This is a genomic window from Streptomyces sp. M-16 (genome assembly GCF_052114405.1).
Lineage (GTDB): Bacteria > Actinomycetota > Actinomycetes > Streptomycetales > Streptomycetaceae > Streptomyces.
This window is the reverse complement of sequence record NZ_JBFRER010000063.1, coordinates 1-41,273: the sequence shown is the minus strand read 5'-3', so window position 1 is coordinate 41,273 and position 41,273 is coordinate 1. Positions and strand designations below refer to the sequence as shown.

The 41,273-nt window shown below is 73.4% G+C and carries 38 protein-coding genes and 1 pseudogene; 11 read left to right on the top strand and 28 right to left on the bottom strand.

What is annotated here, in order from left to right:
• From AB4039_RS25880 to AB4039_RS25855, 6 genes and pseudogenes are all read right to left on the bottom strand, one after another.
• Positions 1-1,176 (bottom strand): annotated as a pseudogene (locus AB4039_RS25880) (hypothetical protein); the annotation flags it as partial.
• 248 nt (positions 1,177-1,424) lie between these two features.
• Positions 1,425-2,654 carry a precorrin-6y C5,15-methyltransferase (decarboxylating) subunit CbiE gene (cbiE, locus tag AB4039_RS25875; RefSeq protein WP_266838026.1) on the bottom strand — a complete coding sequence of 410 codons (1,230 nt, stop codon included), beginning with the start codon at positions 2,652-2,654 and terminating at the stop codon, positions 1,425-1,427.
• Between the two features lie 76 nt (positions 2,655-2,730).
• Entirely contained in the window at positions 2,731-3,447 is a 717-nt protein-coding gene (locus tag AB4039_RS25870) for a GNAT family N-acetyltransferase (RefSeq protein WP_266838028.1), read from the bottom strand.
• Between the two features lie 203 nt (positions 3,448-3,650).
• The gene (locus AB4039_RS25865) at positions 3,651-4,517 is read right to left on the bottom strand and encodes a MetQ/NlpA family ABC transporter substrate-binding protein (RefSeq protein WP_266838030.1); all 867 of its coding nucleotides are present in this window, start codon (positions 4,515-4,517) and stop codon (positions 3,651-3,653) included.
• Positions 4,518-4,608: 91 nt separating this feature from the next.
• A complete protein-coding gene (locus AB4039_RS25860) occupies positions 4,609-5,277 on the bottom strand; it encodes a methionine ABC transporter permease (RefSeq protein ID WP_442271941.1) in 669 nt (222 codons plus the stop codon).
• On the bottom strand, positions 5,274-6,338 hold the full coding sequence (locus AB4039_RS25855; protein ID WP_266838034.1) for an ATP-binding cassette domain-containing protein: 1,065 nt from the start codon (positions 6,336-6,338) through the stop codon (positions 5,274-5,276). The genes AB4039_RS25860 and AB4039_RS25855 overlap by 4 nt, the downstream gene beginning before the upstream one ends.
• A 599-nt stretch (positions 6,339-6,937) precedes the next feature.
• On the opposite strand from AB4039_RS25855, the gene AB4039_RS25850 reads away from it, so the two are divergent.
• Both AB4039_RS25850 and AB4039_RS25845 read left to right on the top strand, forming a co-directional pair.
• On the top strand, positions 6,938-7,306 hold the full coding sequence (locus AB4039_RS25850) for a hypothetical protein (protein ID WP_266838036.1): 369 nt from the start codon (positions 6,938-6,940) through the stop codon (positions 7,304-7,306).
• Positions 7,299-7,733, top strand: a complete 435-nt coding sequence (locus AB4039_RS25845) for a hypothetical protein (protein ID WP_266838038.1) — start codon at positions 7,299-7,301, stop codon at positions 7,731-7,733. Before AB4039_RS25850 ends, AB4039_RS25845 begins: the two co-directional genes overlap by 8 nt.
• Before the next feature lie 126 nt (positions 7,734-7,859).
• Here AB4039_RS25845 and AB4039_RS25840 read toward each other — a convergent pair whose 3' ends face one another.
• From AB4039_RS25840 to AB4039_RS25830, 3 genes are all read right to left on the bottom strand, one after another.
• Entirely contained in the window at positions 7,860-8,366 is a 507-nt protein-coding gene (locus tag AB4039_RS25840; protein ID WP_266838040.1) for a GNAT family N-acetyltransferase, read from the bottom strand.
• A 37-nt stretch (positions 8,367-8,403) separates the two neighbouring features.
• The gene (locus AB4039_RS25835) at positions 8,404-8,964 is read right to left on the bottom strand and encodes a sigma-70 family RNA polymerase sigma factor (RefSeq protein WP_266838042.1); all 561 of its coding nucleotides are present in this window, start codon (positions 8,962-8,964) and stop codon (positions 8,404-8,406) included.
• Positions 8,965-9,037: 73 nt separating this feature from the next.
• Positions 9,038-10,204, bottom strand: coding sequence for a glycerophosphodiester phosphodiesterase (locus AB4039_RS25830; protein ID WP_442271940.1), 1,167 nt, complete (start codon positions 10,202-10,204; stop codon positions 9,038-9,040).
• A 298-nt stretch (positions 10,205-10,502) separates the two neighbouring features.
• Between AB4039_RS25830 and AB4039_RS25825 the strand changes: the two genes are divergently transcribed.
• Complete coding sequence (locus AB4039_RS25825) at positions 10,503-11,132, top strand: lysophospholipid acyltransferase family protein (protein ID WP_037687788.1); 630 nt, start codon at positions 10,503-10,505, stop codon at positions 11,130-11,132.
• A 5-nt stretch (positions 11,133-11,137) separates the two neighbouring features.
• On the opposite strand, the gene AB4039_RS25820 is transcribed toward AB4039_RS25825, so the two are convergent.
• From AB4039_RS25820 to AB4039_RS25810, 3 genes are all read right to left on the bottom strand, one after another.
• Positions 11,138-12,613: a membrane-associated oxidoreductase gene (locus AB4039_RS25820; protein WP_266838047.1), complete on the bottom strand. Its 1,476-nt coding sequence runs from the start codon at positions 12,611-12,613 to the stop codon at positions 11,138-11,140.
• Positions 12,614-12,682: 69 nt separating this feature from the next.
• Entirely contained in the window at positions 12,683-14,227 is a 1,545-nt protein-coding gene (locus AB4039_RS25815) for an MFS transporter (RefSeq protein WP_266838049.1), read from the bottom strand.
• Entirely contained in the window at positions 14,224-14,775 is a 552-nt protein-coding gene (locus tag AB4039_RS25810; protein WP_266838051.1) for a TetR/AcrR family transcriptional regulator, read from the bottom strand. Before AB4039_RS25810 ends, AB4039_RS25815 begins: the two co-directional genes overlap by 4 nt.
• A 90-nt stretch (positions 14,776-14,865) precedes the next feature.
• Between AB4039_RS25810 and AB4039_RS25805 the strand changes: the two genes are divergently transcribed.
• Together AB4039_RS25805 and AB4039_RS25800 are read left to right on the top strand one after the other, a co-directional pair.
• The gene (locus tag AB4039_RS25805; protein WP_442271939.1) at positions 14,866-15,420 is read left to right on the top strand and encodes a hypothetical protein; all 555 of its coding nucleotides are present in this window, start codon (positions 14,866-14,868) and stop codon (positions 15,418-15,420) included.
• 212 nt (positions 15,421-15,632) lie between these two features.
• Entirely contained in the window at positions 15,633-16,052 is a 420-nt protein-coding gene (locus AB4039_RS25800) for a hypothetical protein (protein ID WP_266838055.1), read from the top strand.
• A gap of 20 nt (positions 16,053-16,072) precedes the next feature.
• Here AB4039_RS25800 and argH read toward each other — a convergent pair whose 3' ends face one another.
• Positions 16,073-17,500 carry an argininosuccinate lyase gene (argH, locus tag AB4039_RS25795; protein WP_266838057.1) on the bottom strand — a complete coding sequence of 476 codons (1,428 nt, stop codon included), beginning with the start codon at positions 17,498-17,500 and terminating at the stop codon, positions 16,073-16,075.
• A gap of 308 nt (positions 17,501-17,808) precedes the next feature.
• On the opposite strand from argH, the gene AB4039_RS25790 reads away from it, so the two are divergent.
• Both AB4039_RS25790 and AB4039_RS25785 read left to right on the top strand, forming a co-directional pair.
• Positions 17,809-19,248 carry a hypothetical protein gene (locus AB4039_RS25790; RefSeq protein WP_266838059.1) on the top strand — a complete coding sequence of 480 codons (1,440 nt, stop codon included), beginning with the start codon at positions 17,809-17,811 and terminating at the stop codon, positions 19,246-19,248.
• 69 nt (positions 19,249-19,317) lie between these two features.
• Entirely contained in the window at positions 19,318-20,007 is a 690-nt protein-coding gene (locus AB4039_RS25785; RefSeq protein ID WP_442271942.1) for a L,D-transpeptidase family protein, read from the top strand.
• 27 nt (positions 20,008-20,034) lie between these two features.
• Here AB4039_RS25785 and AB4039_RS25780 read toward each other — a convergent pair whose 3' ends face one another.
• From AB4039_RS25780 to AB4039_RS25755, 6 genes are all read right to left on the bottom strand, one after another.
• Positions 20,035-20,571, bottom strand: a complete 537-nt coding sequence (locus AB4039_RS25780; protein ID WP_266838061.1) for an arginine repressor — start codon at positions 20,569-20,571, stop codon at positions 20,035-20,037.
• Between the two features lie 7 nt (positions 20,572-20,578).
• On the bottom strand, positions 20,579-21,769 hold the full coding sequence (locus tag AB4039_RS25775; RefSeq protein ID WP_266838063.1) for an acetylornithine transaminase: 1,191 nt from the start codon (positions 21,767-21,769) through the stop codon (positions 20,579-20,581).
• Complete coding sequence (gene argB / locus AB4039_RS25770; RefSeq protein WP_266838065.1) at positions 21,766-22,674, bottom strand: acetylglutamate kinase; 909 nt, start codon at positions 22,672-22,674, stop codon at positions 21,766-21,768. The genes AB4039_RS25775 and argB overlap by 4 nt, the downstream gene beginning before the upstream one ends.
• The gene (gene argJ, locus AB4039_RS25765) at positions 22,671-23,828 is read right to left on the bottom strand and encodes a bifunctional glutamate N-acetyltransferase/amino-acid acetyltransferase ArgJ (RefSeq protein WP_442271938.1); all 1,158 of its coding nucleotides are present in this window, start codon (positions 23,826-23,828) and stop codon (positions 22,671-22,673) included. Before argJ ends, argB begins: the two co-directional genes overlap by 4 nt.
• Positions 23,825-24,853, bottom strand: coding sequence for an N-acetyl-gamma-glutamyl-phosphate reductase (argC, locus tag AB4039_RS25760; protein ID WP_266838069.1), 1,029 nt, complete (start codon positions 24,851-24,853; stop codon positions 23,825-23,827). The genes argJ and argC overlap by 4 nt, the downstream gene beginning before the upstream one ends.
• Before the next feature lie 82 nt (positions 24,854-24,935).
• Positions 24,936-25,505 (bottom strand): CGNR zinc finger domain-containing protein, encoded by a 570-nt coding sequence (locus AB4039_RS25755; RefSeq protein ID WP_266838071.1) that lies wholly within the window; start codon positions 25,503-25,505, stop codon positions 24,936-24,938.
• Positions 25,506-25,591: 86 nt separating this feature from the next.
• Here AB4039_RS25755 and AB4039_RS25750 point away from each other — a divergent pair, with 86 nt between their 5' ends.
• Positions 25,592-26,824, top strand: coding sequence for an MFS transporter (locus AB4039_RS25750; RefSeq protein WP_442271937.1), 1,233 nt, complete (start codon positions 25,592-25,594; stop codon positions 26,822-26,824).
• Between the two features lie 9 nt (positions 26,825-26,833).
• Here AB4039_RS25750 and AB4039_RS25745 read toward each other — a convergent pair whose 3' ends face one another.
• The gene (locus tag AB4039_RS25745) at positions 26,834-27,589 is read right to left on the bottom strand and encodes an N-acetyltransferase (protein WP_442271936.1); all 756 of its coding nucleotides are present in this window, start codon (positions 27,587-27,589) and stop codon (positions 26,834-26,836) included.
• A gap of 9 nt (positions 27,590-27,598) precedes the next feature.
• Entirely contained in the window at positions 27,599-29,065 is a 1,467-nt protein-coding gene (locus tag AB4039_RS25740; RefSeq protein ID WP_266838077.1) for an aminotransferase-like domain-containing protein, read from the bottom strand.
• Between AB4039_RS25740 and AB4039_RS25735 the strand changes: the two genes are divergently transcribed.
• Positions 29,064-30,104 (top strand): DMT family transporter, encoded by a 1,041-nt coding sequence (locus AB4039_RS25735; protein WP_442271935.1) that lies wholly within the window; start codon positions 29,064-29,066, stop codon positions 30,102-30,104. The genes AB4039_RS25740 and AB4039_RS25735 overlap by 2 nt on opposite strands.
• 57 nt (positions 30,105-30,161) lie before the next feature.
• The gene (locus tag AB4039_RS25730) at positions 30,162-30,359 is read left to right on the top strand and encodes a DUF1918 domain-containing protein (protein WP_266838081.1); all 198 of its coding nucleotides are present in this window, start codon (positions 30,162-30,164) and stop codon (positions 30,357-30,359) included.
• An 18-nt stretch (positions 30,360-30,377) separates the two neighbouring features.
• Here AB4039_RS25730 and AB4039_RS25725 read toward each other — a convergent pair whose 3' ends face one another.
• Positions 30,378-31,625 carry a glycoside hydrolase family 10 protein gene (locus AB4039_RS25725; RefSeq protein ID WP_442271934.1) on the bottom strand — a complete coding sequence of 416 codons (1,248 nt, stop codon included), beginning with the start codon at positions 31,623-31,625 and terminating at the stop codon, positions 30,378-30,380.
• A 153-nt stretch (positions 31,626-31,778) separates the two neighbouring features.
• Here AB4039_RS25725 and AB4039_RS25720 point away from each other — a divergent pair, with 153 nt between their 5' ends.
• Positions 31,779-32,681 carry a 3-hydroxybutyryl-CoA dehydrogenase gene (locus AB4039_RS25720; protein ID WP_266838085.1) on the top strand — a complete coding sequence of 301 codons (903 nt, stop codon included), beginning with the start codon at positions 31,779-31,781 and terminating at the stop codon, positions 32,679-32,681.
• Between the two features lie 40 nt (positions 32,682-32,721).
• On the opposite strand, the gene AB4039_RS25715 is transcribed toward AB4039_RS25720, so the two are convergent.
• The 6 genes from AB4039_RS25715 to AB4039_RS25690 all read right to left on the bottom strand — a co-directional run.
• Positions 32,722-33,252, bottom strand: a complete 531-nt coding sequence (locus AB4039_RS25715) for an NUDIX domain-containing protein (protein ID WP_266838087.1) — start codon at positions 33,250-33,252, stop codon at positions 32,722-32,724.
• Positions 33,253-33,305: 53 nt separating this feature from the next.
• Entirely contained in the window at positions 33,306-34,643 is a 1,338-nt protein-coding gene (locus AB4039_RS25710; protein ID WP_266838089.1) for a transcriptional regulator, read from the bottom strand.
• A 457-nt stretch (positions 34,644-35,100) separates the two neighbouring features.
• Positions 35,101-36,120 carry a PP2C family protein-serine/threonine phosphatase gene (locus AB4039_RS25705; RefSeq protein ID WP_442271933.1) on the bottom strand — a complete coding sequence of 340 codons (1,020 nt, stop codon included), beginning with the start codon at positions 36,118-36,120 and terminating at the stop codon, positions 35,101-35,103.
• Between the two features lie 152 nt (positions 36,121-36,272).
• On the bottom strand, positions 36,273-38,801 hold the full coding sequence (gene pheT, locus AB4039_RS25700) for a phenylalanine--tRNA ligase subunit beta (protein WP_442271932.1): 2,529 nt from the start codon (positions 38,799-38,801) through the stop codon (positions 36,273-36,275).
• Entirely contained in the window at positions 38,801-39,928 is a 1,128-nt protein-coding gene (pheS, locus tag AB4039_RS25695; protein ID WP_266838095.1) for a phenylalanine--tRNA ligase subunit alpha, read from the bottom strand. Before pheS ends, pheT begins: the two co-directional genes overlap by 1 nt.
• Positions 39,929-40,069: 141 nt before the next feature.
• Positions 40,070-41,273 (bottom strand): ATP-binding protein (locus tag AB4039_RS25690; protein WP_442271931.1); only part of this gene is annotated, 1,204 nt, incomplete at its 5' end.

Here is a 41,273-nt window from a genome sequence, read left to right as displayed (position 1 = left end):
CTCGGGGGCCTGCGCGGCGGCGGGCGCGGCGGCGGGCTCGGGGGCCTGCGCGGCGGCTTCGGCGGAGGGCTGGGCCTCCGGCTGCGCCACGGGCTCCGCGTTCGGCTCCACGGGAGCGGGCGCGTCGGGGGCGGCCTCGGCAACGGGGGCGGCGGCCGGAACGGGCTCGGCCGTCCACGGCGTCCCGGGCTGCGCCGGGATCTCGGCGGCTCGCGCCGCCTGCTGCGGGGCGTCCAGGTACTCGGGACCCGCGGCAGGCGCACCGGGCTGCTGCACCGCCACGGCGACCGGCTCCTGCGCCACCGGCGCCCCGGGGGCCTCGGGCACGGCCACAGCCTCGGCCACGGACACGGCGGCCGGCTCGGCCACGGCGACCGGCACTGCGGCGGGCTCCACCGCCGGCTCCACCGCCGGCTCGGCGACGGGCTGCTGCGGCAGGGGCTGCGGCGCCGGCTCGGCGACGGGTTGCGCCGCCACCACGGGGGCCGGCTCGGGAGCGGGCACGGGGGCCGGGGCGGCCACGGGCGCCGGCGCCGGAGCGGCGGCGGGACCCCGGTCCGCGAGGGAACGCACGACTCCCCCGGCCTCGGGCATCGGCGGGCCCATGTGCAGCGGACGGCGTGCGGGGATCACGGGCGACGCCGGCGGCACCTGGGCGGCCTGCGGGGCCACGAGGCCGCCGAGGTCCAGCGAGCCGGTGTCGCGGCCGCCGGTCTCGTGCGCGCCCGCGCTGTACGCGGCGGGGTCCGCGTAGCCGTCGGGGAAGCCCGCGCCCGCGGGGTACGAGGGGTCGGGGAAGCCGGGCTGCGCGGGCTGCTGCGGCACCGGGTAGCCGGCGTCCTGGTAGCCGGGCTCCGGGAAACCGGGGTGGCCCGGCTCGGGGTAACCGGCCGCGGGGGCCTGCGGGTACTCGGTGTAGACGGGCTCGGCCGGGAAGGCCGGCACCGGCGGGACCACCTGGGGGTCGCTCCAGGAGCCCTGGGCGCTCGGCATCAGCAGCAGTTCCTCGTCCTCCGCCTCGGCGGGGTCGTCCACGAGGTCCTGGAAGGCGTAGCCCGCCGGGGGCTGCGGCGGAAGCTGCGGGAGCGGCGCAACCGCAGCGGGGATGCCCTGCTGATCCACCATGCCCCCGTTGTCCGGGTGACCCTCGCCCGGGACCTGGCCGGTGTCAGTCATGCGTACCCCTCGCCCATCGGTGTTGCCTCTTCGATCGCCCGGTCGCCCACAAGACCGCCGGGCGGTGATGTGTGCGGGGTCGCCGTGCGGTGCGACGCCTCGCGTGCGCCCGCACAACAACTCCTGAGCATTGTCGCGCTCGTCGGCCGCCGTGTCGGCCACAAACCGGCGCGGTCCGCTGTGGACTGCGCCACGTCGCGCGTCCTGAGGGCGGCACGACGATCGGCCAGCCTACCCCGGCCTCCGCGCTAGCGGCTCACGGGGCGCTCGGCTGCCAGGAGGAACACCACGGAACGCTCCTGTTCCGCCCAGGTCCGGGTGTCGAGGCCGACGGACTGGAGGAGTGCGCACTCGACGGCGTACCCGTGTTCGCCGAGGGTGCGTCCGATGGCCTCGGCGTCGTCGCGCGTGGAGGCGTGGCTGACGATCCGTTCGGGACGCCGGTCGGCGACGGCCGCGACGACCTCGGCGCCGCCCCCGCCGACGCGGACGACGTCGGGCTCGGGGAGGTTCTCCAGGACGTGCGGGGCGCGGCCGGGCACGACCTGGATCTGGACACCGCGCCGACGGGCGGCGGCCGTTACCCGTTCGCAGGCGCGGGGGTCGGCGTCGACCGCGATGACGGCCGCGCCGAGGGCGGCGGCGTCCACGGCGAGGGCCCCGGAGCCGGCCCCGATGTCCCAGACGAGGTCCCCTGCGCGGGGGCCGAGTCGGGCGAGCTGGGCCGCGCGCAGCTGTGCGGACTCGCCCTCCCCCACGGGCCCCTCCCCCACGGACCAGTCCCCTTCGGGCCGGGGCCGGGCCCAGCCACGGGTGGCCGTGAGGTGGGGGGGCTGGCCGAACAGCCAGCCGGGCTCGGCGGCGGAGACCTGGCCCGCGCCGCCGATGACGATGACCACGTTCGGGTCGCGCCAGCTGTGGTCGGCGGCCTTGTCGGAGGTCAGGACGGTGACGCGCTCGCGGTCGGTGCCCAGTTCCTCGCAGATGACGAAGGTGCGGTGCACCCCGTCGAGCAGCAGGGCGAGTTCGGCGGGTCCGGCTCCGGGCGAGGTGAGGACGGCTACCTTGCTGTGGGCCCGGCAGACGTTGACGGCCCGGCGCAGGGTGCGGGGGTGGGCGACGACCACCTGGGCGTCGTCCCAGGGCATCCCGGCGCGGGCGAAGGCGGCGGCGACGGCGGAGACGGCGGGGACGACCTCCACCTCCAGGCCGTGTTCCGGGGCGCGCAGGGTGCGTACGACGCCGAAGAATCCGGGGTCTCCGTCGGCGAGGACGACGGCGGTGCCGCGGTGGCCGGCGATCCGGCGGGCGGCGAGGTGGAGGCTGCCGAGACGGATGCGTTCCGCGGTGGGCGGGACCTCGGGGAGCGCGAGGTGGTGGGCGGCGCCGGCCACGAGGGTGGCGGCGGCGAGCGCGGACCGGGCGGCCGCGGTCAGGGGTGAACCGTCCCAGCCGATCACCGTGACCCGGTCGGCCATCGTCGTCAGTCTCCTGAGGTGGGGGCGGGCGGGCTTCGTCGGGGGTCGCGCATCGTGAGACTACCTGGTCATCGGGTCAGTTCCAGTCGGCGGCGACGGCGTAGCCGGTGGCGTCGGCGGGCCGGCCGAAGGCGTATCCGGAGTCCCGGGGCGGGTATCCGCGGGTGCCGTCGTAGCCGCTGTAGCCGTCGTGGCCCTCGTACTCCTCGGCCTCGTCGAGGTCCTCGGGGACCAGGCTCCAGACGATGAGGTCGGTGCGGGTCTCGGTCCAGCCGCCGTCGGCCGTCTGGGTCCGCACTATCCACGCGTTGCGCAGGACGCCTTCGCTGATGCAACCGATCTTCTGGGCGACCTGCTGGGAGGCGGTGTTGTCGGCGGCGGTGCGGATTTCGAGGCGCTCGAAGCCCTGGTCGCGGAAGAGCCACTGGGCGACGGCGAGGACGGACTCGCTGGCGTAGCCCTCGCCCCGGGCCCAGGGGGCGGTGACGTAACCGACCTCGGTGGTGCGGGTGCGCCAGTCGGTGTTCTGGAGGTGGACGATGCCCACGAGGCGTTGGGTGAGGAACTCGGTGACGGCGAAGACGATGCCCCGGCCGTCGGTGCGTTCCGCGTGGGACTTCCGGGTGGCCCAGTCGTGGGCGTCGGCGTGGGTGTAGGGGTGCGGTACCGAGGTCCAGGCGGTGACGTGTTCGTCGTTCATCATCTCGGCGAGCGCCGTGACGTCGTCCTCCTCGAAGGCGCGCAGCACCAGCCGGTCCGTGCTGATGGTGACGTCCGGGAAGGTGGTAGTCATGCGCAGCTCCATGCCTGAGACCGTGGTGCGACCGTGGTGCGGGACCGTTCGAGGGGGACCGTCGTGCGGGTCGTAGGCCACAGCATGCAGCATCGGCCGGGTGATGTGCAGGGCCGGGCTGCCCGGATGCGGGCAGACCGCGGCCCCGCGTCCCCCCGAGGGGGCGCGGGGCCGGGAATCCGGCGTCTACCAGGCGGTTTTCGTCAGGAAGCGGCCGGGGCGCCGAAGGCGGGGATGACCGAGCCCTGGTACTTGTCCTGGATGAACTTCTTGACCTCGTCGGAGTTCAGGAGCTTGGCGAGCTTCTGGATGCGCGGGTCGGACTGCTTGCCGTCCTTGACCGCCAGGAAGTTGGCGTACGGGTTGCCGTCGGCCTTCTCCAGGATCAGGGCGTCCTTGGCGGGCGAGAGGTCGGCCTCGATGGCGTAGTTGCCGTTGATGACGGCGGCGTCCACGTCGTTCAGGGCGCGCGGGACCGTGGCGGCCTCCAGCTCCTTGAACTCCAGGCCCTTCTTGTCGGTGATGTCGGAGAGCTTGGCGTTGGTGCCGACGCCGTCCTTGAGGGTGATCAGCTTGTTCGCGGCGAGCAGCTGGAGCGCGCGGCCCTCGTTGGTGGTGTCGTTGGGGACGGCGACGGTCTGGCCGGCCTTGATGTCGGAGAGGGCCTTGACCTTCTTGGAGTAGAGGCCGAGGGGCTCCAGGTGCACGTTCACGACGGGCACGATGTGGGTGTTGTTCTTCTTGTTGAAGTCGTCGAGGTACGGCTTGTGCTGGAAGTAGTTGCCGTCGACCTGGCCCTGCTCGGTGGCGGTGTTGGGCAGGACGTAGTCCGTGAACTCCTTCACCTCCAGCTTGAGGCCTTCCTTGGCGGCGAGGTTGTCCTTGACGAACTTCAGGATGTCGGCGTGCGGGGTCGGGGACGCCGCGATGACGAGGGGCTTGCTCTCGTCGGCCTTGCCGCCGTCGGCCTTGGCCGTGGACGGGTCCGAGGAGCTGCCGCAGGCGGTGAGGCCGAGGGCGAGCGCGGCGGAGGCGGCGGCGAAGGCGGTGAGCTTGACGTTCTTACGCACGAAGAGTGCCTTTCTTGCGGTACGGGTCCGGTGGGGACCCGCTGGTTGTGGCCCAAGCACGACAAGTGCGGGCTTTTCTGTGGGGAAGGGTTCAGGCTGTCCGGCCGCGGCGGGCGAGGATGCGGACCACGCCGTCGCCGATCAGCTGGATCACCGTGACGAGGGCGATCAGCACGACGACGGTGGCGACCATGAAGCCGGTCTCGAAGCGCTGGAAGCCGTACGTGATGGCCTTGGAGCCGAGTCCCTCGCCGCCGACCGCGCCGGCCATGGCCGAGTAGCCGACCAGGGTGATCACGGTGGTGGTGACGGCGGCGACCAGCGAGGGCAGGGACTGCGGGAGCAGGACCTTGCCGACGAGGGTGGGGATGCCGCCGCCCATGGACTCGACGGCCTCGATCAGGCCGTGGTCGACCTCCCGGACGGCCGTCTCGACGAGGCGGGCGAAGAAGGGGATGGCGCCGATGGCGAGCGGGACGATCATCGCGGTGGGGCCGATGAAGGTGCCGATGACGGCGGTCGTGACCGGGATCAGGGCGATCAGCAGGATGATGAAGGGCAGCGAGCGGCCCACGTTCACTATCGCGCCGAGGACCTTGTTGAGCGGCCGGTTCTGCAGGAGGCCGCCCTTGTCGGTGAGGACGAGGAGGATGCCGACGGGCAGTCCGCCCAGGACGGTCACCAGGGTGGACCACAGCACCATGTACAGGGTGTCGTAGGTGCCCTGGGTGAGCAGGGGCTGCATCTCGGACCAGGTCACTTGGCACCATCCTTGACCAGTGCGGCCAGTTCGTCGTCGATCTCGTCGGCCGCGGCGTCGTCGTCGACCACGTCCACCTGGAGGCCCTGCTCGCGCAGGAAGCCGACGGGAACGACGTTGTCCTCGTAGCGGCCGGGCAGTTCGATGCGCATCCGGCCGATCTGGCGGCCGGCGACGGTGTCCATCGCGGCGCCGAGGATCGAGATGTCGATGTTGTACGTGCGCGACAGCTGGGAGATGACCGGCTGGGTGGCGGCCTCTCCGTGGAAGGTGACGTCGACGACGGTGCGGTCGGGGCCGGTGGCGGCGCCGCTGACCGGGAAGAGTTCGGCGGCGAGCTCGGAGCCGGGGGTGGCGAGCAGTTCCGCGACGGTGCCCGATTCGATGATCCGGCCCCGCTTCATCAGCGCGGCGGAGTCGCAGACGGCCTTGACCACGTCCATCTCGTGGGTGATGAGCAGAACGGTCAGGCCGAGCTGGCGGTTGAGGTCGCGCAGCAGCCGCAGGATCGAGCGGGTCGTCTCGGGGTCCAGGGCGCTGGTGGCCTCGTCGGAGAGCAGCACCTTGGGGTCGCCGGCCAGGGCGCGGGCGATGCCGACGCGCTGCTTCTGGCCGCCGGAGAGCTGGGTGGGGTAGGCCTTGGCCTTGTCGGCGAGGCCGACGAGGTCGAGGAGTTCCAGGGCCTTGCGCGAGCGCTCGCGGCCGGAGACGCCGAGGATCTCCAGGGGCAGCTCGATGTTGGCCTGCACGGTGCGCGAGGACAGCAGGTTGAAGTGCTGGAACACCATGCCGATGCGGCTGCGGGCCTCGCGCAGTTCCTTGCCGGCGCGGCGGCCGCGGCCGGCCAGCGCGGTGAGGTCGACGCCGTCGACGGTGACCGTGCCGGTGGTGGGGCGCTCCAGCAGGTTCACGCAGCGGATCAGGGAGGACTTGCCGGCGCCGCTCTGGCCGATGACTCCGTATACCTCGCCCTCGCGGACGTGCAGGTCGACGCCGTCCAGGGCGGTGACCTCACGGCCACGGGACTGGTAGACCTTCGTGAGGCCCGATGTGGTGATCACAGGAATTCCGTCGCTGTCGAGTGCACGGCGTGCGGGTGCCGTGCACGGGGCAAACATCTGGGGACGCGATACGGGTCGAACCGTCGGAAAGGGGATGGCGTCGACGCGTGCGCGGGGCAGGAGCGGTCCGTACGGCCCGTCAGGTGGTGACGGCTGCTGCGGAGCGGCTCGGCCGGTCTCGCTTCGGGGCGCGAGACTGCAGGAAGGGGGCCCTCAGAAGGCGCGCATTCGACACATACAACGAGCACCGGGCGTCATCGTCGCCTCGGTCGCAAGGGTGCGGTTGCTCGTCGTGGTCATGGGCCCCAGTAAAGCAGACATGGCGACTCATCGATCCACAGTGTCCGTATACCGGACGGATTCTGGCCGCATTACGGACACCATCGGTCACGTCCGGCCCTCCGTCCCAAGCGGCACTCCAGTGGCCCCGACCAGTGCGGACACGGCCGGGAGGTCCCCGGCGACCACGTCCGCGCCGGGTCCGCCGGCGGGGTGCGTTGTGGTCAAGACCACGGCCCCCGTCCCGGCCGCCGGCGCCCCGGCCCGTACGGGCGAGGGGCGAGCGCACCGGGTCCTGCGGCCCGTAATACCCTCGCTGCATGCTCGACGCCCTGACGGCCGCCATCGGTGTGGCCGCCCTCGCCCTCGCCGCCTGGTGCGGTCACGCCGTGTGGCGGGACCAGCCGACCAAGGACTGGCATTTCATCGGCATGGCCGTGGTGACCCTCCTGGTCCTGGCCCAGCTGGTGGTCGGCCTGGTGCAGCTGGCCCGGGGCGAGAAGCCCGCACAGGGCACGGTGCTCTTCGTCGCCTATCTGGTGGGCGCCTTCGCGGCGGTCCCGGCCGCCGGGATGCTCTCGCTGAGCGAACGGACCAAATGGGGTTCGGTGACGGTGGCCGCGGGCGCGGTCGTCCTCGCCGTCCTCGAAGTACGGCTCTACGACATCTGGGGAACCGCCGGTGCCTGACGACACGAAGACCGCGACGGCGGAGGGCTCCGGGACCCCCGGGCGCAAGCGGCTGGTCTCCGGTCCGGGACTGCTGCTGGTGTGGCTCTACGGGGTGATGGTGGTCGGCGCGGTCTCGCGCTCGGCCTACCAGATCTCCACCGAGTTCGACCGGGCCCCACTGGCGTACGCGCTGTCCGGGGCCGCGGCCCTGGCCTACGCCTTCATCACGTACTCGCTGGTGCGCGGCGGGGAGAAGGCCCGCAAGGCGGCGCTGGTCTGCTGCGCGGCCGAACTGGCGGGCGTGCTGGCCGTCGGCACCTGGACCCTGGTGCGGCCCGAGTCCTTCCCCGACGCCACCGTGTGGTCGGACTTCGGGATGGGCTACCTGTTCATCCCCGTGATCCTGCCGGTGACCGGGATGATCTGGCTCCGCTCGAAGCGCTGATGCCCTCGGCCCACCCGTCCCGTCCCGTCCCGGCCGGCCGGTGGCGGCCGGGACGGGCCGCCACCGGCGGTGCGGTGACGGCGCGGCCCGGCCGCCGGGCGCCGCGCGGGACGGCCCGGGCGGAACCTACGCGCTGACGGCGAAGTCGGTGGCCTCCGCGGCCTCCTTCTCCAGGATCACCAGGTGCACGCCGTCGGAGGCGGTGCGGTTGCCGACCTGCGCGTAACCGGCCTTGCGGTAGAGGCGCAGGTTCGACTCGCTCTTGACGCCCGTGTGCAGGCGGAAGCGGGTCGCGGCGCCGTGGCCCGCGAGGGCCTCCTCCACCGCGCGCAGCAGCCGCGCGCCCAGTCCGTGGCCCTGCAGGCGCGGGTGCACGCACAGCTTGGCGATGCTCGCGGTGCCGTCCTCGCCGGTGCTGCCGCGCACCGTGCCGACCACCTCGTCGCCCAGCCGGGCCACCAGGACGGTGTCCGAGGCGAGCTCCGCCTTCAGGGAGTCCAGGGACTGGGTGAGCGGCTGGATGAGGTAGTTGCCGTACAGCTCGGCCTCCCGCTGGAACGCCAGATACTGCAGCTTGAAAATCTGCTCGGCGTCTTCGGCGGCCGCCGCCGAAATGGTCACGCTCATGCCCATGTGCGCATGCCTCCCGCTCACCTGGTGGCTCTCCGGTCTACCGCTCCTTTCCCCACGGGCCAGGAGCCGCAACCTCTGCAGCGAGCATTCTGCGCAGACATCCCAGGCAACGGGAACGGACCGGTCCCAAACTTCCTTGTGAGATACCCAACTCTCCTGCGATTTCACGGTAAGTGAGGTCTCTTGGCGAGAGAAGTGCCCCTATGAGCTGGGGACAACGTCCGGGCAATCGGGCGACCGCCGATCGGAGGGCCCGGTTGTCCTCTCCGTGCAGCAGGGCGTCCTCGGGCTCGCCGGCCGCTGCGGCGGGCGTGGGCGCGGCCCCGTAGGGGACCTCGCGCCGGGCCCGCCGGCGGGCGAGCCGCGCCTCGGCGCGCACCGCCCGCCGCAGCCAGCGGGCACGGCCGTTGGGGTCGGGGGCGCACGGGCCGCCTTCCAGCAGCCTGACCCAGACGGCTTGTTCCAGGTCCGCGGCCTCCACCCCGGCGGCCGGGGCCTCCGCGGCCGCCTCGGCGGAGAGCAGCGGGCCCAGTTCCCGGAGCAGTTCGCTCTTCGGCCGGCCGGTCTCGGGCAGGTCCGGTTCCTTCAGCAGGTCCATGCCGGGCGGGACGAGCGGACGGGTCCCGGCGGTTTCCCCGCCGGGAGGGGCACACCCGTACGGGGAAGCGGGGCTAGCGGTTGACGCCGCGGCCGGGCCGGAAGGCCTCCGCCGCGAGGAGGCCGGTGTCGGGGTTGTCGGTGAAGATGCCGTCGACACCCAGTTCGAAGTACCGCTTGAAGGCGCCGAAGGCGTCCCCGTAGGCGGCCGGATCGGTGCCCTTGCGGAACTCGGCGGGCAGGAAGCTGTTCTCGTTGCGCGCGGTGTACGGGTGCAGCACCAGGCCCCGCGCGTGCGCGTCCTTGACCAGGCTGGTCGGCTCGCCGAGCCGGCCGTCGGCGGTGCGCGGCACGATCAGGTCCAGGGTCGGGCCGATGCCCTGGGCGAAGCCGGCGATCCACCGCAGTCCCTCGGGCTTGACCAGGTCCGCGACGGTACGGGGGTCCTTGGCCACCTCGAAGTCCCAGGGCCGGGTGTTCGCCGCGCCGAGCAGCGCCACGCGCGGCGCGGACACCAGGCGGGAGAGCCGCTGGAGGCTGGAGGGTTCGAAGGACTGGAGGAAGACGGCGGCGTCCCGGCCGTCGCGTCCGTAGCGGCGCAGCAGCTTCGCGAGGGGCTCCTCCAGCCCGAGGCCCAGGCCGCGGAAGTAGGTGGGGTGCTTGGTCTCGACGTGGAGCCACACCCGCTTGTCGCGCTGGCGGCTCTCGCGGTTGGCCCAGCGCAGCACCTCTTCGAAGGTGGGGACGGCCCAGCGGCCGTCGTAGAGGGTGTTGCGCTGGCGGACGGCGGGGATGCGCTCCTTGGCGCGCAGGGTCTTCAGCTCGGCGAGGGTGAAGTCCTCGGTGAACCAGCCGGTGACGGAGACCCCGTCGACGTTCTTGGTGGTGCGCCGGGCGGCGAACTCGGGGTGGTCGCCGACGTCGGTGGTGCCGCCGATCTCGTTCTCGTGACGGCACACCAGGTGGCCGTCCTTGGTGGGGACGAGGTCCTGTTCGATGACGTCGGCCCCCAGGTCGAGGGCGAGCTGGTAGGAGCCGAGGGTGTGCTCGGGCCGGTATCCGCTGGAGCCCCGGTGGCCGATGACCGTCGGGACGGGGAGGTCCCGGTAGCCGCCCTCGTCGTGCCCGCCGTCGGTGGTGGCGGCGGAGGCGGTGCCCGCCGCCAGTCCGGTGATTCCGGTTCCGGCGGCCAGGACCGCCGCTCCCAGGACCGTGCGCCGTGCTGCCCCACCCTGCGTCATGAGCTCTCCTCATCGTGAAACGGGCCCGCGGCCCCGGGATCTCCGGGTCGTGCGGCCCGAAATCGGCCTGCCGATCGTAGGCAAGGGGGGATGGCGGGAGGGTGGGCGTGGCGGGAACACGACGGAAACGTGCGTCAACACGATGTATCCACCACGTGAACCCGATGTGCGATCAGCCGTGAGCCGCGAGTATCGTCCTCACCTGCACTACCGCCGTGTGGTGCGAAAGCCGCTTTTCGATGCCGGAGGGCTCACGTTGTTCCGTACCGCGCTCATCAAAGCCACTGTCGGACCGGTCATGCGCCTGATCATCCGCACCAGGGTGGAGGGCATCGAGAACATTCCGGGCACCGGCCCGGTGATCCTGGCGGGCAATCACCTCACCTTCATCGACTCGATGATCCTGCCGCTGGTGTGCGACCGCACGGTCCACTTCATCGGCAAGGACGAGTACGTGACGGGCAAGGGCCTCAAGGGCCGCCTGATGGCCTGGTTCTTCACCGGCGCCGGCATGATCCCCGTGGACCGCGACGGTGCGAACGGCGGAGTCGCCGCGCTGATGACGGGCCGCAGGATCCTGGAGGAGGGCAAGATCTTCGGCATCTACCCCGAGGGCACCCGCTCCCCCGACGGCCGCCTGTACCGGGGCCGCACCGGCATCGCCCGCCTCACCCTGATGACGGGCGCCCCCGTGGTCCCCTTCGCGATGATCGGCACCGACAAGCTCCAGCCGGGCGGCGCGGGCATGCCGCGACCGGGCCGGGTCACCGTCCGCTTCGGCGAGCCGATGGAGTTCTCCCGCTACGAGGGCATGGACCGCGACCGCTACGTCCTGCGCGCCGTCACCGACTCGGTGATGGCGGAGGTCATGCGCCTGTCGGGTCAGGAGTACGTGGACATGTACGCCACCAAGGCGAAGGCCGCGTAACGGCCCTACTGCCGCTGGAGTGACCGGCTGACGCCCGCCGCCGTGGTGGTGGCGAGGACCCAGCCGGTCACGATCAGCAGGTACGACAGCCACTGGTACCAGCCGGCCGGCGCATAGGCGGACTCCTGGCCGAAGCCGATGATCGGCAGCATCAGGTCGATCGTGTAGAACACGGCGTTGAAGTCCGGCGCCTCCCCCGCCTTCAGCGGCCGGGGCGCGTGCAGGGCGTAGGCGATCGAGCCCACGAGCAGCAGCGCCAGCAGCCAGCCCGCCGCGCGCAGCGGCCGGAAGCCGTAGCCGACGGTGACGTCCTGGAGCTGTCCCCACAGCCGCCCGTGCCGGGGCAGGGTGCGGCGGTGGCGCCGCAGCTTGGCGAGCTGGACGGTCCGGGCGGCCGCCTCGTCCCCCGCCGTGCGGTAGGCCGCGGCGAGCTGTTCGTAGGCGTACGGGAGGTAGCCCGACTCCTCCCGCTCCAGCGCGGGCAGCCGCTCCTCGGCGGGCAGGTGGGGGGCGAGGGTGCGGTAGCTGAGCCCGTCGATGCGGATCTTCTCCGGCCAGGTGGCGCTCGGCACGTGCAGCATGTCGAACTGGGAGCGGCGCAGGTTGACCAGCCCCTCGACGGGCGGGCAGTTGCGCAGCCACATCTCGCCGACCACGCAGCTGGAGGCGCGCAGGGCGACGCCGTCGGGGTTGACGAAGGTGGCGTACGCGAAGTTGAGCTGGCCCGGTATACGGGAGCCGGTGAGGTTGACCATCCCGCGGGCCTCCATCCGCTGGGCCCGCAGGTCCGTCCCGACGGTCAGCGTCTCGGCGTGCAGCGCGATCCCGCCGGGGGCGAGCAGGCGGGCCCGGTCCAGGCTGACCTGGCCCCCGACGGTGGCGCCGTTGAGGCGCAGCTGGCCGTGGACGGTCAGGTCGTTCGCGATGATGTCGGTGCCGACCTCGACGTGGTTGAGCTGGAGCGGGGGTTCGTCCGCCTCGTCGCCCGCCGTGGGCCCGACCACCGCTCCCTGGAGGAAGAGGCCGCCGGCCAGTTTGGCGCCCTGGAGGCGTACGGGGCCGCTGATCCGGCAGCAGGAGAGCCGCAGGACCACGTCGACGCGGACCGTGGCGGCGGTGAGGCCCGGGAGGGTGGAGTAACCGAGGACCAGCGCCTTCAGCTGGGCCCCGTACAGCAGGGGTTTGCGTTCGAACCAGCAGTCGCGCAGCCGGATGGCGTGGTCGACGACCGCGTACCGGAGGTCGAGCTTGCCGACGATCCGCGCACCCTTGATCTTCAGTCCGGCGACCCGGCCCTCCTCGGCGGGGCCCGCGCCCAGCAGCAGGGCCCGCAGCACCTCGGCCCGGACGGTGCGCTCCGGGCCCCATCCGGCCCCGTCCACGGAGCTGTCCTCGGGGTGTTCCCGGAAGTCGACGCCGTCGCCGCGCGGGAAGGCTTCCCACACGCGGCGTTCGGCCGGGGTCAGATCGGTGATCTCCATCGCCGGGATGGTGTCCCGGCCGTCGATGACATGTCAACCACGGCCGGAAATCGATCCCCTGGCGGAACGTCAGTGCTCGACGCCGTCCTGCAGCTCCTGGCCCTTGAGCAGGAACCAGGCCGCCGCGGCGGTGGCGAGCAGGACGGCCGCGCCGACGCCGGAGGCGAGCCGCAGCCCGTCCACGAAGGCGTCCTGGGCGGCGCCGACCATCTGCGCGCCCGCCTGCGGATCGAGGGCCTTGCCGGCCTCCACGGCCCCGCCGAGGGATTCGTGCGCCGCGTCGGCCAGCGGGGCGGGCACGGAGGCGGGGGCGGTGAAGGACTGGTAGACGCCGGTCACCACGGAGCCGAGCAGGGCGATGCCGAGGGCGGCGCCGAGTTCGTACGCGGTCTCGGAGACGGCCGAGGCCGAACCGGCCTGCTCCTTGGGGACGCTGGAGAGGATCACGTCGGCGGTGACGGTGAAGGAGAATCCCGCGCCGAGGCCGACGACGAGCAGGGCCACGCCGAGCAGCGGGTAGCCGGTCTCCTTGTGGATCACCGTGAGGGCGCCCAGGGCCAGGCCGATCACGGCGAGGCCGCCGGTGACGATGACGCGCACCGAGTACCGGCGGGCGTAGCGGCCCGCGACCAGGCCCGTGGCCACCGCGCCGATGGCGGCGGGCAGCTCGGCCAGTCCGGCCTCCAGGGGGTCGCGGCCCTGCACGAGCTGGAGGAACTGGGAGAGGAAGAAGACCAGTCCGGAGAGCCCGAACACGGTGAGCAGGTCGGCGAGGACCGCGCCGGAGAAGCCGCGGTGCCTAAAGAGCCGCATGTCGAGCAGCGGCGACGGCAGGCTGAACTGGCGCCGCACGAAGGCGTACAGGCAGGCTCCGCCGATGACGGCGGCGGCCCAGACGCCCCAGGTCAGGCCGTGGGTGGCGACGTCCTTGACGGCGTAGACCACGCCGATGACTCCGATGAGGGACAGGGCGACGCTGACCAGGTCCCAGGGGCCGGCGACCGGGTTCTTGGACTCGGGCAGCAGCTTGATGCCCACGAGGACCAGGGCGATCATCACGGGGAGGTTGATGAGGAACACCGAGCCCCACCAGAAGTGCTGGAGCAGGGCTCCGCCGACGACCGGTCCGACGGCCGCGCCGGCCGAGGCGGTGGCGCCCCAGATGCCGATGGCGAGGCTGCGCTCGCGGGGGTCCTGGAAGATGTTCCGGATCAGCGCGAGGGTGGACGGCATCAGGGTCGCGCCGGCCACGCCGAGCAGGGCGCGGGCAGCGATCATCATCTCGGGGCTGCTCGCGTACGCGTTGAGCACGGAGACGGCCCCGAAGGCCGTGGCGCCGACGAGCAGCAGCTTCTTGCGGCCCATGCGGTCGCCGAGGGAGCCCATGGAGACGAGCAGGCCGGCGATGACGAAGGAGTAGATGTCGCCGATCCACAGCAGCTGGGTGCCGGACGGCTTGAGGTCCTCGCTGAGGGAGGGGGTGGCGAGACCGAGTACGGTGGCGTCCACCGCGACCAGCAGCACGGCCAGGACGAGCACGCAGAGGGCGAGCCACCGCCCGCGGCTCTGCCCCTCCACCTCCGTCTGCCGGTTCAGCTGTTCGGTACGGCTCATTGCTCCACGCTCCGTCGCGCGCCACCGAGCAGCAGCTCGGTGATCATGTACTGGAAGTCCTTGGCGGCGACCCGGCCGTCCATCACGGCCCAGGCGCAGGTGCCGATGAGGCCGTAGAGGGCCTCGGTGAGCCAGGCGGGGCTCAGGTCGATCCGGATGTCGCCCTCCTGTTGGCCGCGCCGGAAGAGCGCGCCGACCCGGGCGTCGAGGCGGGCCCAGCCCTCGTTGACCTGGTCGCCCTCGAAGAGCTGGTTCTCGGTGACGAGGAACGCCAGCAGTTCGGCGTTCGGCTCCGCCTGGGCGACGAGCCGCCTGAGCGCCTCCACCGCCGTGCCCTCGTCGAGGCGGGCGTTGTCGAAGGCCACCTCGAACTCGCGGATGCCGAGTTCCTCCAGGGCCCGTACGAGGGCGTCCCGTCCGGCGAAGTGCCGGTGCAGGGTCGCGCGGCCGATCCCGGCGGTGCGGGCGACCTCGTCCATCGTGGCGGTCGACTTGCGGGAAAGCAGGGCGGCCGCGTCGCGGAGCACCTGGTCACGATCCATGGGCATGAGACAAGCATACCCCGAATGAGACGTCAATGTCTCACTCGATCGGAAAATGGGCTGCCCGCCGGGCAGCCTCAGAGGAAACCTGAGGACATGAAGCCCCTGCTGCTGATCGACGTCGACGGACCCCTGAACCCCTACGCCGCCAAGGCCCAGCGCCGCCCGGAGGGGTACGCCACCCACCGGATGCGGCCGACGGGCTGGCGGGAGGCGGAGAGCGCGAAGCCACTGCGCGTCTGGCTGAATCCCGCCCACGGGGCGCAGCTACTCGGGCTCGCGGACCGCTACGAGCTCATCTGGGCCACTACCTGGAAGGACGAGGCGAACGACTGGATAGGCCCGCACCTGGGGCTGCCCCGGCTGCCCTTCGTCGACTGGCCGGTGATGCACGGCCGGGCGCCGCGCGGGACCTTCTGGAAGACCCAGTACGTCCTGGAGTACGCGGGCGCACGCCCCTTCGCCTGGATCGACGACGACATCACGGCCCTGGACCACGAGTACGTCGACCAGCGCCACCCGGCACGGGCCCTGCTGCTCCGCATCGACGCGCGGATCGGCCTGGTCGGGAGCGACTTCGAGCTGCTGGCGGACTGGGCCCCGCCCGCACCCGGCGGCGGCCGACGGCGATCCGGACACCCCTACCCGTGACCGGGCGCGACCATGCGGGGCCGTCAACGGCCACCGGGCACGACAAGCCCGTCGAGCGAGCGTACGCACACGGGGCACGCTTGATCATTTGGAGTGACTGTCGCCGTGAGGCCTTCTGCCGCCGGCCGGAGAGGGAGGAGAGTCCTCCCCCGGTGAGCCCTTGCCCGGGGTGGGCCACCCGCACCGATCATTTCTTCGGCAGGGAGAGAACCATGAACGGATCCAGGAAGCTGGCCCTCGGGGCAGCGGTGATGGCCCTCACCATCGGCGGCGCGGTCGCCGTGTCGTCGGCGTCTGCCGAACCTCGCCGGGCCGCGCAGGCGGCGGCGGTGACCACCGCCTGGGCCAGGGTCGCCGCGAACGGTCAGGTCCTGGGCGGGCAGGGCATCACGGGGATCAACAAGTTCGGCATCGGCCGCTACAACATCACCACGTCCGGCAGCCTCAACGGGTGCGCCCTGCTGGGCACCATCAACACCAACGGGGGGAACGACCCCGGGCCGGGCAGCTCGTCCATCCTGGTCGGCCAGGTGAACGGGAACACCCTCTTCATCCGCACGGCCACGCCGTCCGCGGGCGGCACCGCGGCCGTCGACAGCGACCGGCCGTTCTCGGTCAACGTCGTCTGCTGATCCCCGCGGGCACGGCCGGACTACTGCTTGTGGATCGCCCAGGCGTGCTGGATGACCAGGTCGGCCTTGAGCTCCGTGAGCTGGACCGCGACCGCCGACGGGGCGGTGCCGCCGCGGCCGTTGCGGGAGGCCAGGGCTCCCTTGACGTTGAGGACGGTGCGGACCTCGGGGGTCAGGTGCTCCGAGATCTTCACGAACTGGTCGTCGGTGAGCTCGTCGAGTTCGATGCCCTCGGCCTCGCAGACCTTGACGCACTCGCCGGCCACCTCGTGCGCCACCCGGAAGGGCACGCCCTGCTTGACCAGCCACTCCGCGATGTCGGTGGCGAGGGAGAAGCCCGCGGGCGCCAGCTCCTCCATCCGCTCCCGGTTGACGGTGAGCGTCGCCATCATCCCGGTGAAGGCCGGCAGCAGCACCTCAAGGGTGTCGCAGGAGTCGAAGACGGGCTCCTTGTCCTCCTGGAGGTCCCGGTTGTAGGCGAGCGGCAGGGCCTTGAGCGTGGCGAGCAGGCCGGTCAGGTTGCCGATGAGGCGGCCCGACTTGCCGCGCGCCAGCTCCGCGATGTCCGGGTTCTTCTTCTGCGGCATGATCGACGAGCCCGTGGAGAAGGCGTCGTGGAGGGTGACGAAGGAGAACTCCTTCGTGTTCCAGAGGATGATCTCCTCCGCGATCCGGGACAGGTTGATGCCGATCATCGCGGTGATGAAGGCGAACTCGGCGACGAAGTCGCGGGAGGCCGTGCCGTCGATCGAGTTGCCGACCGAACCCCGCTCGAAGCCCAGGTCCGCGGCCACCTGCTCCGGGTCCAGACCGAGGGAGGAGCCGGCCAGGGCGCCCGAACCGTACGGGGAGACCGCGGTCCGGGTGTCCCACTGCCGCAGCCGCTCGGCGTCCCGGGACAGGGACTGCACGTGCGCCAGTACGTGGTGGGCGAACAGCACCGGCTGGGCGTGCTGGAGGTGGGTCCGGCCCGGCATCGCCACGTCCGCGTGCGCCTCGGCCAGGCCGACCAGGGCGTCCTGGAGGTCGGCGATCAGGCCGCCGATGGTCCGCGCGTGGTCGCGCAGGTACATCCGGAAGAGGGTGGCCACCTGGTCGTTGCGCGAGCGGCCGGCCCGCAGCTTGCCGCCGAGTTCGGCGCCGAGCCGCTCCAGCAGGCCCCGCTCCAGGGCCGTGTGGACGTCCTCGTCGGCGATGGTGCCGACGAAGGAGCCGTCGGCCACGTCGGCCTCCAGCCGGTCCAGGCCGTCGATCATGCGGTCGAGTTCCTCGGCCGTGAGCAGACCCGCCTTGGCGAGCACACGGGCGTGGGCCCGCGAGCCGGCGATGTCGTAGGGCGCCAGGCGCCAGTCGAAGTGGACCGACGCGGACAGCTTCGCGAGGGCCTCGGAGGGCCCGTCGGCGAACCGGCCGCCCCAGAGCCGGACGTCACCGTTGTTGCTGCTCACTTCTGCTCCTCATGAGGGTGGTGGTACGAGGGCCTCCCCGCCGCGGAGGTCGCGGGGAGGCCGTCCCGGCGGCGCGTGGCGCCGCCTGTGTGAACGACCGGGCTCAGGCCGGGTCGCGCCGGGCGGCGATCTTCGGCACGATGCGGTCACTGATTGGCATAACTATGCATTACTCCGTATGTTTCGTCAATCGCAAGCCCGGCCGCCCGGCACCGAAGGACGTCCGAGCTGCGGAAATATTCGAAGGCGGCTCATCCGGCCGAGGCCTACGATCAGGGCCGACACCGCGAGGGGGAGGGGGTCCGCTCATGAGTACGGGAACGGTCACCGGGACGGAGACGGGTACGGGGGCGCGCCGCGAGCCGTCCCCCGGGCGGGCCGCCGCCGACGCCCTGGTCAACGGGAAGGACACCGGGGGAACGGCGGAGCTCGCCTTCGCCCGGCCCGAGGACTGGACGGACTTCGACCGGACGGTGCGCCTCCGCCACCGCCACGCCTACGGCCCGCTCCACGGCGCCCGGCCCGAGGTCCGCCTCTGCCACCCCGACGGCCGGGTCCGGCAGGCCGCCCTGGGGGCGCCCGACGCTCCGCTGCCGCTGATCGCCGTCCGGGCCGCCGACTGGGTCCCGGCCGTACGGGCACGGGCCCGGAAGAGGCTGGAGGGGGCCCTGGCGGCCGATCCCCCGGGCACGCTGCGCGCGCTGACCCCCCTCGTACTGCGGCTGGGCCGGCGCGAGCAGGGCGCGTGGGCGCTGGAGCGCTTCGAGGCCGCGCTGCGCGCGGAGCCGCGCGTACTGGCCGGCCTGTGCGCCGGCGCGGACCGGCCGACCCGCCGGTTCGCCGCCCGGCTGAGCCTCGGCCGCGCGGAGCACGGCCCACGGGACACGGCGCGGCGGGCCTCAGCCGAGACGGACCCCGCGACCGCACGGCTCTGGACGGACGCCGCGCTCGCGGCCATGGCGGCCGAGGGCCCCGACGACGAGGCGGTGGACTCCCTGCTCGGCGCCCGCATCCCGGTGGTGCGGGCGGCCGGGGTCACCTGCCTGCGCCGAGCAGGCCGGTCCGCGGAGGCCGACCGGTACCTCGCCGACCGCTCGGGCCTGGTCCGGGCCTGCGCGCGCTGGCTCGTCCGCCAGGACGGGGGCGACCCGTACGCCCGCTGCCGCGCGCTGCTCGCCGACCCGGAGCACGTCGGCCGGTACGCGGTGGCCGGCTTCGCCGAGTGCGCCGGGCGGGGGGACGTACCGCTGTTGCGGTCCCTGGTGGACCACCCGCTGGACGAGGTACGGGCCGAGGCCCTCGCGGGGCTGCGCCTGCTCGACAGCACCGACCTGCCCCTGCTGCGCGCGCTGCTGGAGGACCCGTCACCGGCCGTGGCCCGCCAGGCCTCCCTGAGCCTGTGCGCCTCGGCCGGGCTGCTGCCCGTCGGCCCGCTCCTGGAGCTGATCGCACCGGGCCGGCCCGTGCACACCCGCCGGGCCGCGTACCGGGTGCTGCACGCGCGGGGCGGGGTCGCCGGACTGCGGGCCTCCGTGGAGCTGCTGACGGACCGTGACCCGGCGCTGTGCCGGGTGGCCGCGCAGCGGATCCAGAACGTGCTGATGTCCCCGGGCGGCCGGGCCGGGCTGCCCCTGCGCGACCCGGAGGTCGAAGCGCTGCTGGACCGGTGTTCGGACCTGTTCAGCGGCTACGTCCTGAACCGGATCCGCGCGATGCTCGCGCTGACCCGCCGGGCCGACGTCCGCTGATCCGATCACGGGAACACGCCGCAACGGGTCCCGACGGCCCGCCCGCCGACCCGTACCGTCGGACACGTGCTGCGTACCGCTCTGCTCACCGGCTCGCTGGTCCTCGCCGGCCTGCTCCCGTACGGCCCGCCCTCCCCGCTGCCCGACCGCCTCGCCGACACCGGCGGCGGCAGCCAGCTGATCACCGCCGTCGCGCCCGCGCCCGGGTCCACGACGGGGCGGCTGACCTGGTGGGACCGGCGCGCCGGGCGCTGGTACGAGGCGGGCGGCGCGCCCGCCCGGTTCGGCGCCAACGGCCTGACGGAGGGCGCGAGCCGGACCCAGGGCACCGACACCACGCCGACGGGCCTGTTCGAGCTGCCGTACGCCTTCGGCACCGCCCGTGCGCCGGCCGGCACGGCCTACCGGTACCGCAGGGTGACGGAACGTTCCTGGTGGTGCCAGGACAACGCCTCGGGCAGCTACAACCGCTGGACCGAGCCGCTGCCCGCCGACTGCGCGCCCGGCGAGGCGGAGCACCTGATCGCTTACCGGACGCAGTACGCGCACGCGCTGGTCATCGCCTTCAACTACGACCGGCCCGTGCGCGGCCGGGGCGCGGGCATCTTCCTGCACGTGAACGGCAAGGGTGCCACCGCCGGCTGCGTCTCCGTACCGGAGCGGGCGATGCGCGAGATCCTCCGCTGGGCGAACCCCCGCCGCCGCCCCCACATCGCGATCGGCACGGACTCCGGCCCGCTGGCGGTGACCCGGTACTAGGCGCTGTCGTCCGCCGGGCGGTCCGGGTCAGCCCTCCTTCTGCGCCAGGCGCAGGAGGTGGTCGGCCAGGGCCTGGCCGCCCGCCGGGTCGCGGCTGATCAGCATCAGGGTGTCGTCGCCCGCGATGGTGCCCAGGATGGCCCGGAGTTCGGCCTGGTCGATCGCCGAGGCGAGGAACTGGGCCGCGCCCGGCGGGGTGCGCAGGACCACGAGGTTCGCGGAGGCTTCCGCCGAGATCAGCAGTTCGCCGGAGAGGCGCCGCATCCGCTCCTCCTTCGCGGACTCGCCGAGCGGGGCCTGCGGGGTGCGGAAGCCGCCCTCGCTGGGGACCGCGTAGATCAGCTCGCCCCCGGTGTTGCGGATCTTGACCGCGCCCAGCTCGTCGAGGTCGCGGGAGAGCGTCGCCTGGGTGACGCTCAGCCCGTCGTCGGCGAGCAGTTTGGCCAGCTGGCTCTGGGAGCGGACCGGCTGCCGGTTGAGGATGTCCACGATCCGGCGGTGGCGGGCGGTACGCGTCTGCGGGACGGACGGACCGTTCTGCTCGGGTTCCTGCGCCTGGCTCATCGTCGTCTCATTCTCCGGATCGTCCCGCTTCGTCGAGGATGCCGGGCAGCGCCCGGACGAACGCGTCGACCTCGGCCTCGGTGATGACGAACGGGGGCATCAGCCGTACGACGTCGGGGGCGGGCGCGTTGACCAGGAATCCGGCTTCCTGAGCCGCGAGCTGCACCTTCGGCGCGAGCGGCTCTGTCAGCACGATACCCAGCAGGAGGCCGGACCCGCGGACGTGGGAGACCAGGGGATGACCGGAGGATTCGATTCCGGAGCGCAGCCGCTCCCCCCGCGCCTTGACCCGGTCGAGCAGGCCGTCGGCGGCGATGGTGTCGATCACCGCGAGGCCGGCCGCGCAGGCGACCGGGTTGCCGCCGAAGGTGGTGCCGTGCTGGCCGGGCTGGAGCAGGTCGGCGGCCGGGCCGAAGGCGGCCACCGCGCCGATCGGGAGACCGCCGCCGAGCCCCTTCGCGAGCGTGACGAGGTCGGGTTCGACGCCCTCGTGGGCCTGGTGCTCGAACCACTGGCCGCAGCGGCCGATGCCGGTCTGCACCTCGTCGAGGACCAGCAGGGTGCCGGTCGCGCGGGTGATCTCGCGGGCGGCGGTCAGGTACCCGGCGGGCGGGACGACGACCCCGTTCTCGCCCTGCACCGGCTCGATGACGACGAGCGCCGTCTCCTCGGTGACGGCGGCCCGCAGGGCCTCCACGTCGCCGTACGGGACGTGGGTGACCTCGCCCGGCAGGGGCAGGAAGGGGGCCTGCTTCTTCGGCTGGCCGGTGAGCGCGAGGGCGCCCATGGTCCGGCCGTGGAAGCCGCCGTCGGTGGCGACCATGTGGGTCCGCCCGGTCAGCCGGCCGATCTTGAAGGCCGCCTCGACCGCCTCGGCGCCGGAGTTGCAGAAGAACACCCGGCCCTCGCGGCCGAAGAGCTGGAGCAGCCGCTCGCCGAGCGCGATGACGGGCTCGGAGGCGTAGAGGTTGGAGACGTGGCCGAGGGTGGAGATCTGGGCGGTGACGGCCTCGACGATCGCCGGGTGGGCGTGGCCGAGGGCGTTGACCGCGATCCCGCCGACGTAGTCGGTGTACTGCTTGCCGTCCGCGTCCCAGACCTGGGCGCCCTCGCCCCGTACGAGGGCCAGGGGCGGGGTGCCGTAGTTGTTGGTCAGTGCGTGCTGCCAGCGGGCGGCGTAGTCCTGATTGCCCGTCATGTCCGTGCCCCTCCCTGGGCGTCGGGCACGACCATGGTGCCGATGCCCTCGTCGGTGAAGATCTCCAGCAGGATCGAGTGCTGGACCCGTCCGTCGATCACGCGGGCCGTGCCGACCCCGCCGCGCACCGCGTGCAGGCAGCCCTCCATCTTGGGCACCATGCCACTGGACAGCTCGGGCAGCAGTTTCTCCAGCTCGCTGACGGTGAGCCGGCTGATGACCTCGTCGCTGTTGGGCCAGTCCGCGTAGAGGCCCTCCACATCGGTGAGGACCATCAGCGTCTCGGCGCCCAGCGCGGCGGCGAGCGCCGCGGCGGCCGTGTCGGCGTTGACGTTGTACACGTGGTGGTCGTCGGCGCTGCGCGCGATGGAGGAGATGACCGGGATCCGGCCGTCCGCCAGCAGCGCCTCGATCGCGCCGGTGTCGATGGCGGTGATCTCGCCGACCCGGCCGATGTCGACGAGCTCGCCCTCGATCTCGGGGCTGTGCTTGGTCGCGGTGATGGTGTGCGCGTCCTCGCCGGTCATGCCGACGGCAAGCGGCCCGTGCTGGTTGAGCAGCCCGACGAGCTCGCGCTGGACCTGGCCGGCCAGGACCATCCGGACGACGTCCATGGCCTCGGGGGTGGTGACCCGCAGACCGGCCTTGAACTCGCTGACCAGGCCCTGCTTGTCCAGCTGGGCGTTGATCTGCGGGCCGCCGCCGTGGACGACGACCGGCTTGAGGCCGGCCTGGCGCAGGAAGACCACGTCCTGGGCGAAGGCGGCCTTCAGGTCCTCGTCGATCATGGCGTTGCCGCCGAACTTGATGACGACGATCTTGCCGTTGTGCCGGGTGAGCCACGGCAGGGCCTCGATGAGGATCTCGGCCTTGGGCAGCGCGGTGTGCCTCCTGGCCGTGCTCATGAGCTGTACGCGCTGTTCTCGTGGACGTACTCGGCGGTCAGGTCGTTGCCCCAGATCACGGCGGACTCGCCGCCGTTGGCCAGGTCGGCGGTGATGYGGACCTCGCGGCCCTTCATGGAGACCAGGTCGCGGTCCTCGCCCACGGAGCCGTTCTTGCACACCCACACGTCGTTGATGGCGACGTTCAGCCGGTCGGGGTCGAAGGAGGCCTTGGTGGTGCCGATCGCGGCGAGCACCCGGCCCCAGTTGGGGTCCTCCCCGTGGATGGCGCACTTGAGGAGGTTGTTGCGGGCGATGGAGCGCCCGACCTCGACGGCGTCGTCCTCGGTCAGCGCGCCGATGACCTCGATGCGGATGTCCTTGCTGGCACCCTCGGCGTCGCCGATGAGCTGGCGGGCGAGGTCGTCGCAGACGGTCCGTACGGCCTCGGCGAACTCCTCGTACGCCGGGACCTCGCCGGAGGCCCCGGAGGCCAGCAGCAGCACGGTGTCGTTGGTGGACATGCACCCGTCGGAGTCGACCCGGTCGAAGGTGGTCCGGGTGGCGGCGCGCAGCGCCCGGTCGAGGGTGGTGCTGTCCAGGTCGACGTCGGTGGTGAGGACGACGAGCATGGTGGCCAGGCCCGGGGCGAGCATGCCGGCGCCCTTGGCCATGCCGCCGACGGTCCAGCCGTCCCGGGTGACGGTGGCCGTCTTGTGCACGGTGTCGGTGGTCTTGATGGCGATGGCGGCGTCCTCGCCGCCGTCGGCGGTGAGGGCGGCCGCGGCGGTCTCGATGCCCGGCAGCAGCTTGTCCATGGGGAGCAGGACGCCGATCAGGCCGGTGGACGCCACGGCGATCTCCCCGGCGTTGTGTCCGCCGCCCAGGGTGGTGGCCGCCTTCTCGGCGGTCGCGTGGGTGTCCTGGAAGCCCCGGGGGCCGGTGCAGGCGTTGGCGCCGCCGGAGTTCAGGACGACGGCGCTGACGGCACCGCCGCGCAGGACCTGCTCGGACCACAGGACGGGCGCGGCCTTGACCCGGTTGGAGGTGAACACGCCCGCGGCGGCCAGACGCGGCCCGTTGTTGACCACGAGGGCCAGGTCGGGATTGCCGTTCGCCTTGATCCCGGCGGCGATGCCCGCCGCCGTGAACCCCTGTGCAGCCGTAACGCTCACGGCGCGACTCCAATCGTGGAAAGACCCAGCGTCTCGGGGAGCCCGAGCGCGATGTTCATGCTCTGCACCGCGCCGCCGGCGGTGCCCTTGGTCAGGTTGTCGATGGCGCTGATCGCGATGATCCGGCCGGCGGACTCGTCGTGGGCGACCTGGAGGTGGACGGCGTTGGAGCCGTACACGGACTTGGTGGTCGGCCACACGCCCTCGGGGAGCAGGTGGACGAAGGCCTCGTCCGCGTACGCCTTCTCGTACGCCGCGCGCAGCGACTGCGCGGTGGTGCCGGGGAGGGCCTTGGCCGAGCAGGTGGCGAGGATGCCGCGCGGCATGGGGACGAGGTTCGCGGTGAAGGAGACGGACACCCGCTCCCCGGCGAACGGGGAGAGGTTCTGCACCATCTCCGGGGTGTGCCGGTGGACGCCGCCGACCCCGTACGGGGTCACGGTGCCCATCACCTCGGAGCCGAGCAGGTGCGGCTTGAGGGCCTTGCCGGCGCCGGAGGTGCCGGTGGCGGCGACGATCACGGCCTCGGGCTCCGCGAGCCCCGCCCCGTAGGCGGGGTACAGCGCGAGCGAGACGGCGGTGGGGAAGCAGCCGGGGACGGCGATCCGCTTGGTGCCGGCCAGCGCGGCGCGGTGTCCGGGCAGCTCGGGCAGGCCGTACGGCCAGGTCCCGGCGTGCGGGGCGCCGTAGAAGCGGTCCCAGTCGGCGGAGTCCTTCAGCCGGTGGTCGGCGCCCATGTCGACGACGAGCACGTCGTCGCCGAGCCGGGCCGCGACGGCCGCGGACTGCCCGTGGGGCAGGGCGAGGAACACGACGTCGTGGCCCGCGAGGGCCTCGGGCGTGGTGGCCTCCAGGGTCCGGCCGGCGAGGGGGACGAGGTGGGGCTGCAGGCCGCCGAGGAGCTGTCCGGCGTTGGAGTGGCCGGTCAGCGCGCCGATCTCGACCTCGGGGTGCGAGAGCAGCAGGCGCAGGACCTCACCGCCCGCGTACCCGCTCGCTCCGGCCACCGCTACACGTACCACCATCGGACCTCCTCCTCGATGGCATGACTATACGTAGGGCTGCACTTTTATGCAATCGCCTTCCGATCTTCCTCCTCCCGGCGCCTCAGGCCCGCCGGGCCCGGAAGGCCGCGGCCTTGGTTCGGTTCTGGCAGGCGGTGGAGCAGAACTGGCGGGCGGCGTTGCGCGAGGTGTCCACGTACACGCGGTCGCAGCGGTCGGCCCGGCACACGCCCAGCCGGCCCGCGAGGCCGCCGCCCACCGCCAGGGCCAGCGCGGTGGCGCTGCCCGCGTTGACGCCCGCGGCGAAGGAGTCGTCGGGGCCGTGGAAGTGCATCTGCCACGCTTCACCCCCCGTCCGGTCCAGCCTCGGCCGGGCCCCGGTGTCGCGCAGCAGGTCGTTCACGGTCGCGGCCGCGGCGTCCACATCCCCATCCTGCATCGCCCGGAAGACCTCGCGCATGCGCCGGGCCGCGCCGACGAAGTAGTCCGCCTGCGCGGCGTCGACGGCGCGCGGCAGCGACGCCGCGACGCGCGGGACCGCCCCTTCGATCGCGGCGGGCAGCTCCGCCCCGCGCGGAGCCGTATACGGGCGGCCGCGCGCCTCTCCGTCCGTCAGGACGTTCACGAGCGCCACCGCCTGCTCCAGCAGTACCGCTACGTGACTGTCGAACATCACTTGACCGGTCACCCCTTCGATCGCTAGCGTCCATAGCCGTAACCGACATTACTCGATTCGACAGTTACGTGAGAGGTGGGGGCATGCCGCGGACCGTATGGCTGCTGGTGGTGGCGCGGGCGATCAACCGGCTCGGCGCCTTCTCCCTGCCCTTCCTGACCGTCCTGATCGGCACCGAGTTCGGCGCGGGCACCACGACGGCGGGCCTGGTCTCGGCGGGCTTCGGCCTCGCCACGATCCCCTCCCGGGTGGCGGGCGGCCGGCTGGCGGGCCGGATCGGGCGCCGCCGCACGATCGTGCTGGGACTCGTCGGCTGCGCCCTCGCCCAGCTGGGCATCGCCGCCGCGGGCTCCCTCGCCGCGGTGGCCGTCTTCGCGGTCCTGCTCGGCCTGTCCTTCGAGCTGTACGAGCCGCCGAGCCAGGCGCTGATCGCCGACGCCGTCGGCCCGGCAGACCGGGTGCGCGCCTATGGCGCGCTCAACGCCGCGCTGGCCGTCGGCGGCACCGGGGCCGGTCTGATCGCGGCGGGGCTGGGCCGGTGGGACCTGCGCTGGCTGTTCGTCGTCGACGCGCTCACCTGCCTGGCCTGCGCGCTGACCCTGCGCCTGGCCCTGCCGGCCGACGGCCCCCGGGGCCCGTACGCCGCGCGGGGCGACGGAAACGACGGCGGCGCGGGCGGCGACGGCGACGCGGGCGGCGACGACGGACCCGTGCGTCCGTGGCGGGACCGGGGGCTCTGGGCGATGTTCACCTCCGGGACCGCGTTCGCGCTCGTGTCCATGCAGATCGTGATGGCGCTCCCGCTCACCCTCGGCCACCGCGGCCTCCGGCCCGCCGACGCCGGGCTCCTGTTCACCGCCTCGGCCGTGACCGTCGTCGCGACCCAGCCGGCGCTGCGCCTGCGCCGCCTGGCCGCGTTGCCCGACCCCGCGGCCATGGCCCTCGGCTACGCCCTGCTGGCGGCCGGTCTGGCCGGCTACGCCATGGCGCGGGGCCTGCCCGCGTTCCTGGCCGCCACCGCCGTGCTGAGCGTGGGCGAGATGCTGGTCCTGGCCCGGGTCCTCGGCGTCGTGGCCGGCCTGGCGCCGCCCGGCGGCACCGACCGCTACCTCGCCGCGTACGGCATCAGCTGGGGCATCGCCACGGTCGCCGCCCCGGTCACCGCCACCCAGCTGCTCGAACGGGCCGGCGCCGGCACCCTGTGGGCGGCCACCGCGGCCCTGTGCCTCGCGCTCGCCGCCGCACAGCCCCTGGTGGTGGGGCCGCTCACCAGGGGTTTTCCGGTGCGGTCGGGAGCGGGCGGACCGGCGTCGTAGTCAGCGGCGTCAAGAGCCGTCCAGCCGGTGGCGGACCCACACGTTGGGTTCGACGTAGACCGCGAAGTCGCGTTCCGGTTCACAGTGGACCGGCGCCAGCGCACCGGGCAGGAGGACCGGGCCCTGGGTGTCGAAGGGCAGCCCGGTCCACTCCCGCCACTGCGCGAGCGTGCCGTTGATGGTCATGGAGAGCGGCGCCACCCCGTCGATGACCGCTCCGGCGCGCACGTGGACCCGCAGCCACGGGTCGTACGGGAGGCCGTCCTCGCGGGTCCGGTACGCGTACTCCGCCATCGGCGTGTCGGGCTCGGCCGGCTTCCCGCTGGGCCGGACCGGGGCCACCAGCTCCGCGAACCCGGCGGCGCGGGCGCCCTCGCGCATGGCGGCCAGCATCCGGCCGGAGAGACCCTCGCCCTGCCGGCCGGTGGCGACGGAGATCTCGATGGCGCTGACCGTGTCGGGCCGGATCCCGCGCCGCCGGTCGGAAAAGGCCCACATGAGGACCGCGTCCCAGCCCTGCGCGGGCAGCGCGCCCGCCCGCTCGGGGGTGTGCAGGGCGAACGGCAGGCTGAAGCCCCGGGCCACCACCGTCTCGCCGTCGGTCGCGATCCAGACGTACTCGGGGAACTCGGCGACCATCCGCGGGTAGAGCAGCCAGGCCAGGCAGTCGTGGCCGGCGAACTCCGGCCAGGAGTCCTCCATGTCCCAGAGCCTGGCCGCCAGCTCGGGGCGGCGGGCGAGGGAGGTGATCACTATGGCGGTCATGCGGGCAGGCTAGAACGCCCCTCCGCCCTCCTCAACGGGGTTTACGGGCGCCGCGGACAGCCCGCCCCGCATCCGCCGCACCGCCTCCACCAGTTCTCCCGGACCCGAGACCCCGGCGAAGCTCAGCCGGACGTGGGCCGCGGGCGGCTCGGCGCAGAAGAACGGCCGGCCGGGCGCGACCGCGACCCCGGCGCGCAGGGCTTCGGCGACGAAGGCCGCGTCATCGCCGCCCTCGCCGAGCCGGGTCCACAGCTGGTACCCGCCGGTCGGCAGCCGGACGGGCTCCAGCCCCGGCAGCTCACGCCGCAGCGCGCCCGCGAGCACGTCCCGCCGGTGGCGCAACTCGGCGGCGACGGACCGCAGATGACGCGGCCAGGCGGGCGCGCCGACCAGTTCGAGGGCGGCCTCCTGGAGCGGCCGGGGCACGAAGAAGCTGTCCACCACCTGGATCGCGCGCAGCCGGTCCAGCACCGGGCCCCGGGCGGCCAGCGCGCCCACCCGCAGGCTCGGCGAGGTGACCTTGGTCAGCGAACGGACGTGCACCACCACCCCGTCGGCGTCCTCGGCGGCCAGGGTGGGCGGCGGCGGACCGGCGTCCTCGTGGGCCAGGGCCCGCGCGTAGTCGTCCTCGATCACGAAGGCCCCGGCGGCCCGCGCGATCCTCAGCACCTCGGGCCTGCGGGCGGCGGACAGCACCGCGCCCGTCGGGTTCTGGAACAGCGGCTGGCACACGAACACCCGCGCCCCGGTGGCCTCGAAGGCGGCCGCGAGCAGCTCCGGCCGGACCCCGTCCGTGTCCACGGGTACGGGTACGGGCCGGCAGCCGGAGGCGCGGGCGATGGCGAGCAGCCCGGGGTACGTCGGGGACTCCACGAGGACCGGCGCCCCGGGCGGGGCCAGTGCCCGCAGGGCCGTGGTCAGCGCACTCTGCCCGCCGGCGGTGACGAGCACGTCGGCGGCCCCCACGGCCCCGCCGATCTCGCGGGCGAACCAGTCGCGCAGCTCGGGCAGCCCTTCCACCGGCGGCCGCCCCCACGCCCCCGGGCGGCGTCCGGCCCGTGCCAGCGCGGCGGCCATGGCCCGCTCCGGCTGGAGGGAGGGATGCAGGTAGCCGCTGTTGAGTCCGATCACCCCGGGCGGCGGCGTGGTCAGACAGGCCATCACCCCGGAGGCGTCCACCGAGCGGGGAACCACCTCACCGGTCCCCTCCGCGCTGAGGGAGACCTCCTGCCAGGAGGTGTCGCCGGAGGCGCCGGCCTCCGTGCGCGGCGGGGACCGGAACACCCCGGCGCCGGGGCGGGTGACCACGAGCCCCTCGGCGGCGAGCAGGGCGAGGGCCCGGGAAACGGTGACCGGGCTGACCCGGTAGCGCTCGACCAGGGCCCGGCTGGACGGGAGCTTTCCACCCACCGGATAGCGGTCCAGCTCCGACCGCAGGCTTTCCGCCAGTTCCGCCACACTGCTACGCTCGTACATGACAGCACAGAATAGCGCTACTCCCTCCGGCCCGATAGCGGTTAGGCCGACCGGTCACCCCTTCGGCGCGCACGCCGGCGCGGGCGTCGCGGGCGGCACCGCCGGCGTCGCGGGCGGCACCGCCGGCGTCACGGACGGCAGCACCGGCAGCGCTACGCGGGCGGCCACCACCGGACAGGCCGGCGGCACCCGCACCGGCACGGTCCTGGCCCTCCTCGGCGTCGTCGCCTTCTCGCTGACCTTCCCCGCCACCGCCTGGGGCCTGGAGAGCTTCGGCCCCTGGTCGCTCGTCGCCCTGCGCAGCGTCCTCGCCGCCCTCATCGCGGGCGGCTTCCTGCTGGCCGGGCGGGTCCCCCTGCCGGCCCGCGCGCACTGGGCGGGGCTCGCGGTCGTGGCCGGCGGCGTGGTGGCCGGCTTCCCGATGCTGACCACCCTCGCCCTGCAGACCTCCACCACCTCGCACGCCGCCGTCGTGGTCGGACTGCTCCCGCTGACCACCGCCTCCTTCTCCGCCCTGCGCACCGGCGCCCGGCCGTCCCCCCGCTTCTGGGCGGCGGCCGTCGCCGGAGCGGCGGTCGTCCTGGGCTTCACGCTCGCCCAGAGCGGGGGAGCCCTCTCCACCGGGGACGCCTACCTGTTCGGGGCGCTCGTGGTGTGCGCCGCCGGCTACACCGAGGGCGGGCGGCTGGCCCGGCTGATGCCGGGCTGGCAGGTGATCGGCTGGGCCCTGGTGCTGTGCCTGCCGCTCACCGTGGCCGGCTCCGCACTCGGGCTCGCGTACGAGCCGGTGCACCTGACCGCCCACGGCGTGGCGGGCCTGGTGTGGGCGGCGGCCGGTTCCACCTTCCTCGGCCTGTACGTCTGGTACCGCGGGATGGCCGAGATCGGCGCCCCGCGGGCCAGTCAGCTGCAGCTCGCCCAGCCCCTGCTGACCCTGGTCTGGTCGGTGGCGCTGCTGGGCGAGCACCTCTCCCCGGCGGCGCCCGCCGCCGCCGGCGCGGTGCTGGTCTGCATCGCCGTGACCCAACGGGTCAAATAGCCTGTAATCGCCCTAAACTGCTAACACCGGATCGGACCGCCACCGAGGAGGTCAGCTATGCGCGCTACTGAGGGCGACCAGCTGGTGCAGCACGGCCGGGTCGTGGGACAACACGACAAGGTCGGCGAGATCACCCAGGTACTGGGCGAGAACGGAACCCCTCCCTACCGGGTCCGCTTCACGGACGGCCACGAGGCGGTCATGTCCCCCGGCCCCGACTGCGTCGTCAAGCACCCGGCCGACCACACCCCCTGACCCGGGTGGCGGCCCCGCTCAACGCGGCGCCGCCGTCGTCGGATAGTGGTCGGCGACGACCCTGGCCATCGCACCGTTGGGGTCCGCGGCAACCTGCTTCGCCGAGAAGTAGACGTGCCCGCGGACCTCGGCGTGCCGCGCCGCGAGGGTCAGGTGCTTCGACAGCTCCGCCGGATCCCGCCAGGCGGGCGTGGAGCTCTCGGCGTCGCAGCGGTACAGCGCCTCCCCGGCGTACAGGGCCACCCGCGTGCCCCTGACGGTCTCCGCCCACCACTCCACGATCGCGGCGTAGTCGGCGGACGGGTGGCCGATCTGCCAGTACGCCTGCGGCACGATCGAGTCGATCCAGCCCTCGCGGACCCACTTGCGGGTGTCCGCGTACAGGTCGTCGTACGTCTGCACGCCCGCCCGGGTCCGGGAGCCGAGCGGGTCCCGGTCGCTGTTGCGCCACACCGCGAAGGGGCTGACCCCGAAGCGGGCCGCCGGGCGGACGCCCTTCAGCCGGTCCGACATCTCCTTCACCAGGGTGTCGGTGTTGTGGCGGCGCCAGTCCGCGCGCGAGGCGAAGGACCCGCCGTACCGCTCGTAGGCCTCGTCGTCGTCGAACTCCTGGCCGTCGACCGGGTACGGGTAGAAGTAGTCGTCCCAGTGCACCCCGTCGACCGGGTAGCGGGAGACGGCGTCGAGCATCGCCTCCTGGACGAAGGCCCGCACCTGCGGCAGCCCCGGGTTGTAGTAGAGCTTGCCCCCGTAGGGCACCGCCCAGGTGGGGTTGCGGCGGACCGGGTGCGCCGCGGCGAGCCGCTGCGGATCGGTGTGGTTGGCCACCCGGTACGGGTTGAACCAGGCGTGCAGCTCCAGCCCCCGCGCGTGCGCCTCGGCGACCGCGGTGCCCAGCGGGTCCCAGCCGGGATCCCGCCCCTGCACCCCCGTCAGCCACTGCGACCAGGGCTCCTTCGTCGAGGGCCACAGGGCGTCGGCCGTCGGCCTGACCTGGAGGAACACGGCGTTCAACCGCCGCTCCACGGCCGTGTCGAGGAGCCCGGTCAGCTCCGCGCGCTGCTCCCGCGCGGACAGCCCGGCCCCGGACGGCCAGTCGACGTTCTCCACAGTGGCGATCCACATCCCCCTGAGTTGCGGGACCGGCGCCCGCCCACCGCCGGACCCCCGCACCGCCCCCCGCTCCCCCGCCGGGGCGGCCGCCGCCGTCGTGGCCAGCACCCCCGCGGCCCCCGCCAGCAGCCCCCGCCGTCCGATGTGCGCCATGTGACGACTCCGTTCCGCTCCGTGACATCACTCTGCGTGCGCCCAGCATGCCCGCCCCACCCGGCCACCGGGGGCAAGGACGGGGGTAACGTCGGGGGGCGTGGCGGGCGCCGGACGCAGTTACCACTGCCCCCTCCGGGGGACCCGCGATGGATGAGCAGCGAAAGGCACGATGTGACGGACCTCTCTACCCTCCCGACCGACATCGCACGGGTCGGCGTGGTGGGCTGCGGCCAGATGGGCGCGGGCATCGCCGAGGTGTGCGCCCGCAGCGGTCTTGAGGTGATGGTCGCCGAGACCACGGGCGAGGCCCTGGAGATCGGGCGCACCCGGCTGCACAACTCCCTGACCAAGGCCGCCGAACGCGGCAAGATCAGCGAGGAGGAACGGGACGCCACCCTGGCCCGCCTCACCTTCACCACCGACCTCGGCGAGTTCGCCGACCGCGACCTCGTCATCGAGGCCGTCGTCGAGAACGAGCAGGTCAAGACGGAGATCTTCCAGGTCCTCGACCAGGTGATCACCCGCCCGGACGCGATCCTCGCCTCCAACACCTCCTCGATCCCGCTGGTCAAGCTGGCCGTCGCGACCTCGCGGCCCGACCAGGTCATCGGCATCCACTTCTTCAACCCGGCCCCGGTGCAGCAGCTCGTCGAGCTGATCCCGGCCCTGACCACGTCCGACGAAACCGTCAAGCGCGCCGAGGCCCTGGTCGCGAAGGTGCTGGGCAAGCACGCGATCCGCGCCCAGGACCGCAGCGGCTTCGTGGTCAACGCCCTGCTCATCCCGTACCTGCTCTCCGCGATCCGGATGTTCGAGTCCGGCATCGCGAGCCGCGAGGACATCGACAACGGCATGGAGCTGGGCTGCGCCCACCCGATGGGCCCGCTGAAGCTGGCGGACCTGATCGGTCTGGACACGGTCGCCTCGGTCGCCGATTCCATGTACGCCGAGTTCAAGGAGCCGCTGTACGCCGCTCCCCCGCTGCTCCAGCGGATGGTCGACGCGGGCCGCCTCGGCCGCAAGACCGGCTCGGGCTTCTACCCCTACGGCTGACACCCGGCGCGGACGCGCGGGGGGAGCACCGCCGGCCGGCCTAGCCGAGCCGCAGATGGTGCAGCAGGAGCAGCCCGGCCGCCATGTTGGCGGCCGGGACCTCGCCGCGCGCGATCATGTCCGGCACGAGCTTCAGCGGGACCCACTCGCGCCGCGAGGACTCGAAGTCGTCCTGCGGGTGACCGACGTACGTGGCCCCCTCCGCCCAGTAGAGGTGGTGGCGGGCGTCGGTCAGCCCGTTGGACGGCTCCACCGTCATCAGGTGGTGCAGCGGCCCCGGCCGCCAGCCCGACTCCTCCTCCATCTCCCGCGCCGCCGCCGCCTCGACGGCCTCGCCGTCCTCGACCACCCCGGCGGGCAGTTCCCAGCCCCAGCTGTCGGTGATGAACCGGTGCCGCCACAACAGCAGCACCTCGTTGGCCTCGTTGACGGCCGTGGCCACGGCCACCGGGCGCAGCCGGATCACGAAGTGGTCCAGGTGCCGGCCGTCGGGGAGTTCCACGTCCGCGAGGTTCACGTCGAACCATCGGTTCTTGTACACGGTCTGCTCACTCAGGTTCGTCCACTGCACGGTTGTGCCACCTTTCGCATCCGTCGGTGGCAACATGGCAGCAGTTCCTGCCGTCACAGGGGAACGCGCAACGCCCCGTCGATGAGCTGCGCGGTCTCCTCCGCGCCCGCGTACCCGCTGGTCAGCAGCTGTTCCCGGACCGCCCGCAGCCGGTCGCGCAGCCTCAGCGACTCCATCCCCTTGGCCCGTTCGGCCATTTCGGCCGCCGAGGCCACCGCGCGGTCCGCCTCGCCCTGGCGCAGCTGGATCTCGCACAGCATCGCGAGCCGGTGCACCCTCCCCCGGTCGTGCGCGGGGGTCCCCACGGCCTCCGCGGCCTGGGCGTGCGCCGCGTCGAGGTCCCCCAGGCTCAGCAGCGCCTCCGCCACCTGTACGTTGACCAGTCCGGGCTGTACGTAGCCCGTCTCATCGGGCTCCGTGCCCGGCCGGATCCGCTCGGCGGCCGCCTCCGCGCTGCGGATGCAGGCCAACGCGGCCACCGGATCACCGAGTTGGGCGTAGGCCTTGGCCTGCATCGCGTACAGGTCCGCGGCCAGCGCCGGGGTGGTGTGCCGTCCGGCGGCGCGCAGCGCCGCCTCCGCGAAGGCGACGGCCTGGCGGTACTCCCGCAGGTGCAGCGACTGGTTGACCAGCAGGGCGATCACGTACGCGCCGAGCCCCCGGTCCCCGCTGGCCTTGGCGAGCCGCAGCGCCTGGTGGAAGTAGCGCTGGGCGAGCCCGTGGGCGTCGGAGTCGTACGCGCAGATCCCGGCGACCGCCACGAGGGACCCGGTGGCCCGGTGCAGGAGCCGGCCGATCCCGTCCGGGTAGCTGCCGCGGAGCATCGGAGCGGTCTCGCTGCCGAGGAAGCGGACGATCCGGGCGCGGGTCGCCATCCCGCCGGCCCGCCGGTACATCAGCTCGTAGTGCGCGCGGGCCGCCCGCAGGACCTCGATGTGCTCGGGCCCGATCCGGTGCGGGCCGGAGCGGGACACGTCGGCGTCCTCCGGCGGGTTCTCCCACTCCCACACCGGGATCACGGCCGGGGTCCCGGTGACGGCCTCGGCGGTGAGCAGCGCGGGCCGGCCCAGTTCGTCCGAGCGCCACAGGGCGGTGGCGCGGTCGACGAAGCCGCCGATCCGGGTCGTGTGCGGGCTGTGCTGTCCCGGGATCCCGAGCCCGATGTCCTCCAGTCCGACGGGCCGTCGCAGGCGTCCGCCGAGCACTTCGCAGATCAGGTCGGGCACTTGGCCGCGGGGGCGCTGCCCCTTCAGCCAGCGCGAGACCGCGGTGTGCTCGTAGCGCAGCGCGAGTCCGCGCGACCGGCCCGCCTGATTGACGTGCGCGGCGAGTCCTGCGTGGGACATGCCCGCCTCGGCGAGGAGGGCGTCGAGCAGGGCGTTGGGCTGCATGGGCCCTCCAAGGGCTCGTCGGATCCAGGCTAGTGGCTGGGGGCCCCGTGCGGGGTGCGGTGTGCTCGATTCACACGGGGTGTGAATCGAGTACGCGCATAAATGCGATGCGCACCCTGCCGCGGAGGGGCCCCGCGGGGTTTCACTTAAGAGCCTCGCCAAGGAGGCCGCTCGGGTCGTCGGCTCCCCCTCGTACAGTGCGACGACCCGGCACCGCGCCGCCCGCCCTGCTGTCTGCCCGACACTCCATGGCAGGCGGGCGGCGCACCACGGCTCCGCGCCGGGGCCCGGTTGGTCGCCGGGCGCCCGCCAGGAGCCGGGCCGCACCCGCACCGGGCCCTTCCACCGGCCCGGTGCGGAGTGGCTCCGCCGGTCGCGCGGAGACGGCCGGACCGGTGCAGGGCCGGTACGGCTCCGCCGCCCGGCACGCACCCGGCCCGGCCGGAGGAGCGGCCCGTCAGGGGCGCCCGCCCCGGTCGCCCCGGTCGTTGCGGAGCACCAGCAGGGTCACGTCGTCCGTGACCCGTCCTCTGGTGTGGCGCAGCAGTGCGGCGTGCACGCCCGCGACCAGCCGCGCGGGCGTGGGCGCCGGCTCCCGGGCGAGGACGCCCCGCAGCGGGAAGAAGCGGCCCCGGCGGTCCCGGGCGTCCTCGGCGCCGTCGGTGTACAGCACGAGGACCTCGCCGGGGCCGATCTCCCCGCAGTACCGGGACCGCAGGTCCGGCGGCAGGGGAACCACCCCGAGCGGCGGCAGCGTCTCGCCGCCCGCGAGCGGCCGTACCGTGCGCGCCGGCGGGCCCGGCGGGACGGACGCCGGTGCCGGGTCGAGGCGGTAGGGCCAGGGGTGACCGCAGTTCAGGGCCTCCACCGAACCGTCCGCCGCGATCTGGAGCAGCAGCACCGTCACGAACTCCTCCGCCACCGTGGACCGCGGCCGTTGCGGTGAGGCCGCCGGGGGCTCGGCGCGGGCGCGTTCGCGCAGGTGCCGCTCCAGGGAGCGTTCCATCCGCCGCAGGACCCCGGCGGGCTCGGGCTCGTCGTGGGCCGCCTCGCGGAAGGAGCCCACTACCGCGGCGGCCGCCCCCAGGGCCGGGAGGCCGTGGCCCCGTACGTCCCCGATCAGCACCCGTACGCCGTACGCCGTGGTCACCGCTTCGTACAGGTCCCCGCCCACGGACGCGCCCCGGCTCGCCGACAGCTGGGCCGCCGCGAGCGCCAGGCCGTCCATCCGCCCGGGCAGCGGTCTCAGCAGGACCTGCTGGGTGGCTCCGGCGATCTCCCGCGAGCGGCGCAGTTCGGCCACCAGCCCGTGGCGGACGCGCAGCGCGCAGCCCGTGGCGAGGAGCAGGAAGGCCGCGCAGGTGGCGAGGCCCGGCCCCGGCCGCCCGGGGGCGGACGGGTCCCAGGACACCGCGGCGCCGCCCCGGGCGAGGGCGCACACCCGGCGCACCCGGGGCCTCTCCGTGCGCGTGATCATCCGTAGGACGCTCCCCTCCGGCTCGACGGCCGGAACGATTGTGTCGACCTCCTGACGTACCGGACACGTGTCACCGTTCTTCTCACCCGAATGAGTGAGGGGCCCCTCCGGTGATCCGGAAGGGCCCCTCGATCGGGTTCTGCGGCGGGGCGCTACGCGCCGCGCAGCACCGCCCCGGTCCGCTCGCCGGCCAGGGCCACCGCCGCGTCGCGCGCGGCCGTGGACTCCTCGGCGGTCAGCGTGCGGTCGGTCGCGCGGAAGCGCAGCGCGTACGCGAGGGACTTCTTGCCCTCGCCCACCTGCTCACCGGTGAACACGTCGAACAGCCGCAGGGACTCCAGCAGTTCGCCGGCCCCCTTGCGCAGCGCGGTCTCCACCTCGGAGGCCGGGACCGACGCGTCGACGATCAGCGCCACGTCCTGGGTCGCCACCGGGAAGGAGGAGATCCGGGGCGCCTGGAGGGCCTCGCCGCCGGCCGCCGCGAGACGGTCCAGGTCGATCTCCATGGCGCTGGTACGGGCGGGCAGACCCATCGCCTTGACCACGCGGGGGTGCAGCTCACCGGCGTGGCCGATGACCGTCTCCACGCCGTTCAGGACGACGACCAGCTCGGCGCAGCGGCCCGGGTGCCAGGGGCCGTACTGGCCCTGGCGGACCACCAGCTCGGTACCGGCCTCGACGGCCAGCGTGCGGGCTGCCTGGACCGCGTCGGCCCAGTCGGCCGGACGGCCCTTGCCCCACCAGCCGGCCTGCTCGCGGGCCCCGGCCAGCACGACCGCGGCGTGGCGCGGCTGCGCGGGCAGGGCCGCGTTCAGGGTGGCGATCTCCTCGTCCGTGGGACGACGGTCCACGGGCAGGCGCACGGCGACGCCCGGCCGGTCGCCGGCGAGGAAGACGGAGCCCGTCTCGAAGAGCGCGAGGTCGTGGCTGCCCCGGCTGTCGTTGCGGCGCAGCGCGCCGAGCAGACCCGGCAGCAGCGTGGTGCGCAGCGCCGGCTCCTCGTCGGAGATCGGGTTGACCAGCTTGACCACCTGGCGGGCGGCGTCGTGCGCCGGCAGCTGGAGCTGGTCGAAGACGCCCTCGCCGAGGAACGGGTAGCTCAGCGCCTCGACGTAGCCGGAGGCGGCCAGCGCGCGGCCGGCCCGGCGGTGCAGCTGCTGCCGGGCGTTCAGGCCGCGGCCGGAGGGCACCTGCGGGAGGGTGGACGGGAGGTTCCCGTAGCCCTCCAGCCGGATGACCTCCTCGGCGAGGTCGTTGGGCTCGGCGAGGTCGGGACGCCACGAGGGGACGGTGACGACGAGCTCGTCCTGGCCGTAGACGTCGCAGCCGACCTCCTGGAGGCGGCGCACGACGGTCTCGCGGCCGTAGTCCATGCCCGCGACCCGGTCCGGGTGGTCGGCGCGCATCGCGATGGTGCGCGGGGCGCCCGGGGCGGTCAGCTCGGTGACCCCGGCCTCGGCGGTACCGCCCGCGAGCAGCACGAGCAGGTCGACGGTCCGCTGCGCGGCCGCGGCGGCGGCCTGCGGGTCGACGCCCCGCTCGAAGCGCTTGGAGGCCTCGGAGGAGAGCTTCAGGCGGCGGGCGGTGCGCGAGATCGACACGGAGTCGAAGTGCGCGGCCTCGACGACCACGTCCGTGGTGCCGGTGACGGCGCCCGTCTCCGGGTCGGTGACGGAGTCGGCGATCTCGGTGTTGGCGCCGCCCATGACACCGGCGAGCCCGATGGGGCCGCTGTTGTCGGTGATCACCAGGTCCTCGGCGTCGAGCGTGCGCTTGACCCCGTCGAGGGTGGTGAACTTCTCGCCCTGCTCGGCGCGCCGGACACCGATGGCGCCGTCGAGGCGCGAGCGGTCGTAGGCGTGCAGCGGCTGGCCGAGTTCGAGCATCACGTAGTTGGTGACGTCGACGGCGAGCGAGATCGGGCGCATGCCCGCCTTCTGGAGGCGGCGCGTGAGCCAGATCGGGGACCGGGCCTCGGGGTCGAGACCGGTCACGGTGCGGGCGGTGAAGCGGTCGCAGCCGGCCGGGTCGTCGATCTTGACCAGGTAGCCGTACGAGTTCGGCGCGGGCACGTCGAGCAGCGCCGGGTCGCGCAGCGGCAGGCCGTAGGCGGTGGCGGCCTCGCGGGCCACGCCGCGCATGGACATGCAGTAGCCGCGGTCCGGGGTGATGTCGATGTCGAGGACCTCGTCGACGAGCTGGAGCAGCTCGATCGCGTCGGTGCCGACCTCGTGCTCCGGCGGCAGCACGATGATGCCGTGCGTGCCGTCGTCGCCCATGCCCAGCTCGTCGCCGGAGCAGATCATGCCGTGCGAGGTGCGGCCGTAGGTCTTGCGCGAGGCGATCGCGAAGTCCCCGGGCAGGACGGCGCCGGGCAGGACCACGACGACCTTGTCGCCGACGGAGAAGTTCCGGGCGCCGCAGACGATCTCCTGCGGCTCACCGGTGCCGTTGGCGGAGCCGACGTCGACCGTGCAGAAGCGGATCGGCTTGCGGAAGCCCTCCAGCTCCTCGATCGTCAGCACCCGGCCGACGACCAGGGGGCCCTTGAGCCCGGCGCCGAGCTGCTCGACGGTCTCGACCTCCAGGCCGGCGTCGACGAGCTTGGCCGCCACGTCACGGCCGGTCTCACCTGCGGGGAGGTCTACGTACTCCCGCAGCCACGAAAGCGGGACCCGCATCAGATCTCCATCCCGAAGGGCCGGGTGAAACGAACGTCACCCTCGACCATGTCTCGCATGTCTTCAACGTTGTGACGGAACATCAGCATCCGCTCGATGCCGAAGCCGAAGGCGAACCCGCTGTACTTCTCCGGGTCCACACCGCAGGCGGTCAGCACCTTGGGGTTGACCATGCCGCAGCCGCCGAGCTCGATCCAGCCCTCGCTGGAGCAGGTGCGGCAGGGGCGGTCGGGGTTGCCCACCGAGGCGCCGCGGCACACGTAGCACTGCATGTCCATCTCGGCGGACGGCTCGGTGAAGGGGAAGAAGTGCGGGCGCAGGCGCGTGGTGGTGCCCTCGCCGAACAGCTCCTGGACCATGTGGTCCATCGTGCCCTTGAGGTCCGCCATGGTCAGGCCCTCGTCCACGGCGAGGAGCTCGACCTGGTGGAAGACGGGCGTGTGCGTCGCGTCGAGCTCGTCGGTGCGGTAGACCCGCCCCGGGCACACGATGTAGACGGGGGGCTTGCGCTCCAGCAGCGAACGCGCCTGCACCGGGGAGGTGTGGGTGCGCAGCACGACGCCGGACTCGTCGCCCTCGGTGCCCTCGGGCCCCTGGACGAAGAACGTGTCCTGCATCTGGCGCGCCGGGTGGTCGGGCGTGAAGTTGAGGGCGTCGAAGTTGAACCACTCCGCCTCGACCTCGGGGCCTTCCGCGACCTCGTAGCCCATGGCCACGAAGATGTCCGCGATGCGGTCCATCAGCGTGGTCAGGGGGTGGCGGGCGCCGGCGGGCACGCGGTCGTAGGGCAGCGTGACGTCCACCGCCTCCTCGACCAGCACCCGCTCGTCGCGCTCGGCTTCGAGCGCCACGGTGCGGGCCCCGAAGGCCTTGTTCACGGCGCCGCGGGCCTGACCCACGAGCTTGCCCGCCGTGGCCTTGGCCTGCGGGGGCAGCGCGCCGATCTCCCGGTTGGCGAGCGCCAGGGGCGAGCGGTCGCCCATGTGCGCGGTCTTCGCCTCGCGGAGCTCGTCGAGGTCGCCGGCGGACGCGAAGGCGGCGAGCGCCTCGTCCCGCATGCGCTCGATCTCTTCCGGTTTCAGTGCCTCGACCTCGACAGGGTCGTACGACTTGTTCGGTGCCGACATCTCTTCCCGTACTTCCGATGGCTGGCTGGTGGTCCCCGTACGACTCGATCGGCACAAGGACACAAAGGTGCCAAAGGACGAGTCTAAGGGCCGTCGGGGGTGGAGGAGCCCGTGGGCCGCCTGGCGAGACGCTCCGCAGGGTTACTGCGTGAGGTAGGCCGGTGCGCTCACGGGCAGGATAAATCGGAACTCGGCCCCGCCGCCGGGGCCGCGGCCGACCGTGATGGTGCCGCCGTGGGCCTCCACGATGCCCTTGACGATGTACAGGCCCAGGCCGGTGCCGCCGCGCTTGCTCCCCCGCCAGAAGCGGGTGAAGACGCGGCCCATCGATTCCTCGGGGATCCCGGGGCCTTCGTCGGTCACGGTGACGGCGGTTCCCTTCTCGTGCGGCGCCACGTCGATGGTGACCGTTCCGTCACCGTGGCGCACCGCATTTTCGAGGAGGTTGCCGAGGATCTGGTCGATCTTGTCCGGATCGGCCCACAGGTCGGGCAGGGGGCGGCTCACGCGGACGAGGAAGCGTTCGGGTGCCTGGCCGTTCGCGGTGAGCGCCTGGACGTGGCGGCCGACGGCGGCGGCGATGTCGACCGGCTGGCGGCGCACCTCCAGGCGGCCGGAGTCGATGCGGGAGATGTCGAGCAGCTCGGCGATCAGGCGGGTGACGCGGTTGGCGTCGGCGTCGACGGTCTCCAGCATCAGCCGCTTCTGGTCGTCGGTGAACCGCTCCCACTTGGCCAGGAGGGTCGCCGTGAAGCCCTTCACCGAGGTCAGCGGGGAGCGCAGCTCGTGCGCGACGGTGGCGATCAGCTCGGCGTGGCTGCGTTCGGTGCGGCGGCGGGCCTCGGTGCCGCGCAGGGTGACCACGAGGCGGCACAGCGGGCCGGTGGGGTGGCTGCGGACGTAGCGGGCGGAGACGAGCACCTCGCGGCCGCCGGGCAGGAGCAGATTCCGCTCGGGCTGTCCGCGGCGGGTGGCGAGGCCGCCGTACGGGTCGGTCAGGGCCCACCAGCGGCGGCCTTCGAGGTCTTCGAGCGGCAGCGCCCGGTCGATGCGGGCGCCGAGGGCCTGGCCCGGGTCGGTGGCGGTCATCCGGGCCGCGGCCCGGTTGAAGCAGATCACCCGGCCGGTGTGGTCGGCGACGACGAGCCCGTCGGGCAGCTCGTCGGGGTCGATCCCGGACCCGGCCCATGCGGGGGCCCCGTCCGCGGTCCCCGGGCCCGCGGACGGGTGGCCGGGGGCGGAGCCCCCGGTGACGGCCGACGGGCCGGATCCGCGGGCCGGGCCGGGGCCGGGCGCGGAAGCCGGGGTCGCGGCGGCGGCGGAAGCCGGGGTCGCGGCGGCGGCG

Excerpts from the sequence above, each read along its gene's own strand:
- cbiE (WP_266838026.1), bottom strand. The coding sequence starts at position 2,654 with ATGGCCGACCGGGTCACGGTGATCGGCTGGGACGGTTCACCCCTGACC.
- AB4039_RS25870 (WP_266838028.1), bottom strand. The coding sequence starts at position 3,447 with ATGACTACCACCTTCCCGGACGTCACCATCAGCACGGACCGGCTGGTG.
- AB4039_RS25850 (WP_266838036.1), top strand. The coding sequence starts at position 6,938 with ATGCTCGACGCCCTGACGGCCGCCATCGGTGTGGCCGCCCTCGCCCTC.
- AB4039_RS25840 (WP_266838040.1), bottom strand. The coding sequence starts at position 8,366 with ATGGGCATGAGCGTGACCATTTCGGCGGCGGCCGCCGAAGACGCCGAG.
- AB4039_RS25835 (WP_266838042.1), bottom strand. The coding sequence starts at position 8,964 with ATGGACCTGCTGAAGGAACCGGACCTGCCCGAGACCGGCCGGCCGAAG.
- AB4039_RS25830 (WP_442271940.1), bottom strand. The coding sequence starts at position 10,204 with ATGACGCAGGGTGGGGCAGCACGGCGCACGGTCCTGGGAGCGGCGGTC.
- AB4039_RS25825 (WP_037687788.1), top strand. The coding sequence starts at position 10,503 with ATGCGCCTGATCATCCGCACCAGGGTGGAGGGCATCGAGAACATTCCG.
- AB4039_RS25820 (WP_266838047.1), bottom strand. The coding sequence starts at position 12,613 with ATGGAGATCACCGATCTGACCCCGGCCGAACGCCGCGTGTGGGAAGCC.
- AB4039_RS25815 (WP_266838049.1), bottom strand. The coding sequence starts at position 14,227 with ATGAGCCGTACCGAACAGCTGAACCGGCAGACGGAGGTGGAGGGGCAG.
- AB4039_RS25810 (WP_266838051.1), bottom strand. The coding sequence starts at position 14,775 with ATGCCCATGGATCGTGACCAGGTGCTCCGCGACGCGGCCGCCCTGCTT.
- AB4039_RS25805 (WP_442271939.1), top strand. The coding sequence starts at position 14,866 with ATGAAGCCCCTGCTGCTGATCGACGTCGACGGACCCCTGAACCCCTAC.
- AB4039_RS25800 (WP_266838055.1), top strand. The coding sequence starts at position 15,633 with ATGAACGGATCCAGGAAGCTGGCCCTCGGGGCAGCGGTGATGGCCCTC.
- AB4039_RS25790 (WP_266838059.1), top strand. The coding sequence starts at position 17,809 with ATGAGTACGGGAACGGTCACCGGGACGGAGACGGGTACGGGGGCGCGC.
- AB4039_RS25780 (WP_266838061.1), bottom strand. The coding sequence starts at position 20,571 with ATGAGCCAGGCGCAGGAACCCGAGCAGAACGGTCCGTCCGTCCCGCAG.
- AB4039_RS25775 (WP_266838063.1), bottom strand. The coding sequence starts at position 21,769 with ATGACGGGCAATCAGGACTACGCCGCCCGCTGGCAGCACGCACTGACC.
- argB (WP_266838065.1), bottom strand. The coding sequence starts at position 22,674 with ATGAGCACGGCCAGGAGGCACACCGCGCTGCCCAAGGCCGAGATCCTC.
- argC (WP_266838069.1), bottom strand. The coding sequence starts at position 24,853 with ATGGTGGTACGTGTAGCGGTGGCCGGAGCGAGCGGGTACGCGGGCGGT.
- AB4039_RS25755 (WP_266838071.1), bottom strand. The coding sequence starts at position 25,505 with ATGTTCGACAGTCACGTAGCGGTACTGCTGGAGCAGGCGGTGGCGCTC.
- AB4039_RS25750 (WP_442271937.1), top strand. The coding sequence starts at position 25,592 with ATGCCGCGGACCGTATGGCTGCTGGTGGTGGCGCGGGCGATCAACCGG.
- AB4039_RS25745 (WP_442271936.1), bottom strand. The coding sequence starts at position 27,589 with ATGACCGCCATAGTGATCACCTCCCTCGCCCGCCGCCCCGAGCTGGCG.
- AB4039_RS25735 (WP_442271935.1), top strand. The coding sequence starts at position 29,064 with ATGACAGCACAGAATAGCGCTACTCCCTCCGGCCCGATAGCGGTTAGG.
- AB4039_RS25740 (WP_266838077.1), bottom strand. The coding sequence starts at position 29,065 with ATGTACGAGCGTAGCAGTGTGGCGGAACTGGCGGAAAGCCTGCGGTCG.
- AB4039_RS25730 (WP_266838081.1), top strand. The coding sequence starts at position 30,162 with ATGCGCGCTACTGAGGGCGACCAGCTGGTGCAGCACGGCCGGGTCGTG.
- AB4039_RS25725 (WP_442271934.1), bottom strand. The coding sequence starts at position 31,625 with ATGGCGCACATCGGACGGCGGGGGCTGCTGGCGGGGGCCGCGGGGGTG.
- AB4039_RS25720 (WP_266838085.1), top strand. The coding sequence starts at position 31,779 with ATGAGCAGCGAAAGGCACGATGTGACGGACCTCTCTACCCTCCCGACC.
- AB4039_RS25710 (WP_266838089.1), bottom strand. The coding sequence starts at position 34,643 with ATGCAGCCCAACGCCCTGCTCGACGCCCTCCTCGCCGAGGCGGGCATG.
- AB4039_RS25705 (WP_442271933.1), bottom strand. The coding sequence starts at position 36,120 with ATGATCACGCGCACGGAGAGGCCCCGGGTGCGCCGGGTGTGCGCCCTC.
- pheT (WP_442271932.1), bottom strand. The coding sequence starts at position 38,801 with ATGCGGGTCCCGCTTTCGTGGCTGCGGGAGTACGTAGACCTCCCCGCA.
- pheS (WP_266838095.1), bottom strand. The coding sequence starts at position 39,928 with ATGTCGGCACCGAACAAGTCGTACGACCCTGTCGAGGTCGAGGCACTG.